At 71.7% G+C, this 56,415-nt stretch carries 54 protein-coding genes and 1 tRNA gene (1 of these 55 only partly in view); 27 read left to right on the top strand and 28 right to left on the bottom strand.

Annotation, left to right across the window (positions count from 1 at the left end):
• The 4 genes from ACIQOU_RS33115 to ACIQOU_RS33100 form a co-directional block, all read left to right on the top strand.
• Nucleotides 1-1,374, top strand: partial view of an MFS transporter gene (locus tag ACIQOU_RS33115; protein WP_401543083.1) — the 3' portion only. The gene continues 216 nt to the left of window position 1, outside the view; only the last 1,374 of its 1,590 coding nucleotides appear in the window; its start codon lies beyond the left edge, outside the window; the stop codon is at nt 1,372-1,374.
• A 126-nt stretch (nt 1,375-1,500) separates the two neighbouring features.
• Nucleotides 1,501-1,710, top strand: a complete 210-nt coding sequence (locus ACIQOU_RS33110) for a ferredoxin (protein ID WP_401543080.1) — start codon at nt 1,501-1,503, stop codon at nt 1,708-1,710.
• Nucleotides 1,700-3,088, top strand: a complete 1,389-nt coding sequence (locus tag ACIQOU_RS33105; RefSeq protein ID WP_401543077.1) for an NAD(P)/FAD-dependent oxidoreductase — start codon at nt 1,700-1,702, stop codon at nt 3,086-3,088. Before ACIQOU_RS33110 ends, ACIQOU_RS33105 begins: the two co-directional genes overlap by 11 nt.
• A gap of 11 nt (nt 3,089-3,099) precedes the next feature.
• A complete protein-coding gene (locus ACIQOU_RS33100; RefSeq protein ID WP_401543075.1) occupies nt 3,100-4,320 on the top strand; it encodes a cytochrome P450 in 1,221 nt (406 codons plus the stop codon).
• A gap of 21 nt (nt 4,321-4,341) precedes the next feature.
• Here ACIQOU_RS33100 and ACIQOU_RS33095 read toward each other — a convergent pair whose 3' ends face one another.
• From ACIQOU_RS33095 to ACIQOU_RS33085, 3 genes are all read right to left on the bottom strand, one after another.
• Entirely contained in the window at nt 4,342-5,328 is a 987-nt protein-coding gene (locus ACIQOU_RS33095) for a hypothetical protein (protein ID WP_401543072.1), read from the bottom strand.
• A gap of 343 nt (nt 5,329-5,671) precedes the next feature.
• On the bottom strand, nt 5,672-7,324 hold the full coding sequence (locus ACIQOU_RS33090) for a prenyltransferase/squalene oxidase repeat-containing protein (protein ID WP_401543070.1): 1,653 nt from the start codon (nt 7,322-7,324) through the stop codon (nt 5,672-5,674).
• 578 nt (nt 7,325-7,902) lie between these two features.
• Nucleotides 7,903-7,978: transfer RNA gene (locus ACIQOU_RS33085), tRNA-Arg, on the bottom strand.
• A gap of 320 nt (nt 7,979-8,298) precedes the next feature.
• Here ACIQOU_RS33085 and ACIQOU_RS33080 point away from each other — a divergent pair.
• From ACIQOU_RS33080 to ACIQOU_RS33050, 7 genes are all read left to right on the top strand, one after another.
• Entirely contained in the window at nt 8,299-9,903 is a 1,605-nt protein-coding gene (locus ACIQOU_RS33080; protein ID WP_401543067.1) for a dynamin family protein, read from the top strand.
• Nucleotides 9,904-9,907: 4 nt separating this feature from the next.
• Nucleotides 9,908-12,040, top strand: a complete 2,133-nt coding sequence (locus tag ACIQOU_RS33075; RefSeq protein WP_401543064.1) for a GTPase — start codon at nt 9,908-9,910, stop codon at nt 12,038-12,040.
• Between the two features lie 958 nt (nt 12,041-12,998).
• Complete coding sequence (locus tag ACIQOU_RS33070) at nt 12,999-13,478, top strand: single-stranded DNA-binding protein (protein ID WP_401543062.1); 480 nt, start codon at nt 12,999-13,001, stop codon at nt 13,476-13,478.
• A gap of 262 nt (nt 13,479-13,740) precedes the next feature.
• Nucleotides 13,741-15,204, top strand: coding sequence for a Cys-Gln thioester bond-forming surface protein (locus ACIQOU_RS33065; protein ID WP_401543059.1), 1,464 nt, complete (start codon nt 13,741-13,743; stop codon nt 15,202-15,204).
• A 178-nt stretch (nt 15,205-15,382) separates the two neighbouring features.
• Nucleotides 15,383-17,047, top strand: coding sequence for an energy-dependent translational throttle protein EttA (gene ettA, locus ACIQOU_RS33060; RefSeq protein WP_401543056.1), 1,665 nt, complete (start codon nt 15,383-15,385; stop codon nt 17,045-17,047).
• A 6-nt stretch (nt 17,048-17,053) separates the two neighbouring features.
• A complete protein-coding gene (locus ACIQOU_RS33055; protein ID WP_401543053.1) occupies nt 17,054-17,464 on the top strand; it encodes an acyl-CoA thioesterase in 411 nt (136 codons plus the stop codon).
• On the top strand, nt 17,461-18,138 hold the full coding sequence (locus ACIQOU_RS33050) for a hypothetical protein (protein ID WP_401543051.1): 678 nt from the start codon (nt 17,461-17,463) through the stop codon (nt 18,136-18,138). Before ACIQOU_RS33055 ends, ACIQOU_RS33050 begins: the two co-directional genes overlap by 4 nt.
• A 180-nt stretch (nt 18,139-18,318) precedes the next feature.
• Here the strand turns inward: ACIQOU_RS33050 and ACIQOU_RS33045 are convergent, their stop codons facing one another.
• Entirely contained in the window at nt 18,319-18,720 is a 402-nt protein-coding gene (locus ACIQOU_RS33045) for a globin (RefSeq protein WP_401543048.1), read from the bottom strand.
• A gap of 358 nt (nt 18,721-19,078) precedes the next feature.
• Between ACIQOU_RS33045 and ACIQOU_RS33040 the strand changes: the two genes are divergently transcribed.
• Nucleotides 19,079-20,056: a methyltransferase domain-containing protein gene (locus ACIQOU_RS33040; RefSeq protein ID WP_401543045.1), complete on the top strand. Its 978-nt coding sequence runs from the start codon at nt 19,079-19,081 to the stop codon at nt 20,054-20,056.
• Between the two features lie 304 nt (nt 20,057-20,360).
• Here the strand turns inward: ACIQOU_RS33040 and ACIQOU_RS33035 are convergent, their stop codons facing one another.
• From ACIQOU_RS33035 to ACIQOU_RS33000, 8 genes are all read right to left on the bottom strand, one after another.
• Nucleotides 20,361-21,851, bottom strand: a complete 1,491-nt coding sequence (locus tag ACIQOU_RS33035) for an FHA domain-containing protein (protein WP_401543042.1) — start codon at nt 21,849-21,851, stop codon at nt 20,361-20,363.
• A gap of 58 nt (nt 21,852-21,909) precedes the next feature.
• Nucleotides 21,910-23,256, bottom strand: coding sequence for a VWA domain-containing protein (locus ACIQOU_RS33030; protein ID WP_401543039.1), 1,347 nt, complete (start codon nt 23,254-23,256; stop codon nt 21,910-21,912).
• A 115-nt stretch (nt 23,257-23,371) separates the two neighbouring features.
• Complete coding sequence (locus ACIQOU_RS33025; RefSeq protein WP_401543036.1) at nt 23,372-24,637, bottom strand: PP2C family serine/threonine-protein phosphatase; 1,266 nt, start codon at nt 24,635-24,637, stop codon at nt 23,372-23,374.
• Complete coding sequence (locus tag ACIQOU_RS33020) at nt 24,638-27,193, bottom strand: tetratricopeptide repeat protein (RefSeq protein WP_401543033.1); 2,556 nt, start codon at nt 27,191-27,193, stop codon at nt 24,638-24,640.
• On the bottom strand, nt 27,190-28,497 hold the full coding sequence (locus tag ACIQOU_RS33015) for a hypothetical protein (protein ID WP_401543031.1): 1,308 nt from the start codon (nt 28,495-28,497) through the stop codon (nt 27,190-27,192). Before ACIQOU_RS33015 ends, ACIQOU_RS33020 begins: the two co-directional genes overlap by 4 nt.
• Nucleotides 28,498-28,675: 178 nt before the next feature.
• Nucleotides 28,676-29,725, bottom strand: coding sequence for a glutamate ABC transporter substrate-binding protein (locus tag ACIQOU_RS33010; protein ID WP_401543029.1), 1,050 nt, complete (start codon nt 29,723-29,725; stop codon nt 28,676-28,678).
• Between the two features lie 23 nt (nt 29,726-29,748).
• Complete coding sequence (locus tag ACIQOU_RS33005) at nt 29,749-31,167, bottom strand: hypothetical protein (RefSeq protein ID WP_401543026.1); 1,419 nt, start codon at nt 31,165-31,167, stop codon at nt 29,749-29,751.
• A 337-nt stretch (nt 31,168-31,504) separates the two neighbouring features.
• Complete coding sequence (locus ACIQOU_RS33000; RefSeq protein WP_401543023.1) at nt 31,505-32,809, bottom strand: helix-turn-helix domain-containing protein; 1,305 nt, start codon at nt 32,807-32,809, stop codon at nt 31,505-31,507.
• Between the two features lie 183 nt (nt 32,810-32,992).
• Here ACIQOU_RS33000 and ACIQOU_RS32995 point away from each other — a divergent pair, with 183 nt between their 5' ends.
• Entirely contained in the window at nt 32,993-33,457 is a 465-nt protein-coding gene (locus tag ACIQOU_RS32995; RefSeq protein WP_401543020.1) for a glycine-rich domain-containing protein, read from the top strand.
• Nucleotides 33,458-33,561: 104 nt separating this feature from the next.
• On the top strand, nt 33,562-34,317 hold the full coding sequence (locus ACIQOU_RS32990; RefSeq protein ID WP_401543017.1) for a class I SAM-dependent methyltransferase: 756 nt from the start codon (nt 33,562-33,564) through the stop codon (nt 34,315-34,317).
• A gap of 979 nt (nt 34,318-35,296) precedes the next feature.
• On the opposite strand, the gene ACIQOU_RS32985 is transcribed toward ACIQOU_RS32990, so the two are convergent.
• Nucleotides 35,297-35,473 carry a hypothetical protein gene (locus tag ACIQOU_RS32985; protein WP_401543014.1) on the bottom strand — a complete coding sequence of 59 codons (177 nt, stop codon included), beginning with the start codon at nt 35,471-35,473 and terminating at the stop codon, nt 35,297-35,299.
• Between ACIQOU_RS32985 and ACIQOU_RS32980 the strand changes: the two genes are divergently transcribed.
• Nucleotides 35,464-35,730, top strand: coding sequence for a hypothetical protein (locus ACIQOU_RS32980; protein WP_401543012.1), 267 nt, complete (start codon nt 35,464-35,466; stop codon nt 35,728-35,730). The genes ACIQOU_RS32985 and ACIQOU_RS32980 overlap by 10 nt on opposite strands.
• Nucleotides 35,731-36,189: 459 nt before the next feature.
• Here the strand turns inward: ACIQOU_RS32980 and ACIQOU_RS32975 are convergent, their stop codons facing one another.
• From ACIQOU_RS32975 to ACIQOU_RS32950, 6 genes are all read right to left on the bottom strand, one after another.
• Nucleotides 36,190-36,399 (bottom strand): DUF397 domain-containing protein, encoded by a 210-nt coding sequence (locus ACIQOU_RS32975; protein WP_401543009.1) that lies wholly within the window; start codon nt 36,397-36,399, stop codon nt 36,190-36,192.
• Nucleotides 36,400-36,490: 91 nt separating this feature from the next.
• The gene (locus ACIQOU_RS32970) at nt 36,491-36,703 is read right to left on the bottom strand and encodes a DUF397 domain-containing protein (RefSeq protein ID WP_401543007.1); all 213 of its coding nucleotides are present in this window, start codon (nt 36,701-36,703) and stop codon (nt 36,491-36,493) included.
• A gap of 43 nt (nt 36,704-36,746) precedes the next feature.
• Nucleotides 36,747-36,956, bottom strand: a complete 210-nt coding sequence (locus ACIQOU_RS32965; RefSeq protein ID WP_401543004.1) for a DUF397 domain-containing protein — start codon at nt 36,954-36,956, stop codon at nt 36,747-36,749.
• A 91-nt stretch (nt 36,957-37,047) separates the two neighbouring features.
• Complete coding sequence (locus tag ACIQOU_RS32960) at nt 37,048-37,257, bottom strand: DUF397 domain-containing protein (RefSeq protein ID WP_401543001.1); 210 nt, start codon at nt 37,255-37,257, stop codon at nt 37,048-37,050.
• A 91-nt stretch (nt 37,258-37,348) separates the two neighbouring features.
• Nucleotides 37,349-37,561: a DUF397 domain-containing protein gene (locus tag ACIQOU_RS32955; RefSeq protein ID WP_401542998.1), complete on the bottom strand. Its 213-nt coding sequence runs from the start codon at nt 37,559-37,561 to the stop codon at nt 37,349-37,351.
• A complete protein-coding gene (locus ACIQOU_RS32950) occupies nt 37,558-38,391 on the bottom strand; it encodes a Scr1 family TA system antitoxin-like transcriptional regulator (RefSeq protein WP_401542995.1) in 834 nt (277 codons plus the stop codon). The genes ACIQOU_RS32955 and ACIQOU_RS32950 overlap by 4 nt, the downstream gene beginning before the upstream one ends.
• A gap of 352 nt (nt 38,392-38,743) precedes the next feature.
• Here ACIQOU_RS32950 and ACIQOU_RS32945 point away from each other — a divergent pair, with 352 nt between their 5' ends.
• The 6 genes from ACIQOU_RS32945 (at nt 38,744) to ACIQOU_RS32920 (ending at nt 41,871) form a co-directional block, all read left to right on the top strand.
• Nucleotides 38,744-39,040, top strand: coding sequence for a hypothetical protein (locus ACIQOU_RS32945; protein ID WP_401542992.1), 297 nt, complete (start codon nt 38,744-38,746; stop codon nt 39,038-39,040).
• Nucleotides 39,041-39,150: 110 nt separating this feature from the next.
• Nucleotides 39,151-39,318 carry a hypothetical protein gene (locus tag ACIQOU_RS32940; RefSeq protein ID WP_401542990.1) on the top strand — a complete coding sequence of 56 codons (168 nt, stop codon included), beginning with the start codon at nt 39,151-39,153 and terminating at the stop codon, nt 39,316-39,318.
• A gap of 65 nt (nt 39,319-39,383) precedes the next feature.
• Entirely contained in the window at nt 39,384-39,845 is a 462-nt protein-coding gene (locus ACIQOU_RS32935) for a hypothetical protein (protein ID WP_401542988.1), read from the top strand.
• A gap of 4 nt (nt 39,846-39,849) precedes the next feature.
• Nucleotides 39,850-40,077: a hypothetical protein gene (locus ACIQOU_RS32930; protein ID WP_401542985.1), complete on the top strand. Its 228-nt coding sequence runs from the start codon at nt 39,850-39,852 to the stop codon at nt 40,075-40,077.
• 194 nt (nt 40,078-40,271) lie between these two features.
• Nucleotides 40,272-41,483, top strand: a complete 1,212-nt coding sequence (gene fxlM, locus ACIQOU_RS32925; RefSeq protein WP_401542982.1) for a methyltransferase, FxLD system — start codon at nt 40,272-40,274, stop codon at nt 41,481-41,483.
• An 82-nt stretch (nt 41,484-41,565) separates the two neighbouring features.
• Nucleotides 41,566-41,871: a hypothetical protein gene (locus ACIQOU_RS32920; RefSeq protein WP_401542979.1), complete on the top strand. Its 306-nt coding sequence runs from the start codon at nt 41,566-41,568 to the stop codon at nt 41,869-41,871.
• A gap of 60 nt (nt 41,872-41,931) precedes the next feature.
• Here the strand turns inward: ACIQOU_RS32920 and ACIQOU_RS32915 are convergent, their stop codons facing one another.
• Nucleotides 41,932-42,450: a hypothetical protein gene (locus ACIQOU_RS32915; protein ID WP_401542976.1), complete on the bottom strand. Its 519-nt coding sequence runs from the start codon at nt 42,448-42,450 to the stop codon at nt 41,932-41,934.
• A gap of 419 nt (nt 42,451-42,869) precedes the next feature.
• On the opposite strand from ACIQOU_RS32915, the gene ACIQOU_RS32910 reads away from it, so the two are divergent.
• Both ACIQOU_RS32910 and ACIQOU_RS32905 read left to right on the top strand, forming a co-directional pair.
• Nucleotides 42,870-43,055: a hypothetical protein gene (locus ACIQOU_RS32910; protein WP_401542973.1), complete on the top strand. Its 186-nt coding sequence runs from the start codon at nt 42,870-42,872 to the stop codon at nt 43,053-43,055.
• Nucleotides 43,056-43,362: 307 nt separating this feature from the next.
• Nucleotides 43,363-43,608, top strand: coding sequence for a hypothetical protein (locus ACIQOU_RS32905; RefSeq protein WP_401542970.1), 246 nt, complete (start codon nt 43,363-43,365; stop codon nt 43,606-43,608).
• A 70-nt stretch (nt 43,609-43,678) separates the two neighbouring features.
• Here the strand turns inward: ACIQOU_RS32905 and ACIQOU_RS32900 are convergent, their stop codons facing one another.
• From ACIQOU_RS32900 to ACIQOU_RS32885, 4 genes are all read right to left on the bottom strand, one after another.
• Nucleotides 43,679-44,650 (bottom strand): N-acetylglucosamine kinase, encoded by a 972-nt coding sequence (locus ACIQOU_RS32900; RefSeq protein ID WP_401542964.1) that lies wholly within the window; start codon nt 44,648-44,650, stop codon nt 43,679-43,681.
• Nucleotides 44,641-45,906 (bottom strand): 6-phospho-beta-glucosidase, encoded by a 1,266-nt coding sequence (locus ACIQOU_RS32895; protein WP_401542961.1) that lies wholly within the window; start codon nt 45,904-45,906, stop codon nt 44,641-44,643. The genes ACIQOU_RS32900 and ACIQOU_RS32895 overlap by 10 nt, the downstream gene beginning before the upstream one ends.
• 143 nt (nt 45,907-46,049) lie before the next feature.
• On the bottom strand, nt 46,050-47,282 hold the full coding sequence (locus ACIQOU_RS32890; RefSeq protein ID WP_401542959.1) for an ROK family transcriptional regulator: 1,233 nt from the start codon (nt 47,280-47,282) through the stop codon (nt 46,050-46,052).
• 275 nt (nt 47,283-47,557) lie between these two features.
• On the bottom strand, nt 47,558-48,688 hold the full coding sequence (locus tag ACIQOU_RS32885; protein ID WP_401543288.1) for a mechanosensitive ion channel family protein: 1,131 nt from the start codon (nt 48,686-48,688) through the stop codon (nt 47,558-47,560).
• Between the two features lie 319 nt (nt 48,689-49,007).
• Between ACIQOU_RS32885 and ACIQOU_RS32880 the strand changes: the two genes are divergently transcribed.
• Entirely contained in the window at nt 49,008-49,544 is a 537-nt protein-coding gene (locus ACIQOU_RS32880; protein WP_401542956.1) for an HNH endonuclease, read from the top strand.
• Between the two features lie 224 nt (nt 49,545-49,768).
• On the opposite strand, the gene ACIQOU_RS32875 is transcribed toward ACIQOU_RS32880, so the two are convergent.
• Genes ACIQOU_RS32875 through ACIQOU_RS32865 form a run of 3 tightly spaced genes read right to left on the bottom strand, consistent with a single transcriptional unit; the run spans nt 49,769 to nt 52,358 of the window.
• Entirely contained in the window at nt 49,769-51,118 is a 1,350-nt protein-coding gene (locus ACIQOU_RS32875; protein WP_401542953.1) for an FtsX-like permease family protein, read from the bottom strand.
• The gene (locus tag ACIQOU_RS32870; RefSeq protein ID WP_401542950.1) at nt 51,115-51,819 is read right to left on the bottom strand and encodes an ABC transporter ATP-binding protein; all 705 of its coding nucleotides are present in this window, start codon (nt 51,817-51,819) and stop codon (nt 51,115-51,117) included. The genes ACIQOU_RS32875 and ACIQOU_RS32870 overlap by 4 nt, the downstream gene beginning before the upstream one ends.
• The gene (locus ACIQOU_RS32865) at nt 51,816-52,358 is read right to left on the bottom strand and encodes a PadR family transcriptional regulator (protein ID WP_401542947.1); all 543 of its coding nucleotides are present in this window, start codon (nt 52,356-52,358) and stop codon (nt 51,816-51,818) included. The genes ACIQOU_RS32870 and ACIQOU_RS32865 overlap by 4 nt, the downstream gene beginning before the upstream one ends.
• Nucleotides 52,359-52,582: 224 nt before the next feature.
• Here ACIQOU_RS32865 and ACIQOU_RS32860 point away from each other — a divergent pair, with 224 nt between their 5' ends.
• The 3 genes from ACIQOU_RS32860 to ACIQOU_RS32850 all read left to right on the top strand — a co-directional run bounded on the left by ACIQOU_RS32860 (nt 52,583) and on the right by ACIQOU_RS32850 (nt 55,449).
• Nucleotides 52,583-52,819, top strand: a complete 237-nt coding sequence (locus ACIQOU_RS32860; protein WP_401542944.1) for a hypothetical protein — start codon at nt 52,583-52,585, stop codon at nt 52,817-52,819.
• Nucleotides 52,819-54,957: a 4-alpha-glucanotransferase gene (gene malQ / locus ACIQOU_RS32855; protein WP_401542942.1), complete on the top strand. Its 2,139-nt coding sequence runs from the start codon at nt 52,819-52,821 to the stop codon at nt 54,955-54,957. The genes ACIQOU_RS32860 and malQ overlap by 1 nt, the downstream gene beginning before the upstream one ends.
• Before the next feature lie 219 nt (nt 54,958-55,176).
• Nucleotides 55,177-55,449: a hypothetical protein gene (locus ACIQOU_RS32850; protein ID WP_401542939.1), complete on the top strand. Its 273-nt coding sequence runs from the start codon at nt 55,177-55,179 to the stop codon at nt 55,447-55,449.
• Nucleotides 55,450-55,557: 108 nt separating this feature from the next.
• Here the strand turns inward: ACIQOU_RS32850 and ACIQOU_RS32845 are convergent, their stop codons facing one another.
• A complete protein-coding gene (locus ACIQOU_RS32845; protein ID WP_401542936.1) occupies nt 55,558-56,205 on the bottom strand; it encodes a TetR family transcriptional regulator in 648 nt (215 codons plus the stop codon).
• Between the last annotated feature and the right edge of the window lie 210 nt (nt 56,206-56,415).

The raw sequence follows: 56,415 nt of genomic DNA, 5'->3' as shown, positions 1-56,415 counted from the left end.
GACGCCTACACGCTGTCCTACGCGGGCCTGCTGCTCAGCTCCGGGCTGCTCGGTGACCGGCTCGGCCACAAGAAGCTGCTCGTCGCGGGCGTCGCCCTGTTCGGCGTCTCCTCCGCGCTGTCGGCCTACGCCCACACCCCGGCCCAACTCATCGGCCTGCGCGCGCTGATGGGCGTCGCCGGGGCGCTCATCATGCCGGCGACGCTGGCCATCATCTCCGCCGTCTTCCCCGGTGACAAACGCGTCCGGGCCCTCGGCATCTGGACCGCCGTGGTCGGCGTCGCCGTCGCCCTCGGGCCGATCATCGGGGGCGCGCTGCTCGAACGGTTCTGGTGGGGCTCGGTGTTCCTCATCAACGTGCCGGTCGTCCTCGTCGCCGTCGTCGCGATGCTCTGGGTCGTCCCGGACACCGCCCGCTCCGCCGCCGCCCGGGCCCGCCGCATGGACCTGCCCGGCATCACCCTGTCCGGGCTCGGCCTGCTCGGCGTCGTCTACGGCGTGATCCGCGCCGGTGACGTGGGCGGCTGGACGCGCCCCGAGGCGGCCGGGCCGCTCGCCGCGGGACTCGCCCTGCTCGTCGCGTTCGTCCAGTGGGAACGGCACACCCCGCACCCGGCGCTGAACATGCGCTACTTCCGCGAACGGCGCTTCGCCGCGGCGGCGCTCTCGCTCGGCGTGCTCTACTTCGCGCTGGTCGGCGGCACCTTCGTGATCAGCTTCTATCTTCAGAGCGTGCGCGCCTACAGCCCGCTGCTCACCGGGGTGTGCGTGCTGCCGCTCGCCGCGTCGCTGATCCTCTTCGCGCCCCGGGTGCCGAAGGCCGTGGCCCGGTTCGGGGTGCGGACCGTGTGCACGGTCGGCCTGACGGCCATGGGCGCGGGTCTGCTGGGGATGGCGACGGTCGGGGCGCGCACGTCGGTCTGGTGGTTCGAGGGGTGGCTGTTCGTCTTCGGCGCCGGGACCGCGTGGGTGCATCCGCCGTCGACCGGCGCGATCGTCTCCGCGATGCCGGCCGAGGAGTCCGGCGCCGCCTCCGCCGTCAACAACACGTTCCGCCAGGTCGGTGGCTCGCTCGGCGCGGCCCTGCTCGGCTCGGTGCTCAACGGTGTCTACCGCGCCCGGATCGGCCCCGCGGTCGGCGGCCTCGACGCCGCCCTCCGACAGCGGGCCGACGGCTCCGTCGCCGCGACCCTCCAGATCGCCCAGGACCTCGCCGCCCGAGGCAGGACCGCCCAGGCCCACACCATCGCCCGAGCGGCCACGGAGGGCTTCCTGCACGCCATGCGCACCACCTGGATCACCGCGTCGACGGTCGTCCTGATCACGGCAGCCGTGGTGTTCCTGCTGATCCCGGCCCGCGACGGAGAGGCGTAGGCGGGAGCCGGGGGCACGCGGGGTCGCCGTGGCGGCCGGTACCCCGCTGGCCCAGTACCGCTCGCGTCCCGGGGTCGCAGGCCGTAGGACGGAGAGTGCGGGCGACCTGTGGAGGAGCGGACCCGGATGCAGATCGTTGTCGACCTCAACCGCTGCCAGGCGTACGCGCAGTGCGTGTTCCTGGCCCCCGAGGTGTTCGAGCTGCACGGCGAGGAGGCCTTGATGTACACGCCCGCCGTCCCTGCGGGCCAGCACGAGCGGGTGCGCGGCGCGGCGGCGGCCTGCCCGGTGCAGGCCATCCTCGTCGGTGAGCGGGCGGGTCCCGGTGAACGCTGACCCGAGGATCGGCCGGATCGTCGTGGTGGGGGCGTCGCTGGCCGGTCTGCGGGCCGCCGAGACGCTGCGCGCCGAGGGGTTCACGGGATCGCTGACGCTGGTCGGTGAGGAGCCCGAACCCCCTTACGACCGGCCGCCGTTGTCCAAGCAGGTGCTGCTCGGGCGGACCCCGGCGGCGGACGTCGGACTGCCCAGAAGCCGTGCGGTGGACGCCCGTTGGAAGCTCGGGGTGCGCGCCGACGCCGTCGACCCGGTCGACAAGCGGGTCATCCTCGCCGACGGTGAACGGCTGCCGTACGACCGCCTGTTGATCGCCACCGGCACCCGCGCCCGCCCCTGGCCCGACGCCGCCGAAGCCCGCCTCGACGGCGTCCTGACCCTGCGCACGGCCCAGGACGCGGCGGCCCTCACGGCGCGGCTGGACGCCGGGCCGCGCCGGGTCCTGGTGATCGGCGCCGGGTTCACCGGCTCGGAGATCGCCTCCGCCTGCCGGGAACGCGGCCTGGAGGTGACGGTCGTCGAACGCGGGCCCGCGCCTCTGGTCGGCGCCCTGGGCGGCACGCTCGGCTCCTTCGCCGCCGCCATGCAACGGGCGCACGGCGTCGACCTGCGGTGCGGGGTCACCGTCACCGCCCTCAAGGGCAGCGCCGGACGGTTCACCGGCGCCGAGTTCTCCGACGGCACCGGCATCGAGGCCGACGTCGCCGTGGTCGCGCTGGGCGCCGTCCGCAACACCGAGTGGCTCGACGGATCGGGGCTGGCGGCGGGGGCCAGGGGCGTGGCCTGCGACGCGGGGTGCCGCGCGTTCACCATGTACGGGATCGTCACCGACGACGTCTTCGTCGCCGGGGACGTGGCACGGTTCCCGCACCCCCTGTTCGAGTACCAGATGCTCTCCCTCGAACACTGGGGCAACGCGGTCGCGCAGGCCGAGGTCGCGGCCCACAACATGATCAGCGCCGGGCCCGGGCGGCGCCCGCATCTGGCGGTGCCGTCGTTCTGGTCGAGCCAGTTCGGCGTCACCATCAAGTCGGTGGGCGTGCCGACGTTCTCCGATCACGTGGTCATCGCGCAGGGGTCGTTGCGGGAAGGCCGGCTCGTCGCGGTCTACGGGTACCGGGGGCGGATCACCGCGGCGGTCACCGTCAACCGGGCCAAGTGGCTGGAGCACTACCAGCACCTCATCGAGACGGCCGCGCCCTTCCCGCCCGGCACGGGCGCGGCCGACCGGCCCGCCTCGGCCGCGCCCGTCCCCTCCGACGTGCCGGACCCGCAGGTGCTCTCGCACGGTCCGACCGTGGCGCTGACCGGCCATCTGCCGGACCGGCGCCTGACCCTGGTCCGGCCCGAACCGCCCCCGGCCGCCCACCGCCCATGAGGAGCCCCCGCATGTCCCCGGAGACGCTGCTCCAGCGCATCACCGACTACGCGCACCGCGCCGACCCCTACCCCCTCTACGCCGAACTCCGCGAGAACGGCGTCACCCGCCAGGCCGACGGCAGCTACCTGGTCGGCACCTACGACGAGATCGCCGCCCTCCTGCACGACCCGCGGGTCAGCTCCGACTCCCGCAACCGCGCCGACCCGGCCACCCTCCCGCCGGTCAGGAGACAGGAACAACCGAAGGCGTTCATCGGCCTGGACGACCCCGAGCACGACCGGCTCCGCCGGATCACCATGCGCCCGTTCGGACCGCCCCACTCACCCGGCCGGATCGACGCCCTGCGCGCCGAGATCGCCCGGATCTGCGACGACCTGGTCGCCGGCTTCCGGGACAAGGACCGGTTCGACGTCGTCGAGGACTTCGCCTACCCGCTCCCCGTCACCGTGATCGGCCGGCTCCTGGGCGTCCCGCACCAGGACATGCCCCGGCTGCGCGGCTGGACCAACGACATCATCGCCAGCCTCGATCTGACCGCGGACCGGCGTGCCGCGGGCCACGGCGACGCGAGCGTGGACGCCGGTGAGGCGATGGAGGAGTACCTCGGAGACCTCGCCGAACGGCGCCGCTCGGACCCGTCCGACGACATGCTCTCCGCCCTCGTGCACGACTCGGGCCCCGACGGGCGGCTCACCCCGCAGGAGTTGAGGGCGACCGCGCGGCTCCTGCTCATCGCCGGGCACGAGACGACGGTCAACCTCATCAGCAACGGGGCGCTCACCTTCCTGCGGTACCCCGACGCCCTCCGGCTGCTGCGCGAGAACCCCGAGCTGATGCCGGGGGCCGTGGAGGAACTCCTGCGCTACGAGCCGCCGGTCCAACTGCTCCCGCAGCGCAGCCCGCTCGCCGACATCGAGGTCGCGGGCGTCACCGTCCCCGAGGGAGCCCCGCTGATCCTCGTCCTCGCCGCGGGCAACCGGGACCCGCTGCGGTTCGAGAACCCGGACCGCTTCGAGCCGACCCGCGCGGACAACCAGCACTTCGGTTTCGGCAGCGGCGTCCACAACTGCTTCGGCGCCCCGCTCGCCCGCCTGGAGGCCCGCATCGCCCTGACCACCCTCCTCCCTCACCTGGAGAACCTCCACCTGAGCCAGGACCCACCCCCTTACCGACGCAGCCCGGTCCTGCGGGGGCCTCGGCATGTGGGGGTGGAGGGGGTGGTGGGGTGAGGGTCAGCAACCGGTGCCGTCTCACCCGGTGCTGGGACTGCGGGGCCGTGGCGCTGCGGTCTCGGGGAGTTGCCGCCACCACCAGGCGATCGAGGCGAACGCGGGCGGTGGCCCGGAGGCGACGTCCACCGAGGTGGGGTCGACCCAGATCTGCTCCAACAGCTGCTGATGTCCGGGTTCCAGTCCGCGCCGGTAGTGCGGCATGTGCAGGTGGTATTCCAGGTTTCCCGCGATGAGGCGCCCCAGGTCACGGAGATACTGGCGCAGTCCGTCCGAGGCCTGTTCCTGGGTGTGGTCCCTCAGCTGTACGAAAAGGGCCATGATCTGGTTGCTCAGGGCCAGCGCGCGGGCCAGCGCCTCTCGAAGGTCGCCGTCGGTCTCGCGGGCCAGCACCGTGACCGCGCTGAGGCCGGGCGCGTGACTGGCCTCCTCCTTGGCCCACGTATGGACGTCGTTGTGCAGGCCGATCAGCAACCAGGTCATTTCCGTGAGTGCTCGCGCCGGCGGTGTGGCCAGTTCTTCTCCGTCAAGGCGGTAGCCGTGCACGATCTCGAACAGCGCCGAATACGGCGGAACGAACGAGGCGCCCAGCCGCAGGGCCGCGTATTCGTTCAGATCATGGTCCTCGCCGTCGTCCAGCAGCGAGCGCTGCCAGGCCATGCAGAACATGCCACGCCGGAAACTCTCCGCGAACCGGGCCAGCTGCGCGGGCGTCGCGCACCGCGAGAGCCGGGCGACCACGTCAGCCAGGGCCACGCCCAGCGGCGAGCCGTCCAGTGGCGCCGCCTCGGGCGCCTCGACAGACCGGACCAACCGGGCCAGCCGCACGGTTGCCTGCACCGCGTCCCCGACACCGCCGGGCAGGTCGATGTAGTCGTCCATCGCGAAGACCCAGGCGTTGAAGTCCGCGATGATCTGGAGCTGCTCCAGCGGAGCGTCCGGGAAGATCATCGACGCGCACCGGCACATCCACACCGAGCAGTCCAGCCGGTCCTGATCCGACGTCACGCTGTCCAGCCTGTGCCTGCGCATCCATGCCGCCGTCCGCTCTTCGACCTCTGGGCCCAGGGGGTTGTGCGCTGGCGGGATCGGACACCACAGGCGTAGCCGCGTGTCGCGGCCGTCGGCCTCGCTGGAGGACAAGGAAACGCTGTCGACCATGCCGTTCTCTCCTCAACTCGGTGTTCTCGCGGCGCCGGGCACCAGGCACCAGGCACGTCATGGTGTGGTGAGGCCGGTTCGGCGCCTTGGTCGGCGCGGTCCGGCACCTCGCGCTTTCCGCGTGTGCTGAGTGGGCCCGGGGCGCGGTGGTGGTCAGGACCGATGCGGGTTCCACGTGCGGTCGTGCGGGTCAGGGTTCCGGTTCTTCGACTGAGCCGGTGGGGCGAGTCGGCGCCGGTCGCTCCGGAGCGGTGGTGGTGGTGCGCCGGGGGGTGTGGAGCTGGGTGAAGGCGTTCAGGACATGGACGTCGGTCAGCACGGGGCAGTCGAAGGGCAAGGGGCGTGGCCCCAGTTGGTCGGGGACCGATGGGTAGCCGCCGTCGGCATTCTGGTGGGCAAGGAGGTAGCGCAGTCCCCGTCCGGGGGCCTGGCGGTCGCCGGTGGACGCGATGACCGGCAGGGCGTGCGCGGTGGACACGACGTCACTGCTTCGGCCCGGGCGGTACCCCCAACCGCCGTCGGGATTCTGGGTCTCGGCGAGGTAGCGGGTGCTCGCCAGGGTGGTGTGGGTGATGCGTGCGCTGCGGTCCGCGGGGGCCGGGGGGACGTGGCGTAGGGCGTCCAGAACCCGGTGGATGGCGCTGGACCGGCTGCGGGTCCAGCTGTTCTCGAAGGTGCCGTCGTCTCGTTGGGCGCGGAGGAGGAAGTCGACGCACGTGTCCAGGAGCGCGGTGTGGTCCTGCCAGGAGGCGGACAAGGCCATGACGGCTCCGGCGGTCACATCGGCCTCGCGTCGATGGCCGTGCAGATAGGTGGGAAATCCTCCACGGGGGTCGGCCATCGCGCCCAGGTACCGCTCCGCCCGAGCGAGTACCTGCCGGTAGCGGGCTGTGTCCGTGATGCGCAGGAATTCGATACAGACAGCCGTGTCGTCGACATCGGTCTGGGAGGTGATCTCGGTGTATCCCCAGCCACCGTCGCGCTGCTGTAGTTCGGAGACGCGGTCGCCCATCTGGATCAGGAGTGACCGGGGGGCATGGGCCGCGGCGAGTGCTTTTCCGGCCAGGGCGGTCACGAAGATCTCCTGGCCCGCGATGAAGGGCAGACCGCCGTCGCTGTTGCGGCTCCGGCACAGGGCAGCGATGCCGTTGTGCAGGAGGGGACTGTCCGGTTGGCAGGTGTGCAGGGCGTGCAGGGCGATCAGGTGGGCGAGCGCATTCCCCTCCCAGACCTGATCGGGGTCGGCGGATGCGAGTCTGCCGGTCAGGTAGTTCTGGTCGGTGGCGCTCACGGCAGCGTGTCCTGCGCGTGCAGCGCCGTGGAGGATTCTGATGGCGCACAGGGACAGTTCGGTCCATGCCGCGTATCCCTGGTAGCGCAGAGCGTGGGCGTCCGTGCCGGTGTCGAGGGGCAGGACGCCTGTCAGGGACAGCAGCGTGCCGAGCATGAGGCGTTTACGGGCCCCGGTGAAGTGCCGGAACTCATCCAGATAGGCCACGGCCCGGTCGTGCTGTCCGGGGTGACCCAGGGCCGCTTCGACGATCAGGGTGTCCATGAGGCCGTCCGGGCGGGCGTTGCGCAGGTACCGTGCGAGGCCGTCGTGGACGGTGGGCAGGGTGCGTGTCTTGCGTAACAAGGACAGCAGCAACGCCGACTCCAGCACACGGCTGCCACACCGGTCCCGGACCAGACCGTCCTCGTCGACTTGGCGGATCAGGCGGTCACGCAGGCGCGTTGCCCGGAGCCGGATGTGCGCGAGGGCGCGGTCTGGGTCCGGCCAAGTGCCGTCCGCGTACGCGGGGGGATTGCTGTCCTCGTCGTAGGAGGCCGCCTCGCTGTTCATCAGGCTGTCCTTTCGGTTGGGTCAGTCGCCTGGCGGACAGGGGCGGTCAGTTCGCGATCCAGCGCGAAGTGCTGGAATTCTGCGGCCGTTTCGACGAGTTCGACGTCCTCGCAGCCGTGCGCGGGCCGTGGGCCCACAACAGGTGAGGAGCTCGACCGAGGCAGCCAACCACGCCTGGTCTTCCATGACTTCACCGTCGCGAAGACGAACGCTGACCGTGACCACGCAATCGTCCATGCTGTATCCCCAGCCCTGGCCGTCGCTATGAGAGTCGGATTGCCGCAGGACTGCCCATGGCCTGTCCTGCTCAGGGCCCTGTCACCAAACGGGTGAGCGCTCTGATCGGAGGGTCTCAGATTCGTGGCCGCTCGGCCACAGCTTGGCCGTTATCCGTGAGCCGGTACCCGACGAGGTGCGCGTCATCCTCGACCGGGTCCAGCGCAACGCGCTGCCGATGGCGGCGTGGGAACAGTCAGCCGGACTCCCGCGCCTGCCGACGAAGCGGCGTGCGCTGCGGATCTGCGACGGTCAGACGGGATCTGACCAGGTAAAACGCGCCTCAGCTGACGTGACGTCAGTGGCGCCCCCGGCAGGACTCGAACCTGCGGCCAAGCGCTTAGAAGGCGCCTGCTCTATCCACTGAGCTACGGGGGCCGGTGTGGTGGCGTCGGTGCTGGTGCCCGGGTGTGGGCTGTTCCGTGACGATGCCGGGGACAAGGATAGGGCTCCCGCGACCTTGTCCCTGTTGCTTCGCCTCCGTGGCTCAATGTGGAGGTTCGGTGAAGCGGTCCTGATAATCGCAGGCAGGTACGAATCGTGCATCGCTTTTGGCGCCTTGCGCACCGGGTGTTGTGTACTCGTTATGCCTGGACTGTGCCCGCGTCCCAGTCGTCCCATCCGTCCCTTGTGTCCTGTCGGCGCGCAGACATATCCATATGCTTCAGAATTCCCCTAAAATTGGGCATTCTTCGCATGTGGTGACCTTGGACGTACGGCCTCAGCTGCTCGACGCACTCTCCGCCCTGCGCGACCGTGTCGCCGCCGCACGCTTCCCGCTGCCCCTCGCGGGGGCTCCACGCGCGCGTGCCAACCGCGACGAACTCCTCGCCCAGCTCGACGACTATCTGGTGCCCCGCCTGCGCGAGCCCGAAGCGCCGTTGCTCGCCGTCGTCGGCGGCTCCACCGGCGCCGGCAAGTCGACCCTCGTCAACTCCCTCGTGGGGCACCGGGTCAGCGAGGCGGGCGTGCTGCGGCCGACCACCCGGACGCCGGTCCTGGTGTGTCATCCGGAGGACCACCACTGGTTCAGCGGGATGAGAGTGCTCCCCGACCTCACCCGCGTGTGGGTACCGCACCAGGACGACGGCGACGACCTCCTGCTGCCCGGCCAGAACCCCGCGCGCGTGCTGCGCGTCGAGACCGCCGACAGCCTCCCGCGCGGCCTCGCCCTCCTCGACGCACCCGACGTCGACTCCCTCCTCGCCGACAACCGCGTGCTGGCCGCCGAACTCATCTGCGCCGCCGACATCTGGGTCATGGTCACCACCGCCTCCCGCTACGCCGACGCCGTCCCCTGGCACCTGCTGCGCACCGCCAAGGAGTACGACGTCACCCTCGTCACCGTTCTGGACCGGGTGCCCCACCAGCTCGCCTCCGAGGTGTCCCGGCAGTACGGCGCGCTCCTCACCAAGGCCGGACTCGGCCACGTCCCGCGCTTCACGGTGCCCGAACTCCCCGAGTCCGCCTGGGGCGGTGGGCTGCTTCCGGCCACCGCCGTCGCGGCGCTGCGCACCTGGCTCGTCCACCACGCCCAGGACCCCGCCGCCCGCCAACAGGCCCTGGCCCGCACCGCGTACGGGGTCCTCAACTCCCTCAAGTCCCGGATGCCCGCGCTGGCCGGCGCCGCCGCCGCGCAGTACTCCGCCGCCCTGCGGCTCACCTCCGCCGTCGAGGCGTCCTACGACAGCGAGCACGCGCGCGTACGCGGGCGGCTGCACGCGGGCGCCGTGCTCGCCGGAGGCGCCCTGAAACGCTGGCGGGCCTTCCCCCTCGACTGCACCGCCGCCGAACTCCTGGACGCCCTCGTGGAGAGCCTGGCCGCGCTCCTGCTGTGCGCCGTCACCGCCGCCGACGAGCGGGTCGACGACGCCTGGCGCCGCGAGCCCGCCTCGAACGCCCCCGGCCTCGACCGTGACCCGCGCGGGGAGAGCCCCGAGCACCGCATCGGGATGGCGGTACGGCGCTGGCGGCGGGAGTTGGAGGAGTACGCGGAGGAGGAGATCCGCCACCTCGACCGCAACGTCGCCCCCGACGCCGAGGTGGTCGCCGTGCTCGTCGCCACGGCCCTGCTCGGCGGCCGACGGGCGCGTTCGGCGGGTGAGGGACTCGCCGGGCGGCTCGGCGCGCACGGGGCGTTGCGGCTGCGCGACCGGGGCGGACGGCTCCTGGCCGACCTCGTCGACCGGGTCATGCACGCCGAACGCGAACGTCGGCTCGCCCCGCTCGACGCCCTCGACGTCCACCCCGAACCCCAGGCCGAACTCATCGCCGCGCTGTCCGTACTTCAGAAGGAGAGGTGACCGCATGACCGCCGTCACTGACCAGGACCAGGACCACATGGAGCACGCCGACCGCCCGGCGGACACCGACACCGACCCTGACTCCGCCGCCTGGCCCACCGAAAAACCCGCCCTTAAGGACGACGTTCGCGAAAACGTCGTCCTTAAGGAGCGCGATTCCACCGACGAGCCCCCTGCCGACAGGGACGTCGATACCGACGCCGACGCCGGTTGTGACGAGGACACGATCGGCTCCTCCGGGGCACGCCCCGCGCGCGTGGATGACATCAGCAGGCGCGGACGCCGGAACGGCGACAAAGAAGGGCGGCGCGACGCCATCGGCGTGGGCCGCGCCGACGTATCCGGGTCCGACGGCCCGGCGTCGGAAGGGGCCGTGTCCGAAGGCCCCGCGTCCGACGGTTCCGGCTCCGAAGGTTCCGGGGTCTGGGACGACGGGCTGATCGCCCGCCGGGTCACCGAGGGCACCATCGCCCCGCAACCCGTCGTCGTCCGGGAGACCCGGCGCCCCAGCGCCCAGGCCAAGGCCGTGCCCCTCGCCTACGACGGCCCGTTGCGCTCCCGGCTCGACGCGCTGCGCGAACTGGTCGGCCTCTCCCGCACCCGCCTCGACAGCCGCACCCTCGCCGAGGCCGGACGCGTCCTGGACGAGGCCGCCGCCCGGCGCAGGCTCTCCGGACAGCACACCGTCGTCGCCCTCGCGGGCGCGACCGGCAGCGGCAAGTCACAGTTGTTCAACTCGCTGGCCGGCGTGACCATTTCCGAGACCGGCGTGCGGCGCCCCACCACCGCCGCGCCCATCGCGTGCACCTGGAGCGACGGCGCCGCGACCCTCCTGGACCGGCTCGGCATCCCGGGACGGCTGCGGCGGCGCCCGGTGCAGAGCGTGGAGGCGGAGGCGCAACTGCGCGGCCTGGTCCTCGTCGACCTGCCCGACCACGACTCGGCGGCCGTGCAGCACCGTGAACAGGTCGACCGGGTCCTCGCACTCGTCGACGCCGTCATCTGGGTCGTCGACCCGGAGAAGTACGCGGACGCGATCCTTCATGAGCGGTATCTGCGGCCCATGGCCGGTCACGCCGAGGTCATGTTCATCGTCCTCAACCAGATCGACCGGCTGCCCGGCGAGGCCACCGAGCAGGTCCTCGACGACCTGCGGCGCCTCCTGGACGAGGACGGCATCGCGCTCGGCGAGTACGGCGAACCCGGCGCCACCGTCCTCGCCCTGTCCGCCCTCACCGGCGACGGCGTCGGTGAACTGCGCGAGACGCTCGGCCAGTTCGTCGCGGAGCGCGGCGCCCCCGCGCGGCGGATCGCGGCCGACCTGGACAACGCGGCGGCGGGACTGCGGCCCGTCTACGCCACCCATCGGCGGATCGGCCTGAGCGAGAAGGCGCGCGACGAGTTCGCCGACCGGCTCGCGGAGGCGGTGGGCGCCGCGGCGGCGGGGGAGGCGGCCGAACGCGCGTGGCTGCGTAACGCCAACCGCGCGTGCGGGACGCCGTGGCTGCGGCTGTGGCGCTGGTATCAGGACCGGTTCGAGTCGACCACCGGGCGGTTCCCGCTGCGCAACCAGGCCGACGAGGAGGCCACGGCACGGCAGCGCGTCGAGCACGCGGTCCGTACGCTCACCGAACGCGCCTCCACGGGGCTTCCGGGGCCCTGGGCGCAGGCCGTGCGCGAGGCCGCCCTGCGTGGCTCCCACGGGCTGCCCGAGGCCCTCGACGAACTCGCCGCCCGCGCGGGACTGCCGCCCGGGCGGCCGCCGCGTCCCGGCTGGTGGCCTGCGGCTGTGCTCACCCAGGCGGCGATGACGATCCTCCAGGTCGTCGGCGGGCTCTGGCTGGCCGGGCAGATCGTCGACCTGATGGCGCCCAATCTGGGCGTGCCGGTGCTGTTGATGGTCCTCGGCATCATCGGGGGGCCGCTTGTCGAATGGAGCTGTCGGATGGCTGCGCGGGGGCCTGCGCGGCGGTACGGAACGGAAGCGGAACGGCGGCTTCGTGAGGCGGCTGCGGGGTGTGGGCGGGCGCGCGTCCTCGACCCCGTCGCGGCGGAGCTCCTCCGCTACCGCGAGGTCCGCGAACAGTACGCCCGTGTCACGGGGGTGAGCGCCGGGGCGGGCGCCGGCGCCAGATAAGGGCTGCCTTTCGGCCGACGGCCGGTGGTGGCTGGTCGCGCAGTTCCCCGCGCCCCTGGGTGGGTTGGGGTGGCGTTGCGCCGGGAAGTGCTGCGGGCGGCTGGTGGGGTCGTTCTTCGGCTGGCGGTCCGTGGTGGCTGGTCGCGCAGTTCCCCGCGCCCCTGGGGTGGGTGGGGTGGTCGTGGGCCCGGAGGGACCCCGGGGGCTGGTGGGGTTGTTTTTCGGCTGGCGGTCGGTGGTGGCTGGTCGCGCAGTTCCCCGCGCCCCTGGGGTGGGTGGGGTGGTCGTCGGCCCAGAAGTGCCGGGGGCCTGGTGGGTGGGGGCTCCCCGGGGATCGGGCGGCTGCACGCACACCCCGCGACAACAAGCCGCCCCGGCCGAGCCATACGCGCCGCCCCGGCACGGACAAGGAGCCGTACCTCTCGATGCGCGGTCGGCCCTGCCCACCTGGGGGCGCGGGGAACTGCGCGATCGGCCACGACGGACCGTGAGCCGAGGGACGGCCTCCACGGGCAGGGCTCGGTACCTTCCGGCGTGCGGTCAGCCCCACCCAGCCAGGGGCGCGGGGAACTGCGCGATCGGCCACGACGGACCGTGAGCCGAAGGACAACCTCCACCAGTCGGGCTCGGTACCTTCCGGCGTGCGGCCAGTCCCACCCACCCAGGGGCGCGGGGAACTGCGCGACTGGCCACGACGGACTGTGAGTCGAGGGGCGGCCTCCACGGGCAGGGCTCGGTGCCTCCCGGCGTGCGGTCAGCCCTGCCGACCTGGGGGCGTGTTGGGGGCGGCGGGGTCGCTCGTTTGGGTGGGGTGGGTTTCCACAGGTGGGGTGGTTGTCCACAGGGCGGAGCGGGGGTGATCCGACCGGGGCAAGCTGGCTGCGCGGTGAACGGGATCGCCGCAAGACACCAGCCGCCACACGGGACGTCCCCGTGGGCGCGGGAGGGACGAACACCCATGAACGAGACGATCATCTGCGCCGTAGGCAACGTCGCCACGCAACCCGTGTACCGGGACCTGGCCTCGGGCCCGTCCGCGAGGTTCCGACTGGCGGTGACCCCGCGGTACTGGGACCGGGAGAAGAACACCTGGACCGACGGGCACACCAACTTCTTCACGGTGTGGGCCAACCGCCAACTCGCCGCCAACGCCGCCGCGTCACTCGGCATCGGCGACCCCGTGATCGTGCAGGGCCGCCTGAAAGTCCGCACGGACACCCGCGAGGGCCAGAACTGGACCTCCGCCGACCTGGACGCCGTGGCCATCGGGCACGACCTCGCCCGAGGCACCTCGGCGTTCCGACGGCCGAACAAACCGGAGACGGCGACGGCCCCGGAGCCTCGCTCCGAGCCCAACTGGGACTCCGCGCCGGACACTTCGGAGCCGCCCGCCGATCTCGTCGACCAACCCGGCCCGGAACCCGCCGTGATGACGTGATGTCACCTCGTGCCCCGCGCTGAACCCGAGTGCGGCTTATCGGCCGATGCATGCCGAACAACCCGGTGGATTTGTCGATAAGCCCTGCTCAAAGGCCCTCTCGGCGATAACGATTCAAAGTCGGATCGGCGGTCCGACACCCGGACCGGGAGGGGTGGCGCGACCGCGTCCCTAGGATGCCGACCACGGCCCTCGGGGCTTCTGATTCTGCTGGTGGGACCACACCCCCCACGTCAACGGGTCCTGCTCGAAGGGGAATTTGGTGCTTTCTGTGTTCTCTGTGTCGTCCGTGCGCAAGCGGGCCACGGCCCGACTCGCCGCCGTGACGCTGCTGTCCGGGTTCCTCGCCGCCGGTGCGCTGGCCGGGGCCGGGACGGCGGCCGCCGAGGAGACGGGAACGGCACCGAGACAGGGCGGGGTGGCCGCCACCATGGGCGGACTCAAGACGTACGGCGCCGCCGTGCTCCACGACGCCACCGGCGACCAGGACGTCTCGGCGGGTCTGTTCGAGATGTCCGTCGACGGCGGCGGCACCCTACAGACCTACTGCGTCGACGTGCAGAACCCCACCCAGCGGGACGCCCGCTACCACGAGACCCCGTGGAGCGGCACCTCGTTGGCCGCCAACAAGCAGGCCGGGAAGATCCGTTGGATCTTGCGGAACTCCTACCCCCAGGTCAACGACCTCGCCTCGCTCGCCGCCAAGGCGGGCGTCAAGGGCGCACTGACCGAACAGGACGCGGCGGCCGGCACCCAGGTCGCCATCTGGCGCTACTCGGACGGCGCCGACGTCGACGCCGTGGACCCGGGCGCCGAGAAGCTCGCGGACTACCTGGAGAAGAGCGCCGTCTCCCTGCCCGAGCCCACCGGGTCCCTCACCCTCGACCCGCCGGCGGTCTCCGGTCACCCCGGCGAACTGCTCGGCCCGGTCACCGTGCACACCGACGCGAACGGCGTCACGCTCACCCCGCCCGCCGACGCGGCCACCACCGGCGTTCGCATCGTCGGCAAGGACGGCGAGGCGATCACCTCGGCGGCCGACGGCAGCCAGGTCTTCTTCGATGTCCCGAAGGGCGCGGCGGACGGGTCGGCCGAGCTGACCGTGGGGGCCTCGACCACCGTGCCGGTCGGCCGGGCCCTGGTCTCCGAGAGCCGCAGCCAGACGCAGATCCTGGCCGGGTCCAGCGAGTCGACGGTCTCCGCGACGGCGAGCGCGACCTGGGCGACGCAGGGCGCCGTACCGGCCCTGTCCGCCGTGACGAACTGCGCCAAGAGCGGCCTCGACATCACCGCCGTCAACACGGGGGACGAGGCGTTCGGCTTCACCCTGATGGGCGCCGCGTACAGCATCCCGGCGCAGGCGTCGCGCACGGTGACGGTGCCGTTGCAGGAGGACCAGGCGTACGACTTCGCGATCAGCGCGCCCGGCGGGCCCGAGAAGCGGTTCAGCGGGGTCCTCGACTGCAAGACGCAGAGCAGTGAGACCGGCGGGACCGGCACGGCGACGCAGACCCTCAGCGAGCCGAGCCCGGCCACGGTGGGCGGGGTCGGCGACGACACCACCACCAACCTCGCCGCGACCGGTGGCTCCACCGCGACGCCGTTGATCGCGGGCCTGGCCATCGCCTTCGTCGTGATCGGCGGCGCGGCCCTGGTCGTCGTCCGGAAGAGGGAAGAGGAAGCAGCCGCGGCGGCCGGGAAGGCCGGAGGGGCCAGACAGGGCTGAGGGGCTCGTCGTGCGGGCGGGGGCCCGGCCGTGGCGGACGATGGCGGGCGTCTGAGGGACAGGTCAGGCGCTGCCCGTGGAGCGCCTAGCCCACACGGGTTACCACCCGAGGGTGGACGTACGGCAAGATGGGGTGTATCTGCCCACTGCCTGATTTCAAGCTGCCGGACGGTTTCTCTTGGCTGAGTTCATTTACACCATGCGCAAGGCGCGCAAAGCGCACGGCGACAAGGTGATCCTCGACGACGTCACCCTGAACTTCCTGCCGGGGGCGAAGATCGGCGTCGTTGGCCCGAACGGTGCCGGTAAGTCGACCGTGCTGAAGATCATGGCCGGGCTGGAGCAGCCGTCGAACGGTGACGCGTTCCTGTCCCCGGGCTACACCGTCGGCATTCTGCTCCAGGAGCCCCCGCTCAACGAGGAGAAGACCGTCCTGGAGAACGTCCAGGAGGGTGTCGCCGAGGTCAAGGGCAAGCTCGACCGGTTCAACGAGATCGCCGAGCTGATGGCGACCGACTACTCGGACGCGCTCCTCGACGAGATGGGCAAGCTCCAGGAGGAGCTGGACCACTCCAACGCCTGGGACCTCGACGCCCAGCTGGAGCAGGCCATGGACGCGCTGGGCTGCCCGCCCGGCGACTGGCAGGTCACCAACCTCTCCGGTGGCGAGAAGCGCCGCGTCGCGCTCTGCAAGCTCCTCCTTGAGGCGCCCGACCTGCTGCTCCTCGACGAGCCCACCAACCACCTCGACGCCGAGTCCGTGAACTGGCTGGAGCAGCACCTCGCCAAGTACGCGGGCACCGTCGTGGCCGTGACCCACGACCGGTACTTCCTCGACAACGTCGCCGGCTGGATCTGCGAGGTCGACCGCGGCCGCCTGCACGGCTACGAGGGCAACTACTCCAAGTACCTGGAGACCAAGGCGACCCGCCTCAAGGTCGAGGGCCAGAAGGACGCCAAGCGCGCCAAGCGGCTCAAGGAAGAACTGGACTGGGTGCGGTCCAACGCCAAGGGCCGGCAGGCCAAGTCCAAGGCGCGCCTCGCCCGGTACGAGGAGATGGCCGCCGAGGCCGACAAGATGCGGAAGCTGGACTTCGAGGAGATCCAGATCCCGCCGGGCCCCCGCCTGGGCAGCGTCGTCGTCGAGGTCAACAAGCTGGGCAAGGCCTTCGGCGACAAGGTCCTCATCGACGACCTGAGCTTCACGCTGCCGCGCAACGGCATCGTCGGCGTCATCGGTCCGAACGGCGCGGGCAAGACCACGCTGTTCAAGATGATCCAGGGCCTGGAGACGCCGGACTCCGGTTCGATCAAGGTCGGCGAGACCGTCAAGATCAGCTACGTCGACCAGAGCCGCGAGAACATCGACCCCAAGAAGACGCTGTGGGCCGTCGTCTCCGACGAGATGGACTACATCAACGTCGGCCACGTCGAGATGCCCTCGCGCGCGTACGTGTCCGCGTTCGGCTTCAAGGGCCCGGACCAGCAGAAGCCGGCCGGGGTGCTCTCCGGCGGTGAGCGCAACCGCCTCAACCTCGCGCTCACCCTCAAGCAGGGCGGCAACCTGCTGCTCCTCGACGAACCGACCAACGACCTCGACGTCGAGACCCTCGGTTCGCTGGAGAACGCGCTCCTCGAATTCCCCGGCTGCGCCGTGGTCGTCTCCCACGACCGGTGGTTCCTGGACCGGGTCGCGACGCACATCCTCGCCTACGAGGGTGACTCGAAGTGGTTCTGGTTCGAGGGCAACTTCGAGTCGTACGAAAAGAACAAGATCGAGCGCCTCGGCCCGGACGCGGCGCGTCCGCACCGGGCGACCTACAAGAAGCTGACCCGGGGCTGATCGACCTTGCGGCACACCTACCGTTGCCCGCTGCGCTGGGCGGACATGGACGCGTACGGCCACGTCAACAACGTGGTCTTCCTCCGCTACCTGGAGGAAGCCCGTATCGACTTCCTGTTCCGCCCCGACAAGAATTTCCAGCAGGGGTCCGTGGTGGCGCGCCATGAGATCGACTACAAACGGCAGCTCGTCCACCGGCACGCGCCCGTGGACATCGAGCTGTGGGTCACCGAAGTACGCGCGGCGTCCTTCACCATCCGCTACGAGGTGAAGGACGGCGACGAGATCTATGTGACCGCCTCGACGGTCATCGTGCCGTTCGACTTCGCCGCCCAGCGGCCGCGGCGGATCACCGCGGAGGAACGGGAGTTCCTGGCCGAGTACCGGGACGACAAGGAGGAGGCCGTCGCCGCATGACGGTCCTCCATCTCGCCGACGAGGGGGAGGCGGCGGACCTCGCGGCCTTCCTCTCTCGGCTGATCCACTACGACCGCGGGGCCGCGGTGCGCCTCCAGGCGTTCGGCACGGCGCTCGCCGTCTTCGGGCGTCCGCCGTCCTTCGAGGTGCTGGCCGTCCGTGCCGTCCGCCTCGCCAAGCCGTACGAGAACGGCCTCGACGTCGCCCTCGACGTGACCGTCTCCGCCGGTGAACTCCTCGAATCCGTCGACGAGTCGGCGCTCACGGTCGGGGTTCCGGCGGCCGTGACGGGGCCGCCGTGGGCCGGTGTGCTGCCCCCTCGCGGCGGCTGGCAGTCCGAGAACGGGCTTCCCGCGCCGGACGCGCTGTACGCCCTCGTCCGGGCCGGGGTCGCTGAATTCCGGTCGCGCACGCAGGAGTTGACGCCCGAGGGGCGGACCCGTGCCGAACTCGACCGGATCGGGCGGGAGATCTGGTCCCGTACGGTCGGGCGGACGCGGCTGCCGGTGCGGGCGGTGCACGCCGCCCAGTCTCTCGGGTTCCTGCGGCCCGGGGTCCCGGTGACGTTGGTCGTGGCGGGCGCGTGGCAGCGGTTGCGTACGCCCTATGGCTCGATCGCCGTGCGGCGCGCGGGACTTGGGGGGCTCGGCGCGCTCGACGTCAGCGTCCGCTGAACGTTGCGCGTCCGCGCGGGGCGAGGCGAGGCGGGTGTGTGGCGCGGGGCGGGAGTGTGGCGTGGGCGGCTCGGTGGGATACGGCACCAACGCCGTGGGTCCGGCCGCGCCGGGGCGGGAGTGGAGTCAGGCCCGGGCCGAGGGTGGAGCAGGGGGGTATCGGCCGGGCCAACTGCCGGGTTACTCCGGGGTGTTGATCATCGATTGCGCCGCGTACGTCAGGTAGTTCCACAGGGTGTGCTCGTGTTCCTCGGAGAGGCCGAGGTCGTCGACGGCGTCCCGCATGTGCCGCAGCCAGGCGTCGTGGGCTGCGCGGTCCACGGTGAAGGGGGCGTGGCGCATGCGGAGGCGGGGGTGGCCGCGGTTGTCGCTGTACGTCGTCGGGCCGCCCCAGTACTGCATCAGGAACAGGCGCATCCGTTCCTCGGCCGGGCCCAGGTCGTCCGGGTACATCGGGCGTAGCAGCGGGTCTGTGGCGATCCCCTCGTAGAAACGGTGAACGAGGCGGCGGAAGGTCTCCTCCCCGCCGACCTGCTCGTAGAAGGTCTGCTCCTGAAGCGTGCCGCGCCGAATCTCTGTCACGCGTTCTATGGTCGCAGACGGGGCGGACCAGGTCTCCAGACCTAAGTCCATCGCTGGGCGGGGGGCCTGCGGTGGTCGGTCGGGTGCGGCGCCGTTGTGGCTGGTCGCGCCCACGCGGCGGAGCCGCATGTCGATACAGCCCCGTGCTCCTTGGGTGGGTGGCCGGGCCGTGTCTCGGGAAGGGGCCGGCGTCCCTAGGGGGGTGGCTGGGCCGTGTCTCGGGAAGGGGCCGGCGTCCCTAGGGGGGTGGCTGGGCCGTGTCTCGGGAAGGGGCCGGCGTCCCTAGGGGGTGGCAGGGCTGTGTCTTGGGGAGGGTGGGGCGGTCGCTGGGTGGGGGGTGAGAGGTCAGAGTGGGGGTATGGGTGTCGACGATCACGTGAGCGGGGTTGCCGAGGTGGCGCGGGGCTCGCTGGTGCGGGAGATCGACGCCCGGGGCGTCTGCAAGCGGGACCCCGTGTGGCGGGACGCCTTCCGCGTCGTTCCCCGGCATCTGTTCGTGCCGTACTACTACGTCGTCGTCGCCGGGGCGTACGAACGGCGCTGGTGTGCCGCCCCCGATCCGCCGGCCCGCGAGGAGTGGCTGCGCGGGGTGTACGACGACGTTCCGCTGGCCACCCGGGTGCGGGACGGGGAACTGGTCTCCTCCAGCAGCCAGCCCTCGCTGATGGCGTTGATGCTCACCGAACTGCGGGTGCGGGACGGCGACCGGGTCCTGGAGGTCGGCGCGGGCACCGGCTACAACGCGGCCCTGCTCGCCCACCGGCTCGGCGACGACGACCTCGTCACGACCGTCGATCTGGACCCGGAGATCACCGAGAGCGCCCGGCAGCACCTGGCCGCCGCCGGGTACCGTCCGGCTGTCGTCACCGGGGACGGGGCGCGCGGGGTCCCCGAACGCGCCCCCTTCGACCGGATCATCGCGACCTGCGCGCTCAGCTCGGTTCCGCGCGCCTGGCTCGCCCAGTGCGTGCCCGGTGCCAGGGTGCTGGCGCCGGTCGCCACCGGGCTGCTCGCGCTGACCGTGAGCGACGCGGCGCACGCCGAGGGACGGTTCCTGCACACGCCCGCCTACTTCGTGCCGTTGCGCGGGGCGGGGCAACGGGCGCCGGGCGCGCACGCCTCCGACGAGGTGCCGGGCCCGGCCGCCGGGAACGACCTGTTCCGTTTCCTGCGGGCCCTCACCGGCGACGTTCTCACCCCGTCGGACGCCTACGCCCTCTGGGAACGCGAGGGACGTCCAGTGCGGGAACGCTACGGCGTGAGCATCGACGCCGACGAACAATGGGCCTGGCTGGACCGACCGCACGGACGCCACCGCTGGCCCTTGCCGAGCTGACCCCGCCGGCCACGGCGCCAGCGGGCACGGCCGGACCGCCAGGAGAGGCGGCACGGCTGGCCTGGGCCGGACTGGCCCCGCCGGGCCTGAGCCCCGTTGGACCGCGACCGTCGGCCGCACGGACCCGTCCTGTTGGCCTCCGCCAGACCGGCCCCGCCCCATCCCAGCGCCAGCTGCCCGCGCCCGTCAGCCGCAGCGTGGCTGTGCCGCTGGCCCCCGCCGGACTGGTCCCGGCTTACCTCAGCGCCAGCTGTACCCCGGCCGTCAGCCGTAGCCGGGCCCTACCGCTCGACCCGGCCCGGGCTTAGCCCCGCCGTATCGTGATTGTCGTCCAGGCGCCCACGTGGACCCTGTCGCCGTCCTGGAGGGGGATGGGGAGGAAGGGTTGGATGGGTTCTTCGCCGCCGTTGACGGTGGTGCCGTTGGTGGAGTTCTGGTCGACGACCGCCCAGTTGCCGTCCGGCTGTTGGACCAGGACCGCGTGCTGGTGGGAGACGCCCGGGTCCTCCGGCGGGACCGCCAGGTCGATGTCGGGGGTGTCGCCGGTGGAGTGGCGGCGGCGGCCGATGGTGACCTGGTTGCCGGTGAGCGTGCGCTGCTGCTCGGGGGAGTAGGCGGGCAGGTTGAGCCCCGTGGCCTCCGGTCCCGAGCGCTGCATCATCGCCATGAAGTACTCGCGGTCCGGGCCTATCGTCGCCGTCCAGGTCGCCGGTGGGGTCTGGGCGGGCTGGGCGCTCTGGGGCGGCTGGGGGTAGCCGTAGCCGCCCGCTGCGGGGCCTCCCTGGCCGCCCTGGCCGCCCTGGGGGCCCTGTGCTGCCTGGCCGCTCGTCGGGGGTGGGATCACCCAGTCGTCGTCGGCCGCGCCGAAGGCCTGGCCGCCCTGTTGCGGGAAGGGCGGTGGGGCCGGGGGGCCCGGCTGGTGGAACGCCTGCGGGGGCGCGGGCGGCGACGGCTGGCGGGCCGGGTTCGCGCCGAATTCCGGGGGGCCGCCGCCGAAGTTCGGGGGCGGGGGCGGGCCGGGGTTCGTGGCGAACGGGGGCTGGTCCGGGCGAGCGCCGAAGTTCGGGGGGCTCGGGGGGCCCGACGGGTTCTGCTGGTCAGGGCGGGTCGGGCCGTTGCCGAAGGGGGGCTGGGGCTGGTTCTGCTGGTCCGGGCGGGGTGGGCCGCCGGCGAAGTTCGGGGGGGCGGGCGGGCCGGGGTTCGTGGCGAACGGCGGCTGGCCCTGCTGCTGGTCGTCCCGGGGTGGGCCGCCGGCGAAGTTCGGGGTGAACGGGGGCTGGCCCTGCTGTTGGTCGGCTCGGGGTGGGCCGGCGCCGAAGTTCGGGGGCGGGGGCGGGCCGGGGGTCGTCGCGAACGGGGGCTGGTCCGGGCGGGACGGGTCGCCGAAGGGCGGGATCGGCTCGGCCGGGCGGTTCACCTGGGACGGGCGGGAGCCCTGGTACTCGTACGCGTCACCGCCGCCGTACGACGGGCCCGGCGGCTGCTGGAAGCGCGGGGGGCCCGGGGCGGGGCGCGGGGCGGCCGGGGTGTACGAGGTCGCCGTGTTGGTGAGGAAGTTCCACCGGCACTCCTCGCAGAACGGCGCGCCGCCCTCGCGGGGCGTACGGCACTGCGGGCACAGCTCGGGGGCCGCGGCCGGGTTCGGGCGTCCGCCCTGCGGCGGCGGGAAGCCGTAGCCACCGCCCGCCGGGGGCGGCGGCGGAGGCGGCGGGGGTACGGCACCGGCCATGCGGTGACCGCAGACCTCGCACCAGTCGTCGGAACCCGACTGGTGTCCGTTCGGGCAGGTCGGCATGTCGGCGCTTCCCCCTCTCTGTCAAAGCCTGGCTCGGTGGTTCAAGGTCGGCTCAGGATCACTTTTTTACACGAACGGTCTTTGTGGACCGGGTTTCGAGAGTCATCTCGTCGGCCTCCGCGACCTTCGCCTTCAGTCGCACAGTACCGGTCGCGGCGTCGACCACGTCCACCACCTTCGAAAGGAGTTTCGCGGTATCCGCGTTCCCGGAGGCGCTGGCGAGCTGAACGGCCCTGCCTAGTTTGGCCGTTGCTCCATCGATATCGCCCGCTTTGCGGAGATCGAGACCCTGTTGGATGACTTGGGCCAGTTCGGCTTGACCTGTGTAGTGGGCGACCTGGGCGTTGATCGACGTCGAGGCGGCCATGTCGTCCGTCCACACCGCCCGCACCAGGCCCTGCGCGCCCAACTTCTGTGCCGTTCCGTCGGGTTGGGGGATCACCAGGGAGATGCGGGCGGCGAGCATCTCCTGACCGAGACCGGCGGCCGGGACCTCCACGCAGACGTGGTAGTCACGGGACTCGTCGCCCCAGGAACCGGTGGGATAGTCGCCCGCACGCGGCCCCGCCTCGGTCCGCCGGTCGGTCAACTCCGTGACGGCGGGCGCGACTTGCTTGACGAACCTGATCGACGTGCCGACCGGCGTCCACACCCGCAGGGCGACGTCGGCGACCTCCTTGCCCATCGCGCCCTCCATCATCCGCGTGAAGTCGGCGGCGAGCTGGGCCGGGTCGGCGACGATGTCGGCGGTGCCGAGCAGCGCCGAGGCGATGCCTGTGACTTCTTTCACTTCCCAGTCGGTGCCGACGCCACGGGCGTCACAGGTGAAGCGCCCGGCACAGGCGTCCAGGGTGGCCTTCAGATCGACGGCCGACTCGTGCTCGTTGCGCCCGTCGGTGAGCAGGATGCCGTGCCGGATCGCCACGTCCGCCGACGCCAGCAGCCGGTCCGCCAGCCGCAGCCAGGTGCCGATGGCCGTGCCGCCGCCCGCGCTGAGCTTGCGCAGCGCCTGTCTGGCCTGGTCCCGGGTGGTGGCGTCGGCCACGGCGAGGCGGCCGCCGCCCGGGTAGACCTCCTTGGCGACATGGGTGCCGCCGATCACCGCGAAGTGGGTGCCGTCGCGCAGGGTGTCCAGGGCGGCGGCGGTGGCGTCACGGGCGTTGCGCATCTTGGTCGGCGGATAGTCCATCGAGCCCGAGCAGTCGACCATCAGGGCCACCGCGGCCGACGGGCTCCGGCCGGGCGAGTAGAGGGGGCCCGAGGCGCTCGCGCTGCCGACGGTGCCGCCGCCGGTGGCGGTGACCGTGACGATCGCGTTCACCTCACGGCCGCCCTCCGGCAGGTACTCGTTCTGGTACACGTCCACCGAGAACTGCGGCACGTTCGACTTCGAGAAATTGGCCATGCCTACTCACATCCCCCTCATACCGCCGGAGTCGGCGGAGTCCTGATGGGCGGAGTGCCCTGCGCCGCGGTCCGGTCCCCACCGGTCCGCCGCCGCTCGCCCCTGACGCGGCCCGCTAGGCCGATCCTGCCCCCTGGGGCACCACCGGGAACGGCAGGACCGCCACTGTTACGTTGTCGTGGCCCCCACCGTCCAGCGCGTGGCCGACCAGCACCCGGGCGCCGTGCAACGGGCGCGTGGCGGCGTCCGCCGGAACGGCCTCGGCCATCTCCTCGGCGCCCTCCGCGTAGTTCCACAGCCCGTCGCTGCACACCACCACCACGCCCGGCCGGTCCGGCTTGAACGACGCGGTGTGCGGCTCCAGTTCGTAGGAGTCCGCGCCGAGCCACCCGGTGATCGCGTGGGCCCGCTCGTCGGCGTACGCCTCGGCCTCGTTCATCAGGCCCGCCGCGACCATCTGGGCGGCCCACGAGTCGTCCTCGGTGAGCCGGGCGGCCGGCGCCGAACGGTCCACCGGCACCCAGTAGACGCGGCTGTCGCCCACCCAGCCGACGGTCAGCAGCCCCGGCGTGACGATCGCGCCGACCAGCGTGCACGCGGGCGCGTTCTGGTGCGGGCCCTGCTCCAGGGCGGTGGCGGGCTCGGCGGCCAGCGCGTTGACCGCGTGCGCGGCGGCGACGATGGCCTCGTGCATCGCCTGCTGCGGATGGGCCCCCTGGGGCAGCGCGGCGAGCAGCGACGCGCTCGCGGCGCGGGAGGCGGCCAGCGAGGCGTCGTCGGGGCGGGTCGCCGAGGAGACGCCGTCGCAGACGATCGCCACCGACACCGGGGAGCCGTCCGGCAGGGTGCTGGTGCCGAGGGCGAACGCGTCCTCGTTGCGGTGGTGACGCAGACCCCGGTCGCTCACGGCGGCGATCGGGCCGACCTCCTGCTCCATGTGGTCACGCTCACGCGGCTGGGCGTGCCCGCAGTTCTCGCAGTACCCGTCGTGATCGACGCGCCCGGCCCGGCACGCCACGCACACGGCGCTCGCCCCGCCCGGGCCCACCGGGGCAACGGGCGCCGCCTGCTCGGCCGTTCGCGGGTCCGGGGCCTGCAACGGGTACTCGTCGGGCTCGGCCGGGCGGTCGAAGCGCACCCCGGTCCCCGACGCGGCGGCGGGCGCGGGGGAGCTGCCCGCCCGGTCCGCGGGCGGCGGGACGGCCGACAGGGCCGAATCCGGCGCCGGTGGAACGCCGTCGAGGACGACGGTCGGCTGGTCGTCCGGGCGCGCCGGGACCGCCGACAGGTCGTATCCGCACGCGCCGCAGAAGCGGTCGCCCGATTCGAGCGGCCACTCGCAGCTCGGGCACGCGGTCAGTCGGGACATCTGCGACATCAACTACACCCACGTCCGGGGGCGGTAACGGTTGGCACGTTCCACCAGGTCGATCCTCTCCTCGCCACCGCGCGCCAGTCTGGCCAGCGTGCGGTACGAGCGCTCCAGGCCGAAGCGGAGTCCCCGCTCGTCGAGGGCGCTGCCGAGCAGCCCGCCGTGGGCCACCGGGCCCGTGCCCTGGCCTCCGGAGAGTATCCAGTCCAGGGCCGACCCGAGGACCTCGGCCGACAACTGCTCCCGGCGCGCCGGGTCGAGCCCGTACGCGTCCAGCGCCTCGACCTGCCCCGCCGAAGCGCTCAGGTCGTCCAGGAAGGGTACGTCCCCGGCGGCCGCGGTCCGTTGCCGCAGTCGCGCCCGCACCGCCGCGACCCGGGCCGCCGTGTAGTGGATGGACGACTCCGGCACCGATTCCAGGGTACGCACCGCCCCGCGCCGGTCGCCGCCGGCCAACTGCACCCGGGCGAGCCCGAAGGCGGCGCTCACATAACCCGGGTCCGTCGACCAGACCAGCCGGTAGTACTCGGCGGCGTTGTCCAACTGGCCCAGCACCTCCGCGCACAGGCCCAGCGCCAGCTTGGGCGCGATCTCGCCGGGGAAGGCGTCGTAGAGGGCGTCGAAGGCGAGCGCGGCCTCCTCCTGGTCGCCGGTGACCAGCGCCGCCGCACCCCGGTACCAGATCACCCGCCAGTCGTCGGGCCGCCCGTCCTCCAGCGCCGCCAGCGCGTTCAGGGCGGCGCCGAAGTCGCCGTTCTCCAGCCAGGCGCGGATCTGCCGCAGCCGGGTCTCCACGGACGCCGACGGGGCCGCCGCCAGGGCCGCGAGCAGCTCGGGCGGCGCGGTCGTCGAAAGGCCCGCCAGGAAACCGGCGTCGGGGTCGGCCGGGTCGATCCGGGGCACCGGCAGGGCGAGCGCGGCAGCGGCGGCGTCGACCGGCTCGACGAGGCCCGGCGCGAGGGACGGCAACGGCGGAACGGCGGTGCGGGACCGGCGTCGCACCCGCACCGGGCGGGCCCCCAGGCGCGACACGTCACCCTCCAGCGCCGGGAACAACTCCGTGTCGGTGACCTTCAGTTCGGGCCCGAACAGCGTCGACAGGGCCGGGCGGGCCCGCCCCGACTGGAGCGAGACGACCTCGCGCAGCACGCCCGTCAGCTGCTCGCCCATCTCCTGCGCGGAGGCGAACCGGCGGGCCGGGTCCGGGTCGGTCGCCCGCACCAACAGCCGGTAGAACGACTCGTACTGGCGGAACACCTCGATGCCGTCCGGGTCGGGCAACGAGTCCACGTAGGCGTTCGTATAGCCCTGGAAGTCGAACGTCAGCACCGCGAGCGTCCGTGCCACCGTGTACAGGTCGGACGCCACCGACGGTCCCACGTCGGCGACTTCGGGGCCCTGGTAGCCGACCGTGCCGTAGATCGCGGACACCTCGTCGTCCATGCGGCGCACGGCGCCCATGTCGATCAGCTTCAGCTGGTCCTCGGTCTGTATCGCGTTGTCGACCTTGAAGTCGCAGTAGAGCAGGTTGCGGCTGTGCAGATGGCCGAGCGCCTCCAGCGCCTCGATGCCGAACGCGCAGGCCTGCTCCACCGGCAGCGGATCACGCCGACCGTCCGCCGTACGACGGGAGTTGGCGATCTCCTTCAGCGACTTGCCGCCCACGTACTCCATGACGATGTAGCCGTCCAGGGAGCCGGTGCGCGCGTCCAGATGCTCGACGAAGTTGTAGATCCGCACGATGTTGGCGTGCTCGATCTCCGCGAGGAACCGCCGCTCGGAGATCGCCGCCTCCATCGCGTCCTGGTCGCCGGTGTCCAGGAGGCCCTTGAGGACCACCCAACGGTTCGACACCGCCCGGTCCACGGCGAGATACACCCAGCCCAGGCCGCCGTGCGCGAGGCAGCCGACCACCTCGTACTGGCCGTGCACCACGTCCTCGGCCTTCAGCTTCGGCACGAACGAGTACGGGTGCCCGCACTTGGTGCAGAACCCCTCGGTGCGCCCCGCCCGGTCACCGCGCGCCCGGCCCACCGGGGCACCGCAGTCGGAGCGCGAGCAGAACCGCTTGCGCTCCGGCACCTCCGGGTCGGCCAGCACCATCGCGCGCGGATCGGGGCGCGGCACGTCCGGCACCTGGACCAGACCGACGCCAAGTCGCCCACGGGAGGCGGTACTTGTGCCGGACCCCGAGCTGCGCACCGACACCGAACGGCTGGTGGAACGCCCCGACACGTCCCGCGAGATACGCCCCGACACCGAACGCCGGGACTTCGACGACTGTGAACTCCGCGCCGACGTACGGGAACTGGAGCTGTCGCCGCCCGAAGATCCCTGCCCCGAGCCCGAGTCGGCACCCCGGCCCACGCCCCGGCCCACGTTCTGGCCCACACCCTGGCCCTGCCGACGGCCGACCGTGACGCCGGTGGCCGGGGAGCCGACCATGCCGGTCGCCGACACCACCGGCGCCAACCCGCAGGTGTCGCAGTACAGTTCGCCGCCGCCGACGTCCTCGTACGCGCCCTCGCAGTCCCGCCGTTGGCAGGTCCGCAGTGCCTGGCTCATCGCCGTTCCCCCTCGCCGTTCCCGTCCTGGCCCAACACCCGGGGCCTGCCCAGGAGTTCGGCCACCGCCCGCTGGTAGCGCAGGACCGTCTGCTCGGCGACCCGCAGATCGCAGGGCGCGCTCCACAGCATCCGGCGGGCCGCGTCGTACCGTTCGATCAGCAGCGGGTCCTCGGCGAACCCGTGCCGGACCACCTTCGCCCGGTAGGCGTCGAGGCGTCCACGCAGTTCCGCGCGGACCGCGAGCGGCGCGGTGACCGCCGTCAACGACTCGCGGGCGCGCAGCAGTTCGTCCTCGGCCTTGACCTCCAGCGCCTCCAGGAGGGGCGAGAGGCGGTGCCACTGGGCGTGTCTGCGGTACTCGGAGGCCGCCGCCAGCTGCTCGTGCAGCGCGGTCGGCGGGCCGCTCACCACCGGCACCTCGGTCGCCGCGATCTTCGCGAGGACCTCGCCGCGCGCGGTGCGGGCCTCGGCGAGGGTGCGGTCGGCGCGGCCGAGCAGGTCCCGCAGCCGCACCAGGCGCTGTTCGGCGTCCTGGCGGACGGTGAGCACGGCGTCGATCTCGCGCCGCACGTCGTCCAGGGCGCGCGCCTCACGGTCGTACACCGTGGTGTCGGGCCGCCCGCCGCCGGGCGCCGAACTCCCGGACGCGGCAACCCAGTACGCCAGCGGATCGGACACCACCCGCTCGCGCAGCATGGTCAGCACACGGGTGATCCGCTCCAGGTCGTCGCCCGCCGGATGCTCGCCGGGCCGCACCCCCACGGAGTGCGCCAGCTCGCGCGTGCGGCGCAGCTCGGCGGCGAGCAGATCTATCCGCGCGGGCAACGCCGACCACACCGCGTCGGCCGCGACCACCAGGTCGAGACCGGCCGCGTACCGCTCGTTCATCCGGTCGACCAACGACTCCAGCGAGAACCGTTCGCTCAGCAGCGCGGGCGAGTCGGCGCCCCCGGCGAGCGAACCGGCGACCGTGACGGCCTCGCCGCGCAGCAGTTCCGTCAGCTCCAGCAGGTCCTCGCGGCTGGACCAGCGGCGCCGGGAGCGGATCGCGCGCGCGGCACGCAGGGCGCCCGTGTAGGCGTCGAAGTACGCCCACAGCTCGGTGATCGACGTCTCGGCGGCGGCCCAGCGGTCCTTGGTGACGCCGGTCAGCGCGGCGCCCTCCAGGAGGCGGCGGCCCGCGTGGTCCTGGAGGGCGAGCAGGGACGTCTCGATCGCCTCGTGCTCCGCGCCGAGCCGCGCCAGCGCACGGTCCACCTCGTCCCGGTCCATCACCGGCCCGGCGGGGTCCGTGACGCCCATCGATCACCTCTCGCAGCTGTCGGTCGAACGGTCGGAACGGACTTCGGAACGGACTTCGGAACGGACGGAACGGGCTTAAGGGCGGGGGCGGTTGAGCAGTCGCGGCGGGGCTGGTCGAAGTGGGCTGAGCGGGCGGGCAGTTGGAGCGGCCGGGTGGTCAAGGTGCCGGGCCGCCGGGTCACTTGTAGTGGGCCGTGGGTGGGGTCGCCGAGGTGGACTTCTCGTCACCCTGGTCCAGGGTCGGGTGCAGCCAGGTGGCGTACGACGTGCGCCAGCCGTCGGGGTCCTTGATGTAGGCGGCCAGGGTGCGGTTGACCTGCCGGACCAGGTCGTCGGCGCCGCGCTTCATCGCCACGCCGTAGTACTCGTCGGTGAACAGGCCGCCCTTCAGCTCCACCGTCGGGTCCTGCGCGGCCTGGCTGGCGGCGAGGGCACCGTCGGTGACGACCGCGTCGACCTGGCCGAGCTGCAACCGCACCAGACATTCCAGTTGGCTCGGGACGGTGGTGGCGATGTCGGCGGACGCGGGCAGGCGGCCGTTCTTGTGGTCGGCGACCAGCTCGTCGTGCGCGGTGGAACCGTCGGCCGAGCAGATCCGCTTGCCCGCGAGGGACGTGTCGTAGCCGGTGATCGTCGAGTTCTTCGGCGCCAGCACCTGCTGGCCGGTCCTGAAGTAGGGCGCGGAGAAGGCGACATCGGCGAGCCGGGCACAGGAGATGGTCATCGTGCGGACCACCATGTCGACCTCGCCGTCCTTGACCGCGTCGATCCGGCGGCTGGTCGGGATCGCCCGGAACTGCACCGCGTCCGGGTCACCGAGCAGATCCTTCGCGATCCGGTGGACCAGATCGATGTCGAAGCCCTCCAGCTGCCCACTCTCGCTGTTCGGGTCGAGATAGCCCCAGCGGTAACTGTTCTGGTCGACGCCCACGATCAGCCGCCGGTCCTTGCGGCCCTTGATGGCGTCCAGCGTCGGCGTCTTCTCACCGTCCCCACCGGACGGCGACAGGCTCTGGTCCTGCGGGTCCTCACAGGTGTCCGCGCGCGCCTGGACACCCCGGGCGAGCCCGGAACCCGCCCGGCCGGTGCCGCTCACCCCGGTGGCCTGGGTCAGGGGCAGCAGCAGCGCGCAGACCACGGCCAGGGCGCACAGGGTGGCCATCGCGCCGACCCCGCCCCAGCCGCGCACGCCGGCGCGCAGCCACGCCGTTCGCTCCCGTACGTTCATCCGCACGCCCCCTTCCCTCCCGCTCACCGGTACTCCGACAGCCTGCGCCCGATGCCGGCCACCGCGCCGGCCGCGCCCAGCACCGCGAGGATCGCGGCGCCCACCGGGAGCCCGGTGAACGCGTCCCGGCCGCCCCGCGCGGACCTCTCGAACTCGCCCTCCTCATGCGCGAGGGCCGACTTCAACGCCTCGTCGACGCCGTCGAAGACCACGCTCGTCGGGTCCTTCGAGGCGCCGATGACCCGGTCGCGGGCCGCCTGGTAGTTCCCGGAGTCGTTGTCCGCGCGGGCCAGGGCGTGGCGGGCCTGCCAGGTCTTCATGTCGGTGACGGCCTCCTCGACAGGCTTCTTTCCCGCCTGGTCGTCGGCAAGCCCCGCCGCCTTCGTCAACGCCGCCGAGAGCCGCGCGATCTGCCGGTCGTACCCCGCGTCGTACGCGTCAACGACCTTGCCGTCGACCGTCGTTGTCTCGGCGCCCCGGCTCACCAGCACGAGGTTCTCGTCGCTGCGGGCCGTCAGCGACGCGATCCGCGCGTCGTGCAGCACGTCCAGGGAGCGCACGCCGTGGTCGTAGGAGCTGTTGAGGCCCGCGCGGGCGACCGTGTGCCCGACGACCATCCACAGCAGCACGACGACGGTGGCGGCCGACGCGGTCACCAGGCCGTGGTTGAGGACCCGGTTCGTCCGCAGGTAGGTGCGGCGCTGTGTCCAGAGCAGGGCGGCCAGCGCGGCGAGTCCGAGCAGCGTCGCGAGCCAGGGGAACGACTTCGCGTCCGCGTAGTCCGACCGCAGCCGGCTGTTCTCCAACTGGTAGAGGCGTTCGGCGGCGGGCAGCATCTGCTGCTGCATGGTCTCGTTGGCGGTGCGCAGATAGGCGCCGCCGACCGGGTAGCCCTGCCGGTTGTTGGCGCGGGCCGTCTCGACGAGGCCCTTGTACACCGGGAGCAGGTCGTTCAACTCCGCGATGAGGGAAGCAGATGAGGACCCGGGGTCGGAGTTGGAGGCGGCCGTCACCAGTTTCGACGCGGCGTTCTTGATGTCCGCCTCGTAGCGCTCGCGGGTCGCCGGTTTCTCCTGGAGCCCGGCCAGATAGCCGCTGGACGCGGCGGTGTTGGCGTCCGCGAGACTCCGGTAGATGTCCGCCGCGTCCGAACTCAGCGGCTGGCTGGAGGTGAGCACGTCGTCGGCGGCCGACGCCCGGTCCGTCAACTGCCACGCCGTGACGGCCCCGAAGGAGACGACGAGAACGGCGAGGAGCGCGCCGATGACCCGCAGCCGGCCGGGCTCGGTGGTGGCCGCGGCCCGCAACTGATCGACGCCCTCCGCGAAGGCGGTGCGGCGGGCCGGGGGGCTGGACGGCACGGGAGGCACGGGCGCGGATGCCGGTGCCGGCGGCTGTGCCGGTGCCTGTGCCGGCACCGGTGCCGGGCTGGTTCTCGGCATCTGCGTCACTCTCGACCTCCCCCGTGGTCCTACGTCGCCGCAAGTATCGCTGGCAGTCCGAGCATTCGCACTGTCCCTGCCCATGTAAACGCCGGAGGAATCGGGTCGGTTCCGGGGGTGTTTGGGGGGCGCTGCGGGAGGGGGCGGGGGCGAGGGTGTCCTCAAGCGCCGGACGGGCTGCTTTGGCGGGGGTGCGTCACGAAGCTGGGGTCGGCGCCGGGCCGTTGTGTCCTCAAGCGCCGGACGGGCTGAGTTTTGGCGGGCGTGCGTCACGAAGCCGGGGTCGGCGCCGGGCCGTTGTGTCCTCAAACGCCGGACGGGCTGGTTGGGTCCGTCTTTACGTGGTGCGTTGACGGTCCTGCTGAAGTACAGCGGTACGCAGTTCACGAACGCCGCTCACGCGGGGGTGCCGTTCTGCCAGCTCGTGGATGAGGCGGCGGATGGCGGGTCGGTCCCGGACCTCTCCGGGGCTGGCGCGGTGTGCGGTCAGCAGCGCGTGGGCGGTCTGCGCCGGTCGCTGCCACGCCCACCATGCTCGCGCCATGTCGGTGCCCAGGCGAGCCTTGCGTTCGGCGGTCGGAAACTGCCCGGGACGCAACTCTTTCCCCGCTTCGAGGGCAGCGCCCGCGTCTCCGAGGGCCCAGTGGATGCCGACCGCATACAGGTCGACGGCGGCCGGGCTGATGGGGAACAGACGTCCTGCCGGGGCGGTCTGTGGCAGTCGGCGGGCGGCGCGATGGGCTTCCTCGGTCATCGCCAGTGCCTCGGCCCGGTGTCCGCCACGGGCGGCGGTGTAGGCCAGGGTGCAGAGCATCTGCGCGTACGCGGATGCCGACGCGTCGGACCGCAGGCCCGTGGCTTCCAGGCGGGCGGCGGCTGCCGACATGAGGCGCTGCGCTTCCTTGCTGCGGTCCTGGTGGCGCAGCACGATCGCCAACTCCCTGACGGCGGCGGCCGACGCGAGTGGGGAACCGGATACCTCGGCCCAGGTGCGGGCGCGGTCCGCCGTGAGCCGAGCCTGTTCGTAGGAGCCGACTTTGATCAGAACGGCTGCGGCGAGGCTGTAGACGGAGGACAGCCGGGCCTGATCAAGGTCGCGACGGGAGGCCACAGCGGCGTGCCCGTCGGCGATGAGCCCGGGCAGCGCGGCGAGCAGACGACCATGTGTGCCTTTGTCATACAGCTCGCGGGCGGTGACCAGCCGGGCGTTCAGCCGTCCGGTGCCGGTCTGCGCGGGAGTATCGGCCAAGGCCTCGTCCAGTCCCAGAAGGAGGGCGGCTGGTCCGGCGGCCGCCGTGGCGGTGATCAGCGTTCGGCGGCGCATCAGGTCCTCCTCGGCGTACGGGCTGGCCGTCACCTTAGTGGCCACCGGTGCTGTCGAGGCGGGTGGCGCCAGGGAACTCACCAGGATGTGTCGCGGTACGCCGACTTCGAGTGCGGCGCGGTGTACCAAAGCCAGGTCGACGACTCTGGCGCGGCGTTCCAGCCGGGAGACCGTGGCTGCTGAACATCCGAGCCGGTCGCCAAGTGCGGCGAGCGTCCAGGCTTGGTGTTCGCGGCCGAGGCGGATGAGAGCGCCAGGGCGCCGCTGCGCGGCCAACTCGTGTGCTCTTGTGCTGTTCCAGAGCGGGTCAACGGGCACCGGTCCCTCCCACGCCGCACGGCCGGGGCTTCCACGGTACGTATGCCGGGCAGAGTCGTCGAGAGAGCTTGCACATCGTGCAAATCCCTTGCACGGCAAGCAAGCTGATCACCACCGTCCCGTTCGGCGCGGTGTGCTGGGTGCAGAGCCCCGAACCGCGGGGCACCGTTCATCGGAGGCACCATGGCAACTGCTGTTGCATCCCTACCGGCCACCGATCCGACGACCGACAGGGACCGCTCGGTGCGGGAGGTCGTGAAGGCCAACCTGTGGGACAAGCAGGTCGGGCTCCTCGTCAGGGACTACCCGTACGACTCGCTCATGGCGGCCCGCGTCCTGGGCCAGGGGTACGCCTACTTGCTGACGGCGATGAAACACCGGGGCGCCTCCCTGGGCCTGGCTCCGAGCAAGCTCGTCGACATCGGCGTCCACACGATCATCCTTGACACCGTCGCGTACGCCGAACTGTGCGACCGCTTCAACGGCGGCTACTTCCTGCACCACGTGCCCGAGGTCGAGATGAAGAACGACGGCTCGGTGATGAGGACGGCAGACCTCATCGCGTCCGACGGCTGGGAGGTCGACCTGCCGCTGTGGGTGGATGCCGCAGGCTGCGGCCCTTGTCACCCCGGCAACGACGGGCACTGATCGAGGAGACGCGTGGGCCCCGGCTGCGACCGGGGCCCACGCTCGCTGGGTGAAACTTCCCGGAACCACCTCGTCGCGAGGCTTCACCCGCCAGGGTGGTGTGGGTGACGTTCACTTCGGCAGACCTCTGGCACCACTACGGCCGCACCCGCGCCGAAAGCGACCGAGAGGTGCCCGGGGTTTTCCGGTGGGGTTGGGGCCAGGACGGTGGCCCCGGACCGGAAGTCCTGGGCGACCTGGCCGGACGGGTCGTCGGCGACCTCGGTGCCGGGGGCGCTCGGCACGCCGCCCACCTTGCCGTTCATCACGACGCCGCGCAGGTCGTCGCCGTCGATGCCTCACCGGCGCAGTACGAGATGGCCACCGGGATGTTCGGTCATCTGGCGCCGCGCCTGAGCATCGTTCGGTCGGACGTCGTGTCGTACCTGCGTTCGGCGGCCGGTGGCTACGACGTGCTGTACAGCGTCTTCGGGGCGGTTGACTTCACCGATCCGCGTGAGTTGCTGCGGGCGGCGGCTCTTGCCCTCAAGCCGGGCGGGCGGCTGGTGTTCTCCACCCTGGCGCACTGCGTCGACGGCGCCCCCGGGCAGCCGGACGTCGTGGCTGTCGACGTCCGGGCGAAGACGCCGGAGGGGGAGGCGGCCACGATGCGGCGCTGGGTGCTCCAGGAACAGGTCTGGGCAAAAATTCTGGACGAGGCCGGATTCACCGGGGTCAACGTGGAGTTGCTGCCGTCCACGGTCGCGGGCCCGCATGCTGTGGACACGCTTCTGGTGAGCGCGGTTCGACCGTGGGCGTCCCCGGTCGCGAGGCCGCCAGAGACCAGAACGTTCACTCGTCGGCACAGCAACTGTGCGTGAGTGGGCGTTCGTTCTGTATCCCGAGGGTGAGCCGACGTCGGAGCAGTCTGACCGGTTCGACCAGGCGGATGCCCTTGCCGGTGGTGAGATTGGCTGGGAGCGGGATCAGCAGGGGACGCGGTTCCCTTGTGTGGTGGGGGCGTCCAGCTTGGAAGCGGCCGTGGCGTGGGCCGTTGGGGGCTGGGGGAACTCGGGGTGTCGGTCGCGCGGGTCGAGGCGGCGGGGTAGCCCCGTTGCTCCGGGGAGGAGGCGCGGGCGCGAGAGGCCACTTCGCCGTTCATCATCCACTGACGAAGGTGAACGACGTTATTTCCCGCAGATGTTGCATGGGACGGAATAGAGACGTCTGATCATGTTTCCGTTTTCGTCCGTCTCCCAGACGTCAGCTCTTGACCCGGGGCACCCGGGCACCGGGCATGAGATGTTTTCCTGCAACTGGGGCATGATTCACTCCCGTCTTGTCCGTCCCGCACAACCGGCATCCGGAACGGATCAGTTCGGACAAGCGGCCTCTGCTGTCGTACCGGTAGACGTCATGTACGTAACCGGGGCAACCCCCGGTGGCGCAGGGTGCGGCTCCGTGGAGCTGGCCGTAGGGGTGGGAATGGGTGGTGAAGGTGTCGCACCCCAGGCACTGGAGGGGATGGATTCCGTCTTCGTTGACCACGTATGCGATCGCCTGCGGATGATGGCAGTTCGGGCAAATGGCCGCCACGGTTACACGCCTCTCCAGTGAGACTGGCTGGGCGTTGCTCAACGAACGATCACCTGTTTCGTTGCGATCTGCCGCTATATTTACGGATTTTGCGATGCGGGGTCCTGTTCCGTTCTCCCTGTGTTCGGAATGTTCGCGTTCGAGTACGCAGGCCGCTTGGGCGTTTCCGGGCGTCCGCCGGGCGTGACGGAGGGGGAGTTGGGGCTGTCCTCGGACCGGCACCGGGATCGTTTCCCGCGCGGTGTCCTGTCGTGCCGTTGCTCGTTACGGGGGCATGACGGAGATCGCTGTGTGGACGGCGATCGGCATCCGAAGCCGGATACGGAAGCCGCTCTGCGACGAGCTGAGATACGTCATCTGCTGTCCGTGTCCCGCCAGCACCAAGGTGTGGTCCACGCCGACGAACCAGGGCACGGAGGGGAGGAAGATCGATGAGTTCACCCGTCGGCACAGCAACTGTGCGTGAGTGGGCGTTCGTTCTGTACCCCGAGGGTGAGCCGACGTCGGAGCAGTCCGACCGGTTCGACCAGGCGGATGCCCTTGCCGGTGGTGAGATCGGCTGGGAGCGGGATCAGCAGGGGACGCGGTTCCCTTGTGTGGTGGGGGCGTCCAGCTGGGAAACGGCCGTGGCGTGGGCCGTTGAGCGGCTGGGGGAACTCGGGGTGCCGGTCGCGCGGGTTGAGGCGGCGGGGGAGTAAGGAGGGGGCCGGGCCTGTCTGGTCGGTCCTGGACGTGGCCGCGTCGTGGGTTCCGGCCTGAACGGCCTCGCCCTCAAGCGCCGGGCGGGCTGGCTTTTGGTTGGCCTGCGCGCTGCGAAGTGCGGTTGGGTATTGGGCCATTGAGCCCCCAAACGCCGGGGGTATTGATGAAGTCGGCGTAGCCACAGTCCAGTTCAACGCCGGAGAGGCCGAGCGCGACGCCCCCGTGTCCCACGAGGCCCTCAACGACGCTGCCCGCGTGGTCTCCCAGCTCAACACCCTGCTGGACGCCCGGGCCCACCGAGCCCCTGGGCAACCACTCCCGTCCCGGACCACCGAACCAACCGTCCTGCGCTGCCCCGCGTCCGCAGCGGCGGGCGACCGAGGCCCCGGACACCGCGCCCGCGGACGAGTAGGCGGGCCCGGCCTCCGAGGCTCGGTTGCGTGGCGGTACCTGGTCTAGAGGTCGAAGTTCCTTGCAACGTCGATGAGTTGGGCCCAGCTGGTGGTGGTGAGGGTGAGGCGGGGGCCGTGGGGGGTCTTGCTGTCGCGGACGAGGACAACTCCGTTTTCTTGGGCGTGTTCTGGCGCCCATTGGAGGCACTCGCCACCGTTAGCTTGGCTGTAGGTGGAGCTTGTCCAGACCTCTGCGATATCGACTCGGTTCATGAGTGCCACTCCTTCACAGCGAAGTTGAACAGCCCCGCCGCGTAACCGGGTTGGGAGAGCGGCGGGGCTGGGTTGTGCGGCGAGGCTTGGGCTACACGTCGGAGTTGCGGGCGACGTCGATGAGTTGGGCCCAGCTGGTGGTGGTGAGGGTGAGGCGGGGGCCGTGGGGGGTTTTGCTGTCCCGGACGAGGAACTCGCCCGTGGCGACCGCGTGTTGTGGGGCCCACTCGACGCACTGGCCTTCGCCACCGCTGTAGGTGCTCTTGATCCATCGCAGGGGCTCAGGGTCGAGGTTGTTGCTCATCTCGCGTGATCCTCCATGGCCTTGGAAACAGCTACTGGTCGGGTCAGCTGTGCTGCTTGGCGAAGTCGACGAGCGCAGCGAAGCTGTTGGCGGTGAGGCTCAGTCGGGGGCCGTTCGGGTTCTTGCTGTCCCGGACGAGCACAACTCCGGTCGCCTGGGCGTGTTCTGGCGCCCACTGGATGCACTCGCCGCCGTTGCTGCCGCTGTAGGTGGAACTGAGCCAGCCGTGCTCCGGGATCGGTGCGTGAGTCATGAGTTCCGCTCCTTCGCAACGGAGTTGAGTAGCCCCGTCATCTCCCCATGGTGGGGCGGTGACGGGGCTCTCCGGTAGGGCGAAGTTTGGACTACACGTCGGAATCGCGGGCGACGTCGATGAGTCCGGCCCAGCTGGTGGCGGTGAGGGTCAGCCGGGGGCCGTGCGGGTTCTTGCTGTCCCGGACGAGGACAACTCCGGTCGTCTGGGCGTGTTCCGGCGCCCACTGGACGCACTCGCCGCCGTTACCTTGGCTGTAGGTGGAGCTTGTCCAGACTTCTGCGGTGTCGACTCGGTTCATGAGTATCTCTCCTTTGCGACGAAGCTGAACAGCCCCGCCACGTACCCGGGTTGGGAGAGCAGCGGGGCTGGGTTGTGCGGCGAGGCTTGGGCTACACGTCGGAGTTGCGGGCGACGTCGATGAGGCCGGCCCAGCTGTTGGCGGTGAGGGTCAGCCGGGGGCCGTCAGGGTTCTTGCTGTCGCGGACGAGCACAACTCCGGTCGTCTGAGCGTGTTCCGGCGCCCACTGGATGCACTCGCCGCCGTTGTTTCCGCTGTAGGTGGAGCTGAGCCAGCCGTGCTCCGGGAGCGGTGCGTGGGTCATGAGTAACAGTCCTTCGAGATGGAGTCGATCAGCTCTGCCGACTCGTCCAGCGGCGCGGCCATGGCCGTGAGCAGATCATAGGCTTCCTGGCCTGTTGTGACGTCGCCTGGTTCGGCCAGAACGTAACCGCGAGGGAACCCGTCGACGTGCACCACGTCGGCTCCCTCGCTAAAGGAGAGCAGGCCGAACGGGCTGTGGTAACCGTGGTGCCGACCTCTGTCGGGAATGATCTGCACCCGATGCCGGGGAACGGCTGCCAACTCCCGCAGATGCGTGAGCTGGCCACGCATAACTGCTGGATCACCCACGCTGTTCCGCAACACGGCTTCATTGAGGACCAGTCTGAGACTGGCTGGGGGTTTGTCCTCGCGATCCAGAATGCGCTGTCGCTCCATGCGAGCGGTGATCAGGTCGTCCAGGTTGTCCGGCCGACTGGTCCGCAGAACCGCGCGAGCATACTCCCGGGTCTGGACGAGCCCAGGAAGTAGCTGCGGGTGGAACATCTTCACGACCGTGGCTGTGCATTCAAGTTCGACGTAGTGCCGGAACCAGGGCGGATAGGCATACCGGATCGCCAGCGGCCACAGTCGCGCGAACCGCCCGTTGGAGTCCGGGAAGGCGCAGTCGCACGCCTGCGCGAACTCCAGTTGTGGAACCCGGCTGCCGGTCTCGATCTTGGCGACCAGTGAGGGGCCGCAGTTGGCTTCCTTCGCCAGCTCAGGGCGTGACATTCCCAGGCGCTCGCGCTCGATCTGCACCTCGCTGCCGAAGTGCTTCAGCGCCGACCACGCGGGGTCCGTCGGGTCCGTGTGCTCATTTTCGACACTCACTCAAACCCCCGAATTCCCTTCCGTCCATCGGACAGTTGCGATTGTCCATCGCGAATCCCTGGTGGACGCACCCACGGACACCCACCCTTGTGTAAACACTACGCAACTGTAAGTCACGGAAGGGCGCGGTCACATGGCGAACGAACTACCCAAGCGGGTTCCCCGCCCCGAGGGCGTCGAGGAACTGGATGCCGCTATCACCCGAAGGGATTTCTTCCGCGCGGCACCCGACGAGTGCCCCCTTCCCTCGTGGCTGTCGCTGCCCCCGTCCGCCGCGCCCAGCGAAACGACCACCACGCCAACTCACGCTCTCCTCAAGGACGTTGAAGCGGGCCTGATGCGAAATCTGCCCGTGAGCGACAGCGTCGACGTACCGGCGACACGGAGCACGTCGGCACTGGAACCCGTGCCCGTGGACGGGTGCCGGATCTGCGAAGCCGCCGTGGAGGGGCGGGAGTTGGCCCATGAGCGGGGGCTCACCTGGACCGCCGGGGAGCTGAACGCGATCATCACGCAGCACCCGCATCGACGGGGCGTCGACAAGGCCCTTGTCGCCACCGACGACCGGTCGTTCAGCGCCGTGATGCGACGCCTCCGGCCCCTGGTGGAAGAAGCGAACTGGCATGTTCACAGAAGGCCGACCGAATGAGGGGCACGGGCACAACTCGGTTTCCCCGGCGGCCTCCTGAGATACCCCCGGGTTTCCGGTCCGCCGCCGACATAAGCGTCGGGGACGTCGTCGTCGACAAGGACAACGAGATGCCCGCCGTGGTCGCGAACATCGAACACCGCGTCGTTTTCCTGGCTCGCCCCACCGGCCTTGAATGGCACGTCCCCTGGACCCGTATTCGCCCGGCGACCGAATGGGAGAAACATCAACTGGTCGCCCTCGGTCAACTCCACGCCCAGCGCCAGAAAGGCGCGTGACAAGCACCTTCCCCGTCCCATTCCCCCGCATTGCCGAACCCCCCGCCCGCGATGGACCGTTGGAAGTGAGAAGAACCGTGCGTCGCCGCACCCATGACGAGAAAGCCGCCGCGCGTGAAGCCGCCCGCGCGGACATGGACGCGATCATCAAGCGCTATCAGGCCAAGGAACCGGTGTCCTGGATCGCCGGCGCCTACGGCGTCACCGCCGGTTGGCTGACCCGTTGCCTGGAGGAGTGGGGCGTGCCCCGACGGCCCCAGCACGAGGTGCATGACCAACGGCGCCCCTCCGCACACGTGTTCCGGGGACGCGCCCCGCGACGGACTCCCGTCCAAGTGCGCGCCGCGAAGGAGAAGTTCACCGACGCCCGCACGGACGTGATCGCGCGCTACACGAACGGCGAGTCCACCTCCTCCCTCGCGCGCGAGTTCCAGGTCGGCCACGAGTGGATCGCCGACCAGCTCGACGCCTGGGGCGTGCCCCGCCGGAACCAGTCCGCCGCCCGCTCCGGCAAGAAAGGTGGGTGACGGCATGGAGACCCGCACCGCGACCGACGCGGGCACGATCGGCGCCGACGTCCTGACCGTCCACAGACTCATCACCCTGCACAACGGCTACGGCGCCCCCTACCGCTGGCCCCGGTGCGGCGCGGGCAACCAGGGCGACCTGGTCACCGAGTGGCTCCGCCGCATCAACTGCCCGGCCTGCCTGGCCACCGGCAACGGTCCGACGGACACCGGATCGACCGACGCCGGGTAGCGGCCTCGCCGTCCCTGCGGACGGGAGGGGCCCCTTGGCCTCGGGCCCTCACCTGGCGGGATACAGCTGACGAGCGCTGCTGTGAGTAGCGGGGGGAATACTCGGCGTGGTTCGATGACGGACCTCTTCAGCAGGGCGCAGCGGTGGCGAAGGGCCCTCCAGGGCGACGAGGACGACGAGAGCAGGGAGGCTGCGTGGCCGAGACGGGCGCGGGTGCGACGGCACCTGATGTGCTGCGTGAGCGGATGGTGACGGATCTGCGTGCGCGCGGCGCGATCACGTCGGCGAAGGTCGAGGAAGCCTTCCTCAAGGTGCCCCGGCACCTCTTCGCCCCCGAGGTCGCTGCCGAAGAGGTCTACGGCGCCGCGGAGGCCGTGTTCACCAAGTACAACTCATCCGGGCGACCGGTGAGTTCCGTATCGGCCCCATGGCTGCACGCGCGGATGCTGGAGGCGGCCCAGGTAGCTCCCGGCATGACGGTCCTGGAGATCGGCTCCGGAGGATGCAACGCGGCTCTGCTGGCAGAGATGACCGGCGATCAGGAGCTGGTGACCACCCTCGATATCGATGCCGGCATCACCGCGCGGGCCCGCACACTGCTCACCGACGCGGGATACGAGAAGGTGCGGGTCCTGGAAGCGGACGGCGCGAAGCCGCTGCCGGACGCGCCGGTCCGAGGATTTGACCGCATCGTCGTCACGGTCGGCGCCGCCGACGTGCCCACAGCGTGGTTCGATCAACTCGCCTCCGAGGGCAGGCTGGTGGTGCCGCTGCGCTTCCGCGGCCTGTCCCGCACCATCGCCTTCGCCCGTGAGCGGGACCATCTGCGGAGCGACACGCTCATCGTCTCGGGCTTCGTGGCCATGCAAGGCGACAGCGCGCACGCGCCGCGCGTGGTGCGGCTGGCCGGCCAGGACGTCCGGCTGGTCGTCGACGAGGGCCAGCCTGCTGAAGCGGAGGCGATGGCGGAGGCGTTCGCCGGGCCTCGCCACGAACAGTGGACCGGGGTGGAACTGGGCGGCTCGGAGGGGGTGTTGCCACGGCTGGAGGTGTGGCTCGCCGGCGTGATCGCCCCTTACGGCAGGCTGCGCGCCACCCGGGCCGCCATGGACGGCGGCCTGGTCGGCTGGGTGCTGGACCGGGGCATGCCCGCCGTGTGGACCGACGACTGTCTGGCCTACCTCACCCTGCGCCAAGTCCCGCAGGAGGGCTACGAGTTGGGGGTCATCGCGCACGGCCCCGGCCGGGAACGCCTCGCTGCTCGCTTGGCTGACGCAGTCGTCCGCTTCGACCGCGGGGCCAGGGGTGCGGGACAGCCTGTCGTACGCGCTTATCCTCGCGCCGACCAAGAGGTTCCCGCCCAGGTGACGGTCGACAAGCCCAGTGTGCGCCTGGTGATCACCTGAAGCCTCCGGCGGCCCCACCGGGGCGGCCAGGAGCCACGTCGCTGGGCATCTGAGCCCAGAGACATGAGTGGAGGGAGTGGAGATGGCACCACCGACACCCCAGGCGCAACCGACCGGGGAACTGACCGACCCACCCGAACTGGCCGATGCCTTCGATCTGGACGCCCACGTGGCCTGGGAAGCCTCCGGTCCCGGCGCCCCGGCAGACGTCGAAACGCTCAGCCACCAGATCAGTGAGCTGGAGCAGCAGGTCCTCGGCCTCCACGCCGAACTTGCGGCGCGGGGACGAAGGCCTCACCGCTGCGCGCACAACCAACCGGGAGCCGATGGCTCAGCCGAAACCGCTGACAGCGTCATCGCCGTCTGTCGGCATACGCTCCACACTTGATTCCAACTTCATCGAAAGCGAGTACTGCTGGCCTCATACCCCAGTCGAATAACCCATCGCCTAAAAATTATCGAGACCGAGGTCTGACCTCAAACTCTTGCGCAACAGGCTGAGGCTACGACTAGCACTACTCAGCTGACCTTCAAGGTCTTCGGGCGGATTTTCAGGAGTAGCGTGCTCGGTGCCCTTGAGGAGCTCATACACCGCCATGAGTGAGGCGTTCGTTGCGTGCGCTTCCCGCATGACCAGGCCAGGGACGAGCATCTGCGCCTCGGAATAGATCCCCTGGTAGGCGACCCGAGCCTCCTGCAACGCCAACTCCTGCGCCTCAGAAGGAGGCCCCTTTTTGCACGCTCGATGATAGACGAACATCACTGAATGAAATCTGCGCGCCAACTGATTGAGGGAGACATAGCAAGCTCTCCGCATCTCCTCGACGCGTCGTTCCTCCGCTAATAGTTGCGTCAGCCGATTCTCCCGCTCTGCATGTTCAAGTTCCATTGCCTTCGATCGTGTGGCGCTCCGCTGTGTCAGCAACGCAGAGGTGAGCGTGCCGGCAACACCCACGACAGCGATCAAGAAAGGTACTAATTCCCCGCCCATGCCCCCACATCCACTACCCGCAGCGCCTTTATTACCGCAAGATCGTCCCAGCCAGGTCTGGAACCAGATGCACCCGCTCCCGATCACAGGGAGCAGGCGCAGCGACATCCATCAGCGTGCACTAGCTACGGAAGCTGAGCCAGCCCCCTTCTCATGGGCCTAGCCACTGACGCGTACCGCAGCCCGTACGTGATGCCATCCGCAATGGCAGGCCACCAGCGCTCCCGGCCTTCTCCGTCGCCATCCAGCGCGACTGGATGAGGTAGTCGTCGGCCAAGTGCGCTAGCAGGCTCTCGAAGAACAGCACCAGGCCGCCGCGCCGGTCCGCGACACCTGTCGCGCACCCACTACCCACCGCCGTTCGTGCACGCCGTGGTTGTCGTTCTGCACTGCCTATGATCATCGGAAACGGCTATCTGCCGCCCGACGGCACCCACCAGAGCCTGCTGCCCCGGACCCCGGCCTCCCGGCCGAGTGGTTTTCTCGCCGGACGTGCCGGTACCGCGCTGGCCCTGGCCGACCTCGGCGGCCTGCTCCCTCACACAGATGCGCCCTGGGACTGCCTCATCCTGCTGTCCTGACGTCCATGCCAGCGCCCGACCTCGGGCTTTCCCATGGCGGATGCGGGCATGCCGCAGGCCGGGCCCGCGGTGTCCCGGCCGATCGACACGGTGTCAGCGGGCGGAAAGCGGGCGCCGACCCCGCTGCGGCAGGCCCGCGCCCAATTCCGCGAACGGGTACGGACGTTGGCTGGTGACGAAGCTCCGAACGCCGACGGTAGACGGTCGTCGACCCGACCCCGCGACACCCGCTCGAATTCACCCTCGTTCGGGCGGGTTCTTTCCCGTATGGGGCGTCTGGGGACGGGTGTCCCGCTACCGTGCCTGCATGGCCACCACCGACCTGGAAGCCCTCGCCGACGATCTGCACCACCGCACGAAAATCGCGCTCATCGCGATCGCGCGTCTCGCCATCGACACCGGCATCACGTTCACGATCGGCGACGTCGTCGAGCGTGTCGAGGACGACCTGCCCCCCGATTACCCCGAGACCAGCACGATCGTGCCGTCCCGCCGGGACGTGATCAGCGAGATGGCGTACGAGATCTTCAAAGGCAAGCCCTTCGACGGCTGACCCACCCGCAGTCAGCCGGCCGTCCACCCGCCCCCTGCCCCGTGCGGCTCACGTTCCGTACGGGGATCACTCACGCCATCAGAAACCTCCGCACCTGTTCCTGGGCCTCCCGCCCCACCCCCGCCGCGTCCAACCCCAGCAGCACCGCCCCCAGCACCGGAGGTGCCGTCACCACCCTCGGTACCGCCTTCGGTGCCCGCGCTGCCAGCAACTCCCTGATAGCGGAGTCGAGTTGGACGTGACCGGCGGTCAGGACCCCGCCCCCCAGCAGGACCGGCGTCTCCTCCGTGAGGAGGTCCAGGTCGGTCAGCGCGACCGTGGCCATGGTGGTGACCTCCGTCGCCAGGCGGGTCACGAGCGCGCCGGCCACCTCGTCGCCGTCGGCCGCCGTCGCGAAGAGGACCGGCGTCGACTCGTAGCGGCGGGTCGGGGCGAGGGTGCCGAGGTGGAGGGCCTCGATGAGGGACCGCATGCTGGGGTGGCCGAAGTGGGCCGGGAGCGTGTGGGACAGCGCCGTCGGCTCACCTCGGCCGTCCTCGCCGCGCGCCGCGTGCCACAGGGCCTCCTCCGCCAGCGCCCAACCCCCGCCCCAGTCACCGGAGATGCGCCCGACCGCCGGGAAACGTGCCGTGCGGCCGTCGGGGCGCATGCCGACGCAGTTGATGCCCGCGCCGCACACCACGGCGACCCCGCGCGGCTCGGACACCCCGGCCCGCAGGACGGCGAACGTGTCGTTGCGCACCTCGACCGGGCCGCCCCAGCCGCGTTGCTCCAACGCCGCCGCCAACTGCCGTTCCTCCTGCGGGAAATCGGCGTTCGCCAGGCAGGCGGAGATCCGGTCGGCGCCCTTGACGTAGGCGACGCTGAGGGCGCGGGACACCGCCTCGGCCACCGCGTCCACCGCCTCCTCCACCCCGTCCGTCTGCGGCCGGAACCCGGCACCCCGTGCCATGCCGAGAACGGTGCCGTCGGCCGACACCACCGCCACGTCCGTCTTGCTGTTGCCCGCGTCGATGGCGAGGACGGCTGCGGTCAGACCCACGTGAGGTGCTCCCTGTTGTGTGCGATCAGGCGGTCGGTGAGGATCTCGGCACGGTCGTACTGGCCGATCAGGGGGTGGGCGAGCAGCGCCCGGAAAACGCGCTCCCGGCTGCCGTCCAGGGCTGCCCGGAGGGCCAGTTCCTCGTAGGCGGTGACATGCGCGGTCAGGCCCGCGTGGAGGGGGGCGAGGGGAGCGACGGGGAGGGGGCGCGGGCCGTCCGGGCCTACCGCCGCCTGGACCTCGATCACCGCCTCCGGGGGCAGGAACGGCAACGTGTCGCCGTTCAGCGCGTTCACCACCTGGTGGGGGCTGCCGCCTCCGCCGAGCAGGGCCGCCGCCAGGTCCACGGCCGCCTCCGAGTAGTACGCGCCGCCCCGCCTGGCCAGCAGCTCCGGCTTCTCGTCCAGCGCCGGATCGGCGTACATCGCCAGCAACTGCCGCTCCATCTGGGCCACTTCGGACGCCCGCGACGGCTTCGTGCGCTGCTTGGCCACCACCTCGTCGTGCGTGTAGTAGTAGCGGAGGTAGTAAGAGGGCACCACGCCAAGGCGGTTGAGGAGGGGGTGGGGGAGGCGGAGGTCGGCGGCGATCAACTCACCGTGGTCGGAGAGGAGTTGAGGGAGGAGGTCCCTTCCGGTCGGGCCGCCGAGGCGGACTCCCGTCTCCCACGTCAGGTGGTTGAGGCCCACATGGTCGAGGTGGACCTCGGCCGGGGCCACCCCGAGCAGCGCCGCGAACTTCCGTTGGAGGCCGATCGCCACGTTGCACAGCCCGACCGCCCGATGGCCCGCCTGGAGCAGGGCCCGGGTGACGATGCCGACCGGGTTGGTGAAGTCGATGATCCAGGCGCCGGGGTTGGTGCGCCGGACGCGTTCGGCGATGTCGAGGACGACCGGGACCGTGCGCAGCGCCTTGGCCAACCCGCCCGCGCCGGTGGTCTCCTGGCCGACGCAGCCGCACTCCAGCGGCCAGGTCTCGTCCTGCTGCCTGGCCGCCTGCCCGCCGACCCGCAGTTGGAGCAGGACCGCGTCCGCGCCGTCGACGCCCGCATCCAGGTCGGCCGTCGTCACGATCCGGCCCGGGTGGCCCTGCCGGGCGAAGATCCGCCGGGCCAGCCCGCCCACCAGCTCCAGGCGTCCGGCGTCCGGATCGACCAGCACCAGTTCCTCGACGGGCAACGTGTCCCGCAACCGGGCGAACCCGTCGACCAGTTCGGGCGTATAGGTCGACCCTCCGCCGACCACGGTGAGTTTCATAAGGACTGCCACCCTTCACTGGGCCCTTGCGGATACGGCGGGTACGGAGGTTCCTGCCGTGCGTGTGCCACGTTCAACGAGTGCGCCCCCGGAACCGAACGCCTCCAGAGGGACGAACACCCCGGGGACAGCCGAACGCCGGTTCAGCGCGACGTGTCGAAGACCTCGTCCCGCGTCGCCGCCAACGCGCTCTCCAACGCGCCCCGCAGCACCGGCTGTTCGGGCACCTCGCCCACGACCAGCCGGGGACGTGACGCGGCCAGCTCCGCCAACTCGCCCTGGATCAGGGCCCGGAGAGGTTCGCCGCCGGACGTCAGACAGGCGCCGCTGAGCACGACGAGTTCCGGGTCGAGGACCGACACCAGCGAGGCGAGACCGGTCGCCAGCCGCGTCGCGTACGCCTCAAGGAACCGTCGGTGTGGCTCGTCGGCGCCGGACTCGGCTGCCCGGCCCACCAGTTGGGCGGCGGCCTCGGCACACGGGCCCGACGGCACGTCCTGGACGCCCAGTTCACGAGCGAGGCCGGGCAACGCCTGCGCACCGGCCAGCTCTTGGAACCCGCCACTGTTCGCCCGCGTCACCTGCCGCACCAACGGCGTCCCCGGCACCGGCAGGAACCCGACCTCCCCCGCGCCCCCGGTCCACCCCCGGTGCAGTCGCCCGCCGAGCACCAGGGCGCCGCCGAGGCCGGCCTCGTTCCACAGCAGCACGAAATCGCCGTGCCCCCGTGCCGCCCCGAGCCGCTGTTCCGCGACGGCGACGAGGTTGACGTCGTTCTCGTACTCCACCGGCATCGGCAGCGCGGCGGCCACCTCGGCGAGCAGGCCCGGGGTGTGCCAGCCGGGCAGGTGCAGGGCGTAGCGCAGCCGTCCGGTGGTGGGGTCGAAGGCGCCGGGCGTGCCGACGACCAGTCGGCGCACCGCGGCCCTGGCCAGCCCGGCCGCCGCCAGGGCGCCGTCGAGGGCGTCGGTCACCTGCCGGACAACGGGCCGGTCGGGGCGGCGAGTTGAGGTGGGCAGCGTGAAACGGCCGACCGTGCGGCCGGTGAGGTCGGCGACGGCGGCGAGGACGCGGTCGGGGGAGACGTCGAGTCCGGCGGCGTATCCGGCGGCCGGGTTGACCTCGTAGAGCTGGGCGCCGGGGCCGGGGCGGCCCTCGCTCGTGCCGGTCGCCACCACGAGCCCGGCGGTCGCGAGGCGGGCCAGCAACTGCGAGGCGGTCGGCTTGGAGAGCCCGGTCAACTCCCCGATCCGGGTGCGGGAGGACGGCCCGTGCGCCAGCAGCAGGTCCAGTGCGGCCCGGTCGTTCATGGCCCGCAGGACACGCGGGGTGCCGGGAGTGTGCGGGGCGCCCGGCGGGCCGGCGGTTCCTGTCATCGGGGGCGACACCTGCCTCTCCACGGGGCGGCGGCCGGGCCCCCTCCTCGTGACCGGGGTGCGCTGTCCCGCCGTTGGGCCGCTGCATGGCCACTGTCAGGAAAGTTTCCTATCGCGTGCGAAGGAGCGCAAGACGGCGACGGAAACCGCCCCCGAGGCGGCCCCGAGACCGCCCCTGAGACCGCCCCGAGGCCGAAACGGCAACCGCCCCCGAGGCGGCGACGGGTGGGCCGTCGGCTCAGGGGCGGGCGTGACCTGCGGGGCCGCAGGGGGCGTTACTTGCCGGTGTTGCTGTTGCTGTTGCTGCTGATGCTGTTGGGGCTGCTCGATGAGGTCGACGGTGTGATCGGGGTGGCCGCCTGGTGCTGCGCGGAGGCGGAGTTGGCGTAGACGGACGGGGCCGCGACCGCCTCCGTCGGGTCCGTCACCTCGCTCTGCTCGACCGGCGCCGTGGCCCCGCCGACGATGCGGATGTCGGCCGCGTCGAAGGCCCGCTTGATCCGCCAGCGCAGCTCGCGTTCCACGGTCAGGGACTTGCCCGGCATGGTCTTCGCGGTGATGCGGACCACCATCGAGTCGAGCAGCACGCTGTCCAGGCCGAGCACCTCGATCGGGCTCCACAGCAGCTCGTTCCAGGGCTCTTCCTTGCTCATCTGCTCGGCGACGTCCTTCAGTGTCCGGCGCACCTTGTCGAGGTCCTCCGAGGCGCGGACGGTGACGTCGACGCCGGCCGTCGCCCAGCCCTGCGAGAGGTTGCCGATGCGCTTGACCTCGCCGTTGCGGACGTACCAGATCTCGCCGTTGTCGCCGCGCAGCTTCGTGACGCGCAGGCCGACCTCGATCACCTCGCCGGAGGCCACGCCCGCGTCGATGGTGTCGCCGACGCCGTACTGGTCCTCCAGGATCATGAACACGCCGGAGAGGAAGTCCGTGACGAGGTTGCGGGCGCCGAAACCGATCGCGACACCCGCGACACCGGCCGAGGCCAGCAACGGGGCGAGGTTGATCTCGAACGCCGCCAGCACCATCAGCGCGGCGGTGCCCATGATGACGAACGACGCCACCGACCGCAGCACCGAACCGATCGCGTGCGAACGCTGGCGGCGCCGCTCCACGTTGACCAGCAGGCCGCCCAGAGCCGTGCCGTCGACGGCCTGCGCGGTGCGGTTCATCCGCTCGATGAGCTTGGTGATCGCCCGCCTGACCACCATTCTCAGCACGCCCGCGATCACCAGGATCAGCAGCACGCGCAGGCCGATCGCGAGCCACGTCGACCAGTTCTGCTGGACCCAGCTGGCCGCGTTGGTCGCACTCTCCTGGGCGCCCTTGAGGGTGGGCACCGCGGGCGACGTCGAGCCCGAGGGGGACGGCGACGGCGACGCGGCGGCCAGCAGGACGGCGGACATGGACACGGCAGGTACCTCCAGGTGCTGCTGTGCCCACCGGTCGGCGATCAGGTCGATCAGCTAGGTCACGGAAAGGTCACCGGCGGGCAGGTGCACCACACTAACGGGGCATTGTGTGGGGACCCGACGGACTCCCTGCGGGGAGACTGTGCTCACCTGCGGCTGCGCGGCCCCTGCTCCTGCGGACGTGCCGGGTGTGGTCGAAAACACTCCCAGCCCGTTACCGGCAGATGGTGGCGCTTCCACCAGGCATGAGGGGAGACTGAACGCAGATCGTCCCGGCGCGAGCCACGCGTCGCCGACGCCCAAGGAGGCATCCGTGCCGCATGTCCTGGTCCTCAACGCGTCGTACGAGCCACTCGGCGTCGTACCGCTCCGTCGCGCGCTGGTCCTCGTTCTGGAGAACAAGGCCGTGTCTCTGGAGGAGTCCGGCGCCTTTATGCACAGCGCGACGGTCACGGTCCCCGCCCCGAGCGTGGTCCGGCTCAAGCGCTTCGTGCGGGTTCCCTACCGGGGACCCGTACCCCTCACCCGCCGCGCGCTGTTCGCGCGGGACGGCGGCCGGTGCATGTACTGCGGTGGCGTCGCGACCAGCGTCGACCACGTCATCCCGCGCAGCCGCGGGGGACAGCACGCCTGGGAGAACGTGGTGGCGTCCTGCCGCCGCTGCAACCACACCAAGGCCGACCGGCATCTCTTCGAGATCGGCTGGCGGCTGCGGCACAAACCCGCCCCGCCCACCGGTCTGGCCTGGCGCATCATCGGCACCGGCCACCGGGACCCGCGCTGGCTGCCCTACTTGCAGCCGTACGGCGCCGACGACGCTCTGGCCCGGATCGACGGCATCTCCGCCTGACATCCGGGCCTTCGCACACCCCCGCCCCCGTAAGGGACGCCCCGTACCCGTAGGGGGAGCTGATCGGTCCGGCCCGTAGGGGTCCCACCGGTCGTCCCCGTACGGGCCGGGGCTCCGGCCACCGCATCACCGCAGATCTACGGCTTCACAGTGGGCCAACGGGTCCGCAGCGGCCCGTGTTCACCCGGTGACCGTCCGCCGGACGCGCCCTGCCGTGCCGTCGGCTACGCGTACCGCAACTCCGTCGGGCGCACCGAGCGGCGCAGCCGGGGCAGGGCGGTGGCGGCGGCCGCAAGGCACAGGGCGTAGACGCCGAGCGGCACCAGCAGCCCCGGGTACGGCGTCGCCGTGGTCCCGGCGGGACCGGCGAGCAGGTCGTACCAGACGCCGACCGCCGTGCCGCCGACCCCGGCCAGCAGCAGGGCGGGCGCCAGCGGCAACGCCGTCTCCAGCAGCAGCGCCCGGCCCAGCACCGCCCGTTCCACCCCGGCCGCGTGCTGGGCTGCCAGGCCCCGACGCCGGTTCGCGACCGACTCGGCGGTGCCCACGGCGAGCCCGGCCAGCGTGACGCCGAGGGCGACCACGATCGCGAAGGCGGTGACATCGAGGCCGGTGACGTAGAACGAACGTTCCTCGGCCGTGTGCCACCCCATCGCGTCCAGCGTGGCGACGAGGGTGCCGCGGATGCCGACGAAGCCCGCCCCGGCGACGGTCACCAGGAGCACCGCCGCGTGGCTGCGGGCCGCCGCCCACGGGTCGTCCCGCAGCCGTTCCGCCGCGATCAGCGTCGCCGCCGTCCGCGCCCGCACCGCCAGCCGCCGCCCGACGAGCCCGGCCACCGCCCCCGACAACCCCACCGCCCCCGCGCCGACCGCGAGGACCGGCCCGAACACCAGCAACGGCAGCGCCGCCGAGCCCCGCGCGGTGGTCACGGCACCGGCCAGCGGCACCACCGCCACCAGCAGCACCCCGGCCGCGCACACCAGCCCGGCCCGCCGACCGCCGCCCGGCCGCACCCGGCGCACCAGACCCAGCGGCGACGCCACCACCCGGTGCATCGCCCCCGCCCCCGCGAGCGCCCCCAGCACCGGCACCGCCACGGCGACCAGCGCCACCCCGGCCCACGTGAACGCGTTCGGCGCCGACCACGCCCGCACCAGCACCAGCACCGCGACCACGGTGGTCACCGCCCCGCCCACCAGACAGGCGAGGCCGGTCTCCAGGGCGGCGATCCCGCGCACCTGCCCCGGCGTCGCCCCGGCCAACCGCAGCCCCGCGAACCGCCGTTCCCGCTGCACGGCCCCGATCCGGGTGCACTGCCCGAGAAAGCCCAGCACCGGCACGAGCAGCAGAAGCAGCGCCACGATCACGCCGTCCCGCACCCCCGGCGTGTCCAGCAGCCCGTTGCCCACGGACACCCGGAACTGCCCGCTCCGCAACGACGCCAGCGCGACGGCGACCAGAGCGAACCCGGTCGCGAGCGCCGCCCCGAGCGCCATCAGCGCGAACCGTGCCCCTTCCCGCCGCCCCGCGCCCCTGGTCAGCTGCCGGGCGAGCCGCAGTTCGGTCCTCACGCGCTCACCCCCAGCGGTGCCACGGCCCCGTCGGCCAGCCGCACCTCACGGTCCGCGTACGCCGCGACCTGCGCGTCGTGCGTGATCAGCAGCACCGCGACACCCCGCGAACGGGCCGTACGGACCAGCGCCGTCATCACCTGCTCGGTCGCCAGCGAGTCCAACGCCCCCGTCGGCTCGTCCGCGAAGACCACCTTCGGGCCGGTCACCAACGCCCGTGCCAGCGCGACCCGTTGAGCCTGGCCGCCGCTCAACTCCCCGGGCCGCAGCTCCGCTTGCCCCGCCGCCCCGAACCGCTCCAGCCACTCCCCGGCCCGCTCCCGCGCCTCGGGCCGCGCGATGCCGCCGAGCAGCAACGGCAACGCGACGTTGTCCACCGCCGTCAACTCCGGTATCAGCTGGCCGAATTGGAACACCACCCCGAACTCCGTCCGCCGCAACGCGCTCAGCCGCCGTTCGGGCAGCCCGGCCAGGCGCTCCCCGGCATACGTCACCTCGCCCGCGTCCGGCCGGACGATCCCGGCGAGACAGTGCAGCAACGTCGATTTCCCGCTGCCGCTGGAACCCGTCACCGCGAGGATCTCGCCGGGGGCCAGATCGACCGAGGCGCCGCGCAGGGCCTCGGTCCTGCCGTGCGCCTTGACCAGGTCACGGGCGGTGAGCAGGGGTGGGGTGCCGGTGGGACGTGGGGGATTGCTCATGTGGACGCGACCTCCGAGGTCAGGGTGGTGAGCCGGGCTCCGGTGGTGGTCATCCAGCGGAGATCGGCGTCGAGGTGGGTGAGGGCGTAGTCGGCCGAGAGCACGGTCGCGAGATCGGCGCCCTCGGCCGTCTTCACCGCCGTCAGCTCCCGCATCCGCTCCTTGTGCGCGGCCTGCTGGTCGTGCAGATAGGCGGCCGGGTCCGCGCCGGACAGGATCGCGACGACGACCTTGGCGAAGATCTCGTTCGTCACGAACGGCGCCGGCGGCGCGATCTCCCCGGCCCACCGGGCCAGTTCACGGGCGCCGTCGTCGGTCGAGCGGTACGTCGTCCGCTCGGGTCCGCCGGCCCCGCTCGGGTTCTCGGTGCCGTCGACCTCGGCCAGCCCGTCCCGGACCAGCCGCTGCAACGTCGTATACACCTGCCCGTACGCCAGCGGGCGGGCCTGCGGGAACCGTTCGTCGTGCCGTCGCTTCAGGTCGTAGCCATGGCTCGGCCCCGAGGCGAGCAGCCCCAGAAGGATGTGGCGGGTGCTCATGGAGCCACTATGCACCGGGTACATGTACTGAGTGAACAGTCATCCGGGGTGACACGCGGCGTGGGTGGCCGATATGTGTCGCCTGTCGCAATCTGGGGGAGGTGGGGCGGGGCAGAATGTGAGGAGAGGCACGTTCTCCCGCCCGATACGCCTGCTCTGGCGCTCACGGGGTAGGGCTGCGGGTACCCGAAGCCTGCTCGCCGTACTCGACAAGGAGGCCCCCCGTGGCCGCACCGGCACACCTTCTGCTCCCGGCCCTCTCCAAACACGCGGCGCTCGCCGACCCCGACCTCGAAGCGCTGTACATCTTCAGCGCGGAGAGCGCCAGCTCCGAGGCCCCCCTCACCAGCGAACCCCCGCTGCCCGACGCCGAGCCCCTCACCAGCGAACCCCCGCTCGCCGACGCCGCCCCCCTGACCAGCGAGTCCGCGGTCCCTGAACCGGCCGACGCGAGGCCGTAGTGACGGGGCAGGGGCCGGCCGAGCCGCTCTCCGAGGACCTCACCCGGCTCGCCGAGCTGCACGGCGTGGCCACCTCCTACAGCCCCTCCCCGGACCGCTCGGTCCCGGCCTCCGCCACCGCCGTCACCCTCGCCCTCGCCGCCCTCGACATCGACGCGAGCACCCCGGCCGCCACCGCCGCCGCCCTCGCCACCGGCCGGCAGGAGCGCGAACGACGGCTGCTGCCGCCCACCGTCGTCCACTGGACCGGCGCCGCACCCCCCACCCTCCCCCCGGGCGCCCGCCTCCGCGTCGAGACCGAGGACGGCACGACCCACACCCTCAACGGCGCCGACAGCTCCGGCGGTTCAGGCGGGTCGGTCGGCTCCCTCGACGAACTGCCGCCCGGCGTCCACCAGTTGACCGCCACCGCACCCGACGGCCGGATTGCCGACGCCCAACTCATCGTCGCCCCGGCCCGGTTGCCCACCCCCACCGCCCGCTCCCACGGCCTCCTCGTCCAGCTGTACTCGCTCCTGTCCACCCGTTCCTGGGGCATGGGCGACCTCGGTGACCTCGCCGAACTCGCCGACTGGGCAGGCCGATCGCTCGGCTCGGGATTCCTCCAGGTCAACCCCCTGCACGCGGCCGTGCCCGGCGCCCCCACCGACCCGTCCCCCTACCGCCCCTCCTCCCGGCGCTTCCCCGACCCCGTCTACCTCCGCGTCCAGGACATCCCCGAGTACGCCTACGTCGACGACCCCGACCGCGTCCGTGCCCTCCTCGCCCGCGCCGACCGACTGCGCGAATCCGTCCTGGACAAGGGCGAGTTGATCGACCGGGACGCGGTCTGGGCGCTCAAGCGCGAGGCCCTCGAACTGGTCCGCGAGGTCCCCCTCGGCCCCGGCCGCCGCGCCGCCTACGCCGACTTCCTCTCCGAACAGGGCCAAGCGCTGGAGGACCACGCCACCTGGAACGCCCTCGCCGAGGTGCACGGCCCCGACTGGAGCCGCTGGCCCACCGCACTGCGCGACCCACGGTCCGCCGAGACCGCCCGCGCACGCCGTGAGGTGATGGACCGCGTCGACTTCCACTGCCGCCTCGCCTGGCTCACCGACGCCCAACTCACCGCCGCCCAGCGGGTCGCACGCGACGCGGGCATGCCGGTCGGGATCGTCCACGACCTCGCCGTCGGCGTCCATCCCACCGGCGCCGACACCTGGGCCCAACAGGACTGCTTCGCCGCCGGGATGTCGGTCGGCGCACCCCCGGACGCCTTCAACTCCCTCGGCCAGGACTGGGGGTTGCCCCCGTGGCGCCCCGACCGCCTCGCCGCCGCCGGGTACGCCCCCTACCGACGCCTGCTGCGCGCCCTGTTCCGCTCCGCCGGTGCGCTGCGCATCGACCATGTGATGGGCCTGTTCCGCCTCTGGTGGGTGCCCCAGGGACATCCGCCCACCGAGGGCACCTACGTCCGCTACGACGCCGAGGCCATGCTCGCCGTCCTGGTCCTGGAAGCCACCCGCGCCGGTGCCTTCGTCATCGGCGAGGACCTCGGCACCGTTGAACCCGGCGTCCGCGAACGGCTGCGTGAACGCGGCGTGCTCGGCACCTCCGTCCTCTGGTTCGAACGCGACTGGGACGGCGACGGGCGACCGCTGCCGCCCGAGTCCTGGCGCGCCGACTGCCTCGCCACCGTCACCACCCACGACCTCCCGCCCACCGCCGCCCGCCTCACCGGCGCCCACGTCGAACTCCGCGACCGGCTCGGCCTGACGACCCGCCCCCTCGCCGACGAACGTGCCGAGGCGGCCGGTGACACGGGGGAGTGGCTCGGCGTCCTCGCCCGGCTCGGGCTGCTGCCCGGCACCGGCGGCGGACACGGGCCGACCTCTGAGGAGGCCGAGGTCCAGGCCCTCCACCGGTTCCTGCTGCGCACCCCGGCCCGGCTGGTCGGCGTCTGGCTCCCCGACGCCATCGGCGACCGGCGCCCGCAGAACCTCCCCGGCACCTGGGACCAGTACCCCAACTGGCGCCTCCCCATCGCCGACCCGGCCGCCCACCCGACCACCCTGGAAGCCCTGGCGGCGTCCCCGCGCCTGCACGCCCTGCTCGAAGTCCTACGACGGGACACGGAGGGTCCCCAGCAGAGCCCGTAGGGCCCGTCCCGTAGGGGCCGGGGTGCCGGGGGCCGAGAGAGACCCGTAGTCCCTTAAGGGAGACCCGGAAACCCTTGAGGGAGACCCTTAAGGGAGATCCGGAAACCCTTGAGGGGCAAGGCTGGTAAGGGCCCCGTGCCCGTACGGCATCCGGCCCGCCGGCCCCGTACGGCACCCCCGGGCGAGCGCCCCTGATCGGCGTTCGATACTTTTGTCACCGTGGACAACAAGAACGCCCTGCGCGCCGGCGCCCTGGTCGCCGGCACGACGCTGATGATGCTGCTGATGTCGTCCCCCGCGCTCGCGCTGACGCGTGACGACGGCGACGACCCCGGCCCGGGTCTGAGTGCCTTCGACACCGTGGGCCTCTACGTGGTTGCCCCGCTCGCGCTGTTCGCGATCATCGCGGGCCTGGTGCTGGTCCTGGACAAGTCCACGATCCGCGTGCACAAGCCGACGGCGACGAAGTCGGTCACCAAGGCGAAGGCCTGACCGTCGGTTCCCCGAGGCCGGTTCACTGACCGGCCCGGCTCCCCTTCTTCCCGAGGGCGCCGCCCCGTTCGCAGTCGATCGTGAGGCGGCGCCCTTCGGCATGCTCGTTCAGGGGCTCGGCGCGGTGAGATACCGCTGCACGGTGGGCCCGAGCCACGCCACGACCTCCTCGCGGGTCAGTTCCACGGCCTCGGGCAGCCGCAGCACATAACGGGTCAGCGCGAAGCCCAGCAGTTGCGACGCGACCAGCGCGGCCCGGGTGTGTGCCTGCTCCGGGTCCGGACACGCCTTCCGCATCTCCGGCAGCAACTGGTCCCGGAACGTCTCATGCATCCGCTCCGCCCCGGCCGGACCCGCCGTCGCCACCCGCAGCATCGCCGTGAACACCTCGCCGCCCTCCCAGAGCCGGAACAGGTGCGACACCAGCACCTCGCCGACGTGCCCCCGAGGCAGCGCCCCGAGGTCGGGCAACCGCAGATCCACGGTGATGGCGGCGAGGAAGAGCCCCTCCTTGCTGCCGTAGTAACGCATCACCATCGACGGGTCGATCCGCGCGTCCTTGGCGATGGCCCGAATCGTGGCCCGCTCATACCCATCAGCGGCGAACCGTTCCCGAGCGGCGACCAGAATCGCGTCCCGAGTCCCCTCGGACCGCCGCCGGGGAGCCTCGCCGGGTGCGGCGCCGGGTGCGGCGCCGGGCGGGGTGCGGTGGGTGGCGCTCTGCGCGGTATGGGGTGAGGCGGTGCTCTCGGTCATGCCTACGAGCGTAGGCCAACGGGTGTTGGCCAACAAGGGGTGACCTGTGGTGCGGGGGTGGTGCGGTGGGGTGCGGGGCGGGGGGGCGCCCCCCCCCGGGGCCCCCCCCCCCCCCCCCCAACCCCTGTTTTTGAACCCCCGTTTTGCAACGCCGGTATTGCCACCGGCGGGGGGGGCCACCCCCCCCCGCCCACCCCCCCCCGCCCACCC

Source organism: Streptomyces sp. NPDC091279, assembly GCF_044757465.1.
In the GTDB taxonomy this organism is placed as follows: Bacteria; Actinomycetota; Actinomycetes; order Streptomycetales; family Streptomycetaceae; genus Streptomyces.
Note: the sequence above shows the minus strand (reverse complement) of the source record. Positions and strands in the feature narration are given on the sequence as shown.

Bases quoted from the DNA above. Each gene is read 5' to 3' on its own strand.
- ACIQOU_RS32885 (WP_401543288.1), bottom strand. From the start codon at position 48,688: ATGTCCGCCGTCCTGCTGGCCGCCGCGTCGCCGTCGCCGTCCCCCTCG.
- ACIQOU_RS33090 (WP_401543070.1), bottom strand. From the start codon at position 7,324: ATGAACAGCGAGGCGGCCTCCTACGACGAGGACAGCAATCCCCCCGCG.
- ACIQOU_RS33020 (WP_401543033.1), bottom strand. From the start codon at position 27,193: ATGAGCCAGGCACTGCGGACCTGCCAACGGCGGGACTGCGAGGGCGCG.
- ACIQOU_RS33100 (WP_401543075.1), top strand. From the start codon at position 3,100: ATGTCCCCGGAGACGCTGCTCCAGCGCATCACCGACTACGCGCACCGC.
- ACIQOU_RS33030 (WP_401543039.1), bottom strand. From the start codon at position 23,256: ATGGCCAATTTCTCGAAGTCGAACGTGCCGCAGTTCTCGGTGGACGTG.
- ACIQOU_RS33035 (WP_401543042.1), bottom strand. From the start codon at position 21,851: ATGCCGACCTGCCCGAACGGACACCAGTCGGGTTCCGACGACTGGTGC.
- ACIQOU_RS32870 (WP_401542950.1), bottom strand. From the start codon at position 51,819: ATGAGCAATCCCCCACGTCCCACCGGCACCCCACCCCTGCTCACCGCC.
- ACIQOU_RS32845 (WP_401542936.1), bottom strand. From the start codon at position 56,205: ATGACCGAGAGCACCGCCTCACCCCATACCGCGCAGAGCGCCACCCAC.
- ACIQOU_RS33040 (WP_401543045.1), top strand. From the start codon at position 19,079: ATGGGTGTCGACGATCACGTGAGCGGGGTTGCCGAGGTGGCGCGGGGC.
- ACIQOU_RS33110 (WP_401543080.1), top strand. From the start codon at position 1,501: ATGCAGATCGTTGTCGACCTCAACCGCTGCCAGGCGTACGCGCAGTGC.
- ACIQOU_RS32895 (WP_401542961.1), bottom strand. From the start codon at position 45,906: ATGAAACTCACCGTGGTCGGCGGAGGGTCGACCTATACGCCCGAACTG.
- ACIQOU_RS32930 (WP_401542985.1), top strand. From the start codon at position 39,850: ATGGAGACCCGCACCGCGACCGACGCGGGCACGATCGGCGCCGACGTC.
- ACIQOU_RS32940 (WP_401542990.1), top strand. From the start codon at position 39,151: ATGCCCGCCGTGGTCGCGAACATCGAACACCGCGTCGTTTTCCTGGCT.
- ACIQOU_RS33015 (WP_401543031.1), bottom strand. From the start codon at position 28,497: ATGGGCGTCACGGACCCCGCCGGGCCGGTGATGGACCGGGACGAGGTG.
- ACIQOU_RS32955 (WP_401542998.1), bottom strand. From the start codon at position 37,561: ATGACCCACGCACCGCTCCCGGAGCACGGCTGGCTCAGCTCCACCTAC.
- ACIQOU_RS32960 (WP_401543001.1), bottom strand. From the start codon at position 37,257: ATGAACCGAGTCGACACCGCAGAAGTCTGGACAAGCTCCACCTACAGC.
- ACIQOU_RS32980 (WP_401543012.1), top strand. From the start codon at position 35,464: ATGAGTTCACCCGTCGGCACAGCAACTGTGCGTGAGTGGGCGTTCGTT.
- ACIQOU_RS32995 (WP_401543020.1), top strand. From the start codon at position 32,993: ATGGCAACTGCTGTTGCATCCCTACCGGCCACCGATCCGACGACCGAC.
- ACIQOU_RS32920 (WP_401542979.1), top strand. From the start codon at position 41,566: ATGGCACCACCGACACCCCAGGCGCAACCGACCGGGGAACTGACCGAC.
- ACIQOU_RS33005 (WP_401543026.1), bottom strand. From the start codon at position 31,167: ATGCCGAGAACCAGCCCGGCACCGGTGCCGGCACAGGCACCGGCACAG.
- ACIQOU_RS32965 (WP_401543004.1), bottom strand. From the start codon at position 36,956: ATGACTCACGCACCGATCCCGGAGCACGGCTGGCTCAGTTCCACCTAC.
- ACIQOU_RS32970 (WP_401543007.1), bottom strand. From the start codon at position 36,703: ATGAGCAACAACCTCGACCCTGAGCCCCTGCGATGGATCAAGAGCACC.
- ACIQOU_RS32910 (WP_401542973.1), top strand. From the start codon at position 42,870: ATGATCATCGGAAACGGCTATCTGCCGCCCGACGGCACCCACCAGAGC.
- ACIQOU_RS32890 (WP_401542959.1), bottom strand. From the start codon at position 47,282: ATGACAGGAACCGCCGGCCCGCCGGGCGCCCCGCACACTCCCGGCACC.
- ACIQOU_RS33050 (WP_401543051.1), top strand. From the start codon at position 17,461: ATGACGGTCCTCCATCTCGCCGACGAGGGGGAGGCGGCGGACCTCGCG.
- ACIQOU_RS32905 (WP_401542970.1), top strand. From the start codon at position 43,363: ATGGCCACCACCGACCTGGAAGCCCTCGCCGACGATCTGCACCACCGC.
- ACIQOU_RS33010 (WP_401543029.1), bottom strand. From the start codon at position 29,725: ATGAACGTACGGGAGCGAACGGCGTGGCTGCGCGCCGGCGTGCGCGGC.
- ACIQOU_RS32975 (WP_401543009.1), bottom strand. From the start codon at position 36,399: ATGAACCGAGTCGATATCGCAGAGGTCTGGACAAGCTCCACCTACAGC.
- ACIQOU_RS33075 (WP_401543064.1), top strand. From the start codon at position 9,908: ATGACCGCCGTCACTGACCAGGACCAGGACCACATGGAGCACGCCGAC.
- ACIQOU_RS32865 (WP_401542947.1), bottom strand. From the start codon at position 52,358: ATGAGCACCCGCCACATCCTTCTGGGGCTGCTCGCCTCGGGGCCGAGC.
- ACIQOU_RS33070 (WP_401543062.1), top strand. From the start codon at position 12,999: ATGAACGAGACGATCATCTGCGCCGTAGGCAACGTCGCCACGCAACCC.